At 41.2% G+C, this 57,671-nt stretch carries 56 protein-coding genes and 2 pseudogenes; 25 read left to right on the plus strand and 33 right to left on the minus strand.

Annotated features, from left to right (window positions below):
- Nucleotides 1-684: 684 nt before the first annotated feature.
- From ACKI4H_RS00005 to def, 3 genes are all read right to left on the minus strand, one after another.
- Complete coding sequence (locus ACKI4H_RS00005) at nt 685-2,718, minus strand: TonB-dependent copper receptor (protein WP_407303039.1); 2,034 nt, start codon at nt 2,716-2,718, stop codon at nt 685-687.
- Between the two features lie 87 nt (nt 2,719-2,805).
- The gene (locus ACKI4H_RS00010) at nt 2,806-3,234 is read right to left on the minus strand and encodes a DUF2946 family protein (RefSeq protein WP_407303041.1); all 429 of its coding nucleotides are present in this window, start codon (nt 3,232-3,234) and stop codon (nt 2,806-2,808) included.
- 91 nt (nt 3,235-3,325) lie between these two features.
- Complete coding sequence (gene def / locus ACKI4H_RS00015; protein ID WP_407303042.1) at nt 3,326-3,856, minus strand: peptide deformylase; 531 nt, start codon at nt 3,854-3,856, stop codon at nt 3,326-3,328.
- A gap of 119 nt (nt 3,857-3,975) precedes the next feature.
- On the opposite strand from def, the gene ACKI4H_RS00020 reads away from it, so the two are divergent.
- From ACKI4H_RS00020 to ACKI4H_RS00030, 3 genes are all read left to right on the plus strand, one after another.
- Nucleotides 3,976-5,136 carry a LysM peptidoglycan-binding domain-containing protein gene (locus ACKI4H_RS00020; protein ID WP_407303043.1) on the plus strand — a complete coding sequence of 387 codons (1,161 nt, stop codon included), beginning with the start codon at nt 3,976-3,978 and terminating at the stop codon, nt 5,134-5,136.
- Nucleotides 5,137-5,242: 106 nt separating this feature from the next.
- Nucleotides 5,243-6,397 (plus strand): DNA-processing protein DprA, encoded by a 1,155-nt coding sequence (dprA, locus tag ACKI4H_RS00025; protein ID WP_407303044.1) that lies wholly within the window; start codon nt 5,243-5,245, stop codon nt 6,395-6,397.
- A 45-nt stretch (nt 6,398-6,442) separates the two neighbouring features.
- Nucleotides 6,443-7,012, plus strand: coding sequence for an L-threonylcarbamoyladenylate synthase (locus ACKI4H_RS00030; RefSeq protein ID WP_407303045.1), 570 nt, complete (start codon nt 6,443-6,445; stop codon nt 7,010-7,012).
- A 417-nt stretch (nt 7,013-7,429) separates the two neighbouring features.
- On the opposite strand, the gene ACKI4H_RS00035 is transcribed toward ACKI4H_RS00030, so the two are convergent.
- Nucleotides 7,430-8,344 (minus strand): DMT family transporter, encoded by a 915-nt coding sequence (locus tag ACKI4H_RS00035; RefSeq protein WP_407303047.1) that lies wholly within the window; start codon nt 8,342-8,344, stop codon nt 7,430-7,432.
- A gap of 187 nt (nt 8,345-8,531) precedes the next feature.
- Here ACKI4H_RS00035 and ACKI4H_RS00040 point away from each other — a divergent pair, with 187 nt between their 5' ends.
- The 6 genes and pseudogenes from ACKI4H_RS00040 (at nt 8,532) to ACKI4H_RS00065 (ending at nt 12,565) form a co-directional block, all read left to right on the plus strand.
- The gene (locus ACKI4H_RS00040) at nt 8,532-9,284 is read left to right on the plus strand and encodes an AraC family transcriptional regulator (protein WP_407303048.1); all 753 of its coding nucleotides are present in this window, start codon (nt 8,532-8,534) and stop codon (nt 9,282-9,284) included.
- A gap of 188 nt (nt 9,285-9,472) precedes the next feature.
- Entirely contained in the window at nt 9,473-10,021 is a 549-nt protein-coding gene (locus tag ACKI4H_RS00045) for a hypothetical protein (protein ID WP_407303049.1), read from the plus strand.
- A gap of 154 nt (nt 10,022-10,175) precedes the next feature.
- Entirely contained in the window at nt 10,176-10,721 is a 546-nt protein-coding gene (locus ACKI4H_RS00050; RefSeq protein WP_407303050.1) for a glutathione peroxidase, read from the plus strand.
- 209 nt (nt 10,722-10,930) lie between these two features.
- Nucleotides 10,931-11,308, plus strand: coding sequence for an RcnB family protein (locus ACKI4H_RS00055; RefSeq protein ID WP_407303052.1), 378 nt, complete (start codon nt 10,931-10,933; stop codon nt 11,306-11,308).
- Nucleotides 11,309-11,454: 146 nt separating this feature from the next.
- Entirely contained in the window at nt 11,455-12,069 is a 615-nt protein-coding gene (locus ACKI4H_RS00060; RefSeq protein WP_407303053.1) for a hypothetical protein, read from the plus strand.
- Between the two features lie 174 nt (nt 12,070-12,243).
- Nucleotides 12,244-12,565, plus strand: a pseudogene (locus ACKI4H_RS00065) (ATP-binding protein).
- A 7-nt stretch (nt 12,566-12,572) separates the two neighbouring features.
- On the opposite strand, the gene ACKI4H_RS00070 reads toward ACKI4H_RS00065, so the two are convergent.
- Complete coding sequence (locus ACKI4H_RS00070) at nt 12,573-12,878, minus strand: hypothetical protein (RefSeq protein ID WP_407303054.1); 306 nt, start codon at nt 12,876-12,878, stop codon at nt 12,573-12,575.
- Nucleotides 12,879-13,154: 276 nt separating this feature from the next.
- Between ACKI4H_RS00070 and ACKI4H_RS00075 the strand changes: the two genes are divergently transcribed.
- The 3 genes from ACKI4H_RS00075 (at nt 13,155) to ACKI4H_RS00085 (ending at nt 17,124) form a co-directional block, all read left to right on the plus strand.
- Nucleotides 13,155-14,099, plus strand: coding sequence for a hypothetical protein (locus ACKI4H_RS00075; protein WP_407303056.1), 945 nt, complete (start codon nt 13,155-13,157; stop codon nt 14,097-14,099).
- A 158-nt stretch (nt 14,100-14,257) separates the two neighbouring features.
- On the plus strand, nt 14,258-15,433 hold the full coding sequence (locus ACKI4H_RS00080; RefSeq protein ID WP_407303057.1) for an SIR2 family protein: 1,176 nt from the start codon (nt 14,258-14,260) through the stop codon (nt 15,431-15,433).
- On the plus strand, nt 15,430-17,124 hold the full coding sequence (locus ACKI4H_RS00085) for an ATP-binding protein (protein WP_407303058.1): 1,695 nt from the start codon (nt 15,430-15,432) through the stop codon (nt 17,122-17,124). Before ACKI4H_RS00080 ends, ACKI4H_RS00085 begins: the two co-directional genes overlap by 4 nt.
- Nucleotides 17,125-17,168: 44 nt before the next feature.
- Here ACKI4H_RS00085 and ACKI4H_RS00090 read toward each other — a convergent pair whose 3' ends face one another.
- From ACKI4H_RS00090 to ACKI4H_RS00135, 10 genes are all read right to left on the minus strand, one after another.
- Complete coding sequence (locus ACKI4H_RS00090) at nt 17,169-17,588, minus strand: F0F1 ATP synthase subunit epsilon (RefSeq protein ID WP_407303059.1); 420 nt, start codon at nt 17,586-17,588, stop codon at nt 17,169-17,171.
- A gap of 27 nt (nt 17,589-17,615) precedes the next feature.
- A complete protein-coding gene (atpD, locus tag ACKI4H_RS00095; protein WP_131217717.1) occupies nt 17,616-19,010 on the minus strand; it encodes a F0F1 ATP synthase subunit beta in 1,395 nt (464 codons plus the stop codon).
- 26 nt (nt 19,011-19,036) lie between these two features.
- A complete protein-coding gene (gene atpG, locus ACKI4H_RS00100; RefSeq protein ID WP_407303061.1) occupies nt 19,037-19,906 on the minus strand; it encodes a F0F1 ATP synthase subunit gamma in 870 nt (289 codons plus the stop codon).
- Nucleotides 19,907-19,994: 88 nt separating this feature from the next.
- Nucleotides 19,995-21,539, minus strand: coding sequence for a F0F1 ATP synthase subunit alpha (gene atpA / locus ACKI4H_RS00105; protein WP_284067689.1), 1,545 nt, complete (start codon nt 21,537-21,539; stop codon nt 19,995-19,997).
- Between the two features lie 61 nt (nt 21,540-21,600).
- A complete protein-coding gene (locus ACKI4H_RS00110) occupies nt 21,601-22,137 on the minus strand; it encodes a F0F1 ATP synthase subunit delta (RefSeq protein ID WP_407303062.1) in 537 nt (178 codons plus the stop codon).
- Nucleotides 22,138-22,148: 11 nt separating this feature from the next.
- Nucleotides 22,149-22,619 (minus strand): F0F1 ATP synthase subunit B, encoded by a 471-nt coding sequence (locus ACKI4H_RS00115; RefSeq protein WP_131290525.1) that lies wholly within the window; start codon nt 22,617-22,619, stop codon nt 22,149-22,151.
- Nucleotides 22,620-22,657: 38 nt separating this feature from the next.
- Nucleotides 22,658-22,903 (minus strand): F0F1 ATP synthase subunit C, encoded by a 246-nt coding sequence (gene atpE / locus ACKI4H_RS00120; protein ID WP_000424060.1) that lies wholly within the window; start codon nt 22,901-22,903, stop codon nt 22,658-22,660.
- Nucleotides 22,904-22,986: 83 nt separating this feature from the next.
- Entirely contained in the window at nt 22,987-23,862 is an 876-nt protein-coding gene (gene atpB / locus ACKI4H_RS00125; protein ID WP_407303064.1) for a F0F1 ATP synthase subunit A, read from the minus strand.
- A gap of 105 nt (nt 23,863-23,967) precedes the next feature.
- The gene (locus ACKI4H_RS00130) at nt 23,968-24,366 is read right to left on the minus strand and encodes an ATP synthase subunit I (RefSeq protein WP_407303065.1); all 399 of its coding nucleotides are present in this window, start codon (nt 24,364-24,366) and stop codon (nt 23,968-23,970) included.
- A 172-nt stretch (nt 24,367-24,538) separates the two neighbouring features.
- The gene (locus tag ACKI4H_RS00135) at nt 24,539-25,378 is read right to left on the minus strand and encodes a metal ABC transporter solute-binding protein, Zn/Mn family (protein WP_407303067.1); all 840 of its coding nucleotides are present in this window, start codon (nt 25,376-25,378) and stop codon (nt 24,539-24,541) included.
- Nucleotides 25,379-25,519: 141 nt separating this feature from the next.
- Between ACKI4H_RS00135 and ACKI4H_RS00140 the strand changes: the two genes are divergently transcribed.
- Genes ACKI4H_RS00140 through znuB form a run of 3 tightly spaced genes read left to right on the plus strand, consistent with a single transcriptional unit; the run spans nt 25,520 to nt 27,585 of the window.
- A complete protein-coding gene (locus ACKI4H_RS00140) occupies nt 25,520-26,017 on the plus strand; it encodes a transcriptional repressor (protein WP_407303068.1) in 498 nt (165 codons plus the stop codon).
- Complete coding sequence (gene znuC, locus ACKI4H_RS00145) at nt 25,990-26,781, plus strand: zinc ABC transporter ATP-binding protein ZnuC (protein WP_407303069.1); 792 nt, start codon at nt 25,990-25,992, stop codon at nt 26,779-26,781. Before ACKI4H_RS00140 ends, znuC begins: the two co-directional genes overlap by 28 nt.
- A 3-nt stretch (nt 26,782-26,784) precedes the next feature.
- On the plus strand, nt 26,785-27,585 hold the full coding sequence (gene znuB, locus ACKI4H_RS00150) for a zinc ABC transporter permease subunit ZnuB (RefSeq protein WP_407303071.1): 801 nt from the start codon (nt 26,785-26,787) through the stop codon (nt 27,583-27,585).
- A gap of 55 nt (nt 27,586-27,640) precedes the next feature.
- Here the strand turns inward: znuB and ACKI4H_RS00155 are convergent, their stop codons facing one another.
- Complete coding sequence (locus ACKI4H_RS00155; RefSeq protein WP_407303073.1) at nt 27,641-27,895, minus strand: hypothetical protein; 255 nt, start codon at nt 27,893-27,895, stop codon at nt 27,641-27,643.
- A gap of 96 nt (nt 27,896-27,991) precedes the next feature.
- Nucleotides 27,992-28,612: a LysE family transporter gene (locus ACKI4H_RS00160; RefSeq protein WP_407303074.1), complete on the minus strand. Its 621-nt coding sequence runs from the start codon at nt 28,610-28,612 to the stop codon at nt 27,992-27,994.
- A gap of 160 nt (nt 28,613-28,772) precedes the next feature.
- Between ACKI4H_RS00160 and ACKI4H_RS00165 the strand changes: the two genes are divergently transcribed.
- The 5 genes from ACKI4H_RS00165 (at nt 28,773) to ACKI4H_RS00185 (ending at nt 35,930) form a co-directional block, all read left to right on the plus strand.
- A complete protein-coding gene (locus ACKI4H_RS00165; RefSeq protein ID WP_407303075.1) occupies nt 28,773-29,693 on the plus strand; it encodes a Dyp-type peroxidase in 921 nt (306 codons plus the stop codon).
- 390 nt (nt 29,694-30,083) lie between these two features.
- On the plus strand, nt 30,084-31,238 hold the full coding sequence (locus tag ACKI4H_RS00170; protein WP_407303076.1) for a methionine aminotransferase: 1,155 nt from the start codon (nt 30,084-30,086) through the stop codon (nt 31,236-31,238).
- Between the two features lie 121 nt (nt 31,239-31,359).
- Nucleotides 31,360-32,727, plus strand: coding sequence for an MATE family efflux transporter (locus tag ACKI4H_RS00175; RefSeq protein ID WP_407303077.1), 1,368 nt, complete (start codon nt 31,360-31,362; stop codon nt 32,725-32,727).
- Nucleotides 32,728-32,901: 174 nt separating this feature from the next.
- Nucleotides 32,902-34,272 carry an LLM class flavin-dependent oxidoreductase gene (locus ACKI4H_RS00180; RefSeq protein ID WP_407303078.1) on the plus strand — a complete coding sequence of 457 codons (1,371 nt, stop codon included), beginning with the start codon at nt 32,902-32,904 and terminating at the stop codon, nt 34,270-34,272.
- Nucleotides 34,273-34,568: 296 nt separating this feature from the next.
- A complete protein-coding gene (locus ACKI4H_RS00185) occupies nt 34,569-35,930 on the plus strand; it encodes an LLM class flavin-dependent oxidoreductase (protein ID WP_407303080.1) in 1,362 nt (453 codons plus the stop codon).
- 116 nt (nt 35,931-36,046) lie between these two features.
- Here the strand turns inward: ACKI4H_RS00185 and ACKI4H_RS00190 are convergent, their stop codons facing one another.
- On the minus strand, nt 36,047-36,868 hold the full coding sequence (locus tag ACKI4H_RS00190; protein WP_407303081.1) for an ABC transporter ATP-binding protein: 822 nt from the start codon (nt 36,866-36,868) through the stop codon (nt 36,047-36,049).
- A 37-nt stretch (nt 36,869-36,905) separates the two neighbouring features.
- Nucleotides 36,906-37,121, minus strand: coding sequence for a molybdopterin-binding protein (locus ACKI4H_RS00195; protein WP_407303082.1), 216 nt, complete (start codon nt 37,119-37,121; stop codon nt 36,906-36,908).
- 222 nt (nt 37,122-37,343) lie between these two features.
- Between ACKI4H_RS00195 and ACKI4H_RS00200 the strand changes: the two genes are divergently transcribed.
- Nucleotides 37,344-38,441 carry a sigma-54 interaction domain-containing protein gene (locus ACKI4H_RS00200; protein ID WP_407303083.1) on the plus strand — a complete coding sequence of 366 codons (1,098 nt, stop codon included), beginning with the start codon at nt 37,344-37,346 and terminating at the stop codon, nt 38,439-38,441.
- Nucleotides 38,442-38,641: 200 nt separating this feature from the next.
- Here ACKI4H_RS00200 and ACKI4H_RS00205 read toward each other — a convergent pair whose 3' ends face one another.
- From ACKI4H_RS00205 to ACKI4H_RS00250, 10 genes are all read right to left on the minus strand, one after another.
- Nucleotides 38,642-39,472 (minus strand): ABC transporter permease, encoded by an 831-nt coding sequence (locus ACKI4H_RS00205; protein ID WP_407303084.1) that lies wholly within the window; start codon nt 39,470-39,472, stop codon nt 38,642-38,644.
- 22 nt (nt 39,473-39,494) lie between these two features.
- Nucleotides 39,495-40,328, minus strand: a complete 834-nt coding sequence (locus ACKI4H_RS00210) for an ABC transporter ATP-binding protein (protein ID WP_407303085.1) — start codon at nt 40,326-40,328, stop codon at nt 39,495-39,497.
- A gap of 20 nt (nt 40,329-40,348) precedes the next feature.
- Nucleotides 40,349-41,377 carry an ABC transporter substrate-binding protein gene (locus ACKI4H_RS00215; RefSeq protein ID WP_407303086.1) on the minus strand — a complete coding sequence of 343 codons (1,029 nt, stop codon included), beginning with the start codon at nt 41,375-41,377 and terminating at the stop codon, nt 40,349-40,351.
- An 11-nt stretch (nt 41,378-41,388) separates the two neighbouring features.
- Complete coding sequence (locus tag ACKI4H_RS00220) at nt 41,389-42,201, minus strand: ABC transporter permease (RefSeq protein WP_407303088.1); 813 nt, start codon at nt 42,199-42,201, stop codon at nt 41,389-41,391.
- Nucleotides 42,202-42,203: 2 nt separating this feature from the next.
- Entirely contained in the window at nt 42,204-43,046 is an 843-nt protein-coding gene (locus ACKI4H_RS00225; RefSeq protein ID WP_407303089.1) for an ABC transporter permease, read from the minus strand.
- The gene (locus ACKI4H_RS00230) at nt 43,043-44,293 is read right to left on the minus strand and encodes an MFS transporter (RefSeq protein ID WP_407303090.1); all 1,251 of its coding nucleotides are present in this window, start codon (nt 44,291-44,293) and stop codon (nt 43,043-43,045) included. The genes ACKI4H_RS00225 and ACKI4H_RS00230 overlap by 4 nt, the downstream gene beginning before the upstream one ends.
- Before the next feature lie 15 nt (nt 44,294-44,308).
- On the minus strand, nt 44,309-45,364 hold the full coding sequence (locus ACKI4H_RS00235) for an ABC transporter substrate-binding protein (RefSeq protein ID WP_407303091.1): 1,056 nt from the start codon (nt 45,362-45,364) through the stop codon (nt 44,309-44,311).
- A gap of 33 nt (nt 45,365-45,397) precedes the next feature.
- Nucleotides 45,398-46,879, minus strand: coding sequence for a DUF3138 domain-containing protein (locus ACKI4H_RS00240; RefSeq protein WP_407303093.1), 1,482 nt, complete (start codon nt 46,877-46,879; stop codon nt 45,398-45,400).
- Between the two features lie 96 nt (nt 46,880-46,975).
- On the minus strand, nt 46,976-48,484 hold the full coding sequence (locus ACKI4H_RS00245; RefSeq protein ID WP_407303095.1) for an amidohydrolase family protein: 1,509 nt from the start codon (nt 48,482-48,484) through the stop codon (nt 46,976-46,978).
- Between the two features lie 296 nt (nt 48,485-48,780).
- Entirely contained in the window at nt 48,781-49,629 is an 849-nt protein-coding gene (locus tag ACKI4H_RS00250; protein WP_407303096.1) for an SDR family NAD(P)-dependent oxidoreductase, read from the minus strand.
- Between the two features lie 231 nt (nt 49,630-49,860).
- On the opposite strand from ACKI4H_RS00250, the gene ACKI4H_RS00255 reads away from it, so the two are divergent.
- The 3 genes from ACKI4H_RS00255 to phoR all read left to right on the plus strand — a co-directional run bounded on the left by ACKI4H_RS00255 (nt 49,861) and on the right by phoR (nt 52,884).
- Nucleotides 49,861-50,571, plus strand: a complete 711-nt coding sequence (locus tag ACKI4H_RS00255) for a TetR/AcrR family transcriptional regulator (protein WP_407303098.1) — start codon at nt 49,861-49,863, stop codon at nt 50,569-50,571.
- Nucleotides 50,572-50,789: 218 nt separating this feature from the next.
- The gene (gene phoB, locus ACKI4H_RS00260) at nt 50,790-51,500 is read left to right on the plus strand and encodes a phosphate regulon transcriptional regulator PhoB (protein ID WP_407303099.1); all 711 of its coding nucleotides are present in this window, start codon (nt 50,790-50,792) and stop codon (nt 51,498-51,500) included.
- Between the two features lie 25 nt (nt 51,501-51,525).
- The gene (phoR, locus tag ACKI4H_RS00265) at nt 51,526-52,884 is read left to right on the plus strand and encodes a phosphate regulon sensor histidine kinase PhoR (protein WP_407303100.1); all 1,359 of its coding nucleotides are present in this window, start codon (nt 51,526-51,528) and stop codon (nt 52,882-52,884) included.
- Nucleotides 52,885-52,910: 26 nt separating this feature from the next.
- Here the strand turns inward: phoR and ACKI4H_RS00270 are convergent, their stop codons facing one another.
- From ACKI4H_RS00270 to ACKI4H_RS00280, 3 genes are all read right to left on the minus strand, one after another.
- Nucleotides 52,911-53,558, minus strand: a complete 648-nt coding sequence (locus ACKI4H_RS00270; protein WP_407303101.1) for a glutathione S-transferase — start codon at nt 53,556-53,558, stop codon at nt 52,911-52,913.
- Between the two features lie 98 nt (nt 53,559-53,656).
- Nucleotides 53,657-54,055 carry an OsmC family protein gene (locus ACKI4H_RS00275; protein ID WP_407303102.1) on the minus strand — a complete coding sequence of 133 codons (399 nt, stop codon included), beginning with the start codon at nt 54,053-54,055 and terminating at the stop codon, nt 53,657-53,659.
- Between the two features lie 45 nt (nt 54,056-54,100).
- Nucleotides 54,101-55,048 (minus strand): pirin family protein, encoded by a 948-nt coding sequence (locus ACKI4H_RS00280; protein ID WP_407303103.1) that lies wholly within the window; start codon nt 55,046-55,048, stop codon nt 54,101-54,103.
- A gap of 329 nt (nt 55,049-55,377) precedes the next feature.
- Here ACKI4H_RS00280 and ACKI4H_RS00285 point away from each other — a divergent pair, with 329 nt between their 5' ends.
- A complete protein-coding gene (locus tag ACKI4H_RS00285) occupies nt 55,378-56,649 on the plus strand; it encodes a GGDEF domain-containing protein (RefSeq protein WP_407303104.1) in 1,272 nt (423 codons plus the stop codon).
- Here ACKI4H_RS00285 and ACKI4H_RS00290 read toward each other — a convergent pair.
- Nucleotides 56,650-57,595, minus strand: a pseudogene (locus ACKI4H_RS00290) (restriction endonuclease). It abuts the gene before it with no gap.
- Between the last annotated feature and the right edge of the window lie 76 nt (nt 57,596-57,671).

Consider the following 57,671-nt stretch of genomic DNA (forward strand, 5'->3'; position numbering starts at 1 on the left):
AATAAACTTCGAGTCATTTCTACCATCAATCAATGAAAATAATTTCGATCGATCAACCGGTAAAAATCCACACAAGTTGTTCTTCATAATCTCTTAATGATCTTCTTGCTGATTCGTCACCAGCAAGCTAGGTCGGCTATACTACTCTCTTTACAAGAATAGTCAACAGGTTTTGTTCATTAATTTTTAACTTCTTCAAGACTTCCAGATCTCACCCTTTAGGTTAAATCCTTGTTTCTCAACAAGTTTTAATCAACATCACCGCCGATGGATGTGCATTCTACAGTATTTCAGGGCAGCTGCAACACTTCTTGAAAAGATTTTTTATCGGATGTTTATTTTTAAAACTACAAAAAATATAAGTACCTATTTTATATAAATAATTTTTTATTATATTTTTTCATTATGTTACCTAAAAACACTCGATACAATAAAAACACATAATAACTAATTGTTTTATATATTAAAAATAATAATTAACCACAACAATTGATCACCACATACTCATTTATTGACTATTCAACCAACAATGCGTTGTTTAAACATACAATTTCATATTCGGGCTAGCCGACTCCACAGCCTAATCTTTTTACCAATAAACTCAGATAGAGGTAAACAGCCATAAAAAAGCCACTCCTTATTCAGTAGTGGCTTTTAATCTATCTTTAGATGTTTAATCGCATTTTAAAATTTCATACTCAAGCGTGCCCAATAATTACGTCCAATGTTATTAAACTGCTCATCTTGTGCAAAGCCAAAGCCTGAACTGCCCATTTTATTTAGATGTTCCGTATAGCTGCGATCTAGAACATTATCGATACCAACGGATAGATCAACATTCTGCTGCAGGTGGTATGTCCCGTTTAAAGACAGCGTGCCAAAGCCTGCACTTTTCTTAAGATCATAACCGACGATGTTTCCTTCACCCTCACTAATCCGGTTTTGGCCATCAACCAAACGCCAGTAAGCACCTAAAGTATAGTTATCCTGGATATAACGTAAATTCACCCGAGCCTCTAAAGGTGAAATCTGTGGCAACGGCGTATTATCAGTGGTGTTTTCACCCCAGGCATACATCGCACTCACGTCAGCTTGAATCGCATCAGTAAACTGATATCCGATTCCGACTTCTGCACCGGCTATTGTCGCATCTACATTTCGGCTATGTGCCTCTAACATTCCCATATTGCCTGTTGGCAAGTAAGTCGTGAGGATGTAATCATTGATCACGCCAGCATATACAGATGCCCATGAACTAAAATTACCATGTTCATGCTGGTACCCAATATCAAGCTGTAAAGTTTTTTCAGTATCCATACTCTGAAAGGCATTTGGGTCACCATTACCTGATTTTGGGCTAAACAGCTCCCAGTAATCCGGCATACGTTCGACATAACCAAGTCCAATATAGGTCTTGCCATCATCATGATCTGGATGATGATTTTCAAAACGCAAGAAAGTGCTTGGTAAAGTCTCTTTACGCTCCTGGTTTGACTCGACTGCTTCTACTTTGACCTGATCCAGACGCAGACCAGAAACCAGCTTATTATTATCACTGACCTGATAACTCAGCTCACCGAAACCACCAATCGACTGGAATTCCATATCTTTAGTACGGGGCTTACTTTGATACGGTGTCATCAAATTTCCGTTACGTTTGGTATGTTGATTATTCTGGCTATCGACACCGGTAATCAGCTGTAGCCTATCCCATTCATTGGTCATCGCCATACGAGCATTCAATGTTTTACGCGCCACATTGGTGGCCATGGGCATACTCATCATACCGCCAGGATTGAATTCGCGCAGACTATAGTTATCCATGACATGATCATTAAAATTGTAGTTCACCTGCGCTTCAATTTTCTTGATCACATCGGTAACATTTCTCTTTTCAACACGCAAACCCAGACTTTCACGGGCAAACTTGGAACCATCCATTGCACGGCCGGCATACACAGCTTCACCATCCGCCTTGCCCCCGGTCAGCTCTACCCAGGTATCTGCATCCGGTGTCCATCCCAAAGCCAGATCCGCATTCCAGCGCTCCCAATCTGAAGGCACAGTCGTACCATCACCATCTTGATAGCTATTCGATACCGAACGGTTGGTATTCAGCCGGATATATTTCTGCGCATCGCCGGCTGCGACTTCGACATTATGATCAAGACGTCCAAAGGAACCCATCAAGACACTGGCCTGACCACGATAGTGATTATCTGCATCAAACTGTTCCGGAGTACGTTCGAAAATAACCGTTGCAGCAGAGCCGGTATTGGCATACTGAACCGTTTGCGGGCCTTTAATTACCGAGATCTGATCATAACTTTCCGGTGAAATATAGGAGGTTGGTGAATCCATCCGGCTTGGACAGGCACCCAAATTTTCCGTGCCATCGGCTAAAATTTTAATCCGTGAACCAAACATACCGCGGAAGGTTACATCCCCATTGGTTCCAGCCCCACTATTAACCGAACTAAAACCTACAATACTTTGTAGATAATCAGCACCATCACTGGCTGGAATCGGTTGATTTGGCTGCTTAGGATCTGCACGCACAATCAGACCATTGGCATCATTGCCCTGATGTGCAGTTGCAACAATGGGCGCTAACGTCTGGATGATTGGCGTTTGCTCTTGAGCAAATACGGAAGCTGAATAACAAGCAACACAAATCGCAGCTGCAAGCGGCTGTAAAAAGAATTTTGGCTGAGCCATTTTCAATCTCACTGATACATAAATATGAGCTGCGGTTGAAGCAGCACAAAGGCTTAAGTCAATTAAGACCCGAAAAATACTTTCGATTTATGTAAATAGTGGTGGGGCGCGCCCTTGGGGTAGAAGAAAGAGTCGCTGTAAAATAAACCAGACATGACTAAATGTCTTCTGGAATGTCAATAAACGAATTTGGATCCGATCTAAAACTTCTTTAACTTCCAATTCAGGTGGCAAAACCAAATGACCGTAGACGGTACAGTACTGACATTGATGATTGGAATCATGATCATGCCCTGCATGCGAATCATGCAGTTGAGTATCTTGATTGACCTGATGATGGGAATGTTCAGAAAAAGTAGTTTGATGAAGGGAGCGAGAGCTGACTAATAATGCACGCGTAATGGTTTCACAGACCGGCGCAATCTGATATTGTTGCGGCAGCAAAGGCTGTAAAAAAACAGCAATTTGTAAAAATACTGCTACACAAGAGAGTAGCAGACCACTACGTAAAAGCACCGGCAAACCTTAAAATCTGTCTAACTCAAGTATAACAAAGCCCAATCAAAATTAGACTTTGTCAATTTTCATTTTATTTACCAATTTGGGCTTAACGTTTTACCGCAACTTTCTCTTTCTGGCGTTGACGAACAGTTTTTTCGACTTTTTCACGTGCACGTTGACGCTTTAATGGCGATAAATAATCGACAAATAACTTGCCATTTAAGTGATCCATTTCATGTTGAATACAAACAGCGAGAAGCTCGTCTGCTTCCATCTCAAATGATTGACCTTCAAGGTTAATTGCCTCGATTTTTACACGTGACGGACGCTCAACTTTATCGTATATTTGAGGCACTGATAGACAGCCTTCTTCATAGGGCTGAGTTTCTTCAGTTAACGGGGTAACTTTGGGGTTAATAAATACCATGGGTTGATCTTTATTTTCAGATAAATCCATGACAATCAGCTGAATATGGTAGTCCACCTGTGTTGCAGCCAAGCCAATACCAGGCGCTTCATACATAGTTTCAAGCATATCTGCTGCAAGCTGACGAATTTCATCAGTGACTTCTTCGACTGGTTTAGCAATGGTACGAAGACGGGGATCCGGGAAACTTAAAATAGGTAATAAGGCCATACGGTGTCCTCACTTATGCCATTGATCAAAAAACAAAATGAAGGAATGCTTCATCAAAAAAATGTGTGTAATATCGTTATTATAACGCAACTACATACATAATTTTAGGAATTATGATAATGAAAAAGGTTTTGAAGGGCATGCCAACTTTTAGTGCCTTGGGGTTTAAAAAACAATTATTGGCACTTGCCGTTTGTGTAAGTGTTGGGGTCGGCGTTGTCAGTGTTACTGAAGCGGCACCCGCTCGAAATATAAACCCACCTGCATTAAAAGCCGGTGCCCCACAAGTTTATGTGGTGAAAAAAGGTGATACTTTATGGGATATTTCCAAAAGATTTTTGAAAAATCCTGTGCGCTGGCCTGAAATCTGGGCCAGCAATAAACACGTGAAAAATCCACACTGGATTTTCCCGGGCGACCGCTTGCTGATGTGTACCTATAATGGTAAACCGATTATTGGTAAAGATGAGGGTGATGGCTGTGAAGGGATTATCCGTCGCTATACCGGTGGCACCGGCACAAAACTGCAACCTCAAGTTCGGGTTGAATCTTTAAACAATGCTATTCCAGTGATTCCTCTGGAATACATTAAACACTGGCTGGAACGTAGCACCATTGTGGCACCAGAATCTATTACAGGTACACCATACATTTTGGGAACAGCAGATCAACGCGTTCTTGCTGCCAAAGGCCAAACCGTTTATGCACGCGGAAATGGCCTGGAAGTCGGTCAACGCTATGCTGTTTACCGTGAAGGCGAACCGTACATGTTTAGCGATTCCCATGGCAAAAAGTACAATGCCGGTCTTGAGTTAATTCAAGTCGCATCAGGCATTGCTGTTCGCGGTGAAAATGATATTACCACCCTTGAACTGACAGACACTTATAACGCTGAAGTTCGTCGTGGTGATCGCGTTCTTCCTGAATATGATCCGATGTTACCTACCTTGTTCTATCCAACCAATGCCGAAGATGTGGTGGCGGGAGGCCAAGTTGTTCGCGTGATGGGTTCCATCGGCACAGCGGCAAAACATAGTGTAGTAACCATTGACCGGGGTAGCCTGCAAGGTATTCAGGTTGGACATGTGCTCACAGTGAACCAGAAAGGTGAAGTCGTCACCGACCCGAAAACCAAAGAACGTGTTCAATTACCTGGACAACAGATTGGCCACATCATGGTATTCAAAAACTTTGAAAACTTAAGCTATGCTTATGTTCTGGATAGCGAATTACCGATTAAAGTCGGTGCTGGCATTCAACCACCATTGATGGATGAATAATTCCTAAATCTCAATCTGGACATGAGGCTGAGATTCAGCCTCACTTTATTTTTTAAACAATAAATTTTTTAAACAATAAAAAGAAGACATATTTAAAGGTCTCATTATGCTCAACTCATTAAGCTCTTTGCAGCTGGATTACATTCGTTTATGGTTTCTGGTGCAACACTCTCTGACCAGTTTTTATAAAATCAGTAAACACTATACCCATCTGGCCGAGGCAATGCAGCCCAATCAAATTGAAACATGGCAAAAGCTCGGCATTCACAAAAACCATATTCAGCGTCTGCGAGATTTTCATCTTGCTGAATCTCAGCTGCAATTTCAGCACTGCATTGCTCTAATTCAAAAACATAGCGACTTTATTCTCACTCACGACTATCCGGACTACCCCACCCAACTGCTGCCCTATGCAGATAAACCGCCTATTCTATTTGGTCAAGGTGATGCTAAAGCACTCTTGCAGCCTCAGATTGCGATTGTCGGCAGTCGTAAACCGAGTAGCCATGGACGTCAGGTAGCTTATGATTTTGCCTATTATCTGAGTGATCAGGGCTTTTACGTTATTAGTGGTTTAGCGGAAGGGATTGATGAAGCCGCACATCAAGGAGCTTTACGTTACAGTCGAACCATTGCCGTGATGGGCACCGGATTGGATCAAACCTACCCGACCCATCACCAGCAGCTGCGACAGCAGATCATTACCCAGTCAGGTACAGTGGTGACTGAATTTTTGCCAGGAACCCCGCCTTTACAGCAGCATTTTCCACGGCGCAATCGCCTTGTCAGCGGTTTAAGCCTAGGTGTCATTGTTGCAGAAGCCGCACTGAAAAGTGGTTCTTTGATTACGGCAAAATGGGCAGCTGAACAAGGCAAATTAATTTTTGCTATTCCTGGTCATATTTATAGCGAGCATCATCAAGGTTGCCATCAACTGATTCGTGAAGGTGCTATTTTGGTTGATCATCCTGAACAGGTGATTGAAGACTTGGCACTTCCGACCCAATGGCAAAATCAACAGCAGATTGAACAGTCAAAATCGGATAGCTTTCAAGTACCAACCGAAGCACCTACTGCATTACCGCCTCACTTAACGCCACTGTATAACCAACTGGATTGGGTGGGGCAAAATATAGATGAGATTATTGCTAGGCAACAATCTGATATCGGCACAGTGACCAGCCAATTGATGGAATTAGAGCTAATTGGCTTATGTATGCAGCAAGCTGGTTTGTATCTACGTTGTCGTCCAAGCAAATAAGGTTCACAATATCTCTCTTAAATATATTTGAAGGGATAATATCCAATGATTACCACCTCTGTTGCCGAAGCTGCTCAATGTTTAAAACAAGGACAGGTTTTAGCATACCCTACAGAGGCAGTTTGGGGCTTAGGCTGTGATCCTTTTAATGAACAGGCTTTCCTGGAAATTTTACGCTTAAAGCAACGCCCGATTGAAAAAGGGGTAATTTTATTGGCAGCCCAGATCGCACAAGTTGAGCCTCTGTTAGAACCTCTCACTGCAGAAATGCGTCAGAAAGTGATAGATTCCTGGAGTCATCGCTCACCCACTGAACGGGCAACCACCTGGCTACTGCCTGCAGGTGATCATATTCCGAAATGGATTAAGGGCAACCATCCTAAAGTGGCGGTGCGTGTCACCACTCATCCTTTATGTGTGGCACTATGCAATGCATTTAATGGTTTTATTGTATCGACCAGTGCCAATCCTGCCGGTGGCACACCTGCTCACTCACTGCAAGAGGCCAATCAGTATTTCTCAACTCAAATCAATTATCTAAATGGTGATTTGGGGCTTAGCCAAGAACCGAGCCGTATTATTGATGCCGAAACAGGTGAAGTAATCCGCGCTTAAAGCGGATCATTTTGATGACTGGATTGACCAGTACTAATTTTCAGGCAAAAAAAAGCTCAACCATATAGGGACGGCTGAGCATAAAAAGGATGTGCATAAATCACATCCAGAGGGTTTGTGAATTTGGCTGCAAAAGTTTAAATATTCTTAAGAAGAACTTAAACATTTACGATATAAATATTATCTAATAAATTATGTTTTTAGACAAATATATTATTTATCTTAGAATCCAGTTAAAACCTATAAAAAAATTCAGCAGATTTTCTTATCAATTTAAATTATATTACTATTTTTTAATCATCTTTTTTCTAAAAAATCGTTTAAAACGATAATTAAAGCAGTTGCTCATATCCATTCTCAATTAAAAACAAGTAAAACAACAAATGCATTTGTTGTTTTTTTCATCTATTTTTCAGCTTAAGTATTCGACTTTGCCGTTTCTACTGCTGCCACTTTCTTTTGGGCCAATAAAATTCCCAGTAAAATCACCACACCACCAGTACTGTGATAAATCGTCCAGGCTTCAGCCAACCACAGATTGGCAATAACTGCGGTACAGACCGGCATGAGGTTCATGAAAATACTGGTTCGATTCGGTCCAATCATCTGTACTGCAAGCATCCACACCAAGGGTGCAATCAAGGATGGGAAAATACCGGCGTAGACAACACTACCAACATTGTATTGATCAATAGGATCCAGTCCTAAATATAAAACAAATGGTAAATGGTAAAGCAGGGCAAAAACAATCTGCACATACAAACTAATCATCAAGGGAATTTGCAGTTGCCATTTTTTTAGGAACACACCATAAAAAGCATAAAAAAAGACTGCCAGTACCATCATGACGTCGCCCAGATGCCCGCCTGACTCCACCAGATTAGGCAGCTTCCCTTGTGCCATCACATAGAGCAAACCGGCAAAAGATAAAATGCTGCCCACCACGGCAAAACGGTTGGGAATATCTTTAAGCATGAGCATGGAAACAAAGATGGTAAATACGGGAATAAAAGCATTAATAATGCCCATATTGGTCGCCGTCGTATAATGTGCCGCCGTATAACCCAGACCTTGATACAGCACCATGCCAAAGGCACCCAGCACAGCAAGCTGTTTCCAGTGCTGCATAACCACCTGACGTTCATGCCAGACTTTGCCCAACATAAAAGGCGTTAATACAAGAAAAGCGACGAGCCAACGATAAAAACTGATACTGACAGGAGAAATATAGTCTGCTACATAACGTGTCACCGTAATATTCATGGACCAGATTAAAACCGCCAATAATGGCAAAGCAAGTGCCCACCAGACGGTTTTGTTTTGCTGTGTCATGTCCTTTCCTGTACCTGAATATCCAGTATGCATTTTTACCGAAGTCTGAAATAATTAGAATACCGGATTCCAGACATCAATATTGAGCTACAGACACAGATAGATCGCTTTACTGCTGTGTAAGTAAAATTCATGCTATCTAAAAATGGATGCAGAGATATCAAAGAACCAGGAAAAAGGTTTTCACATGCTGGATCATATTGAATGCTATATAGAAGTGGATGATTTCTTTTATCAAAAGGATGAAATTGTCGCGCCACACAGTTCCTTATGGGGCGATTTCAATTTTAGTTTGAACGGTATTCTGGAATATGAAATTGATGGACAAATTTATCTGTCGCCACCCAATTATGGTCTCTGGCTGCCCCCACAAACCGCACATACCTCTATCGCACTAGATGAACAAATCACTCATTATGTCTGTATTCGAGTGCATCCTTCACTATGTGAATATTTTGCCTCTTGTAGTAAAACTTTAAGTATTCGCCCCTTTCTTCGGCATCTGGTGTATGAAATCCTGGAACAAAAACAGCAAGACATAACTACGCTACATTATCAGCATTTATTACAGGTGTTATTCGATCAACTGAAAACTGCACCGGCTTATGAGCATTATTTACCACAAACCAGTCATGTTTTACTCAAGCCCTTATTAGAGCAACTCGCCAATCCACAGCTATTCTACAAAAGCTTGCAGCAACTGCTGAGTAACTCATCCATTAGCGAACGGCATTTACTGCGTTTAAGCCAGCAGGAATTACAATTGAGCTTATCCGAATGGCGTAATCGAGCAAAAATTTTATATGCGATCACGCAAATTCGCCAAGGTAAAACCGTGAAAAAATTGGCCTATGAACTGGGTTATCAGCACAGTTCCAGCTTTATTGAGTTCTTTAAACGCTATACCGAACAAACCCCTGCTCAACTGCGTGATATCTAATATTTATACGACTTTAAATTACCTTTTTTGCAATTTATGGTAGAGAACCCAACAAAAAAACCATAGTCAGTATGCAGAAAAATATGCCACTTTAATAACCGTACTCAACTTAATCTGTGCCGTATTTTAAAATTGGAATCAATATACAATCAGGTTTAATGATTGCATCAAACCTGTGAGGATACGTTATGAAAAAACGATTATTGGCTTCACTGTGTTTTGCTGCCATGGCAATAACGGCGTGTGAGAAAAAACCAAATGAAACACCTGCATCGTCATCGTCTAGCCCAGCGGTAACTTCCCCTGCTCGAACTCAACCTGCAAGCACAACCTTAAGCTCAAACAATGCCGCAGATATTAAAAATGATTTAAACCAAATTCAAATACTCTCCAACAGTCGAGCCAAAGAAGCAGCAGCCTTGCAAGAAAAGGCCAATCAAGCTGCACAAAAAAATGATAAAGCCTCTTTAAATTCAATTGTTGCGGAAATGAAAACCTACATTGCACGCTTTAATCAGGACCTCGACGCGTTAAGCCTGAAAAGTTCAGAAATTGATAAGCTCCGTGAAAAAATCAAAGAATCCAATAATATTGGTATACAACTCTCTGAAGCGAGTATTGCCAATACACCTGATACCCAAAAAATCACTGAATTACAAAACCGGGCCATTGAGTTGCAAAAAGAATTGGTCACTGAAATGCAGGCTTTACAAGCCAAAGCCAAGAGCGCTACATAACTTAAGGTTAATCTGTAAAAACAGGTCTTTAGGCCTGTTTTTAATTTTCTATCCAGAATAAGATTTACTCACAAATAGCAATAAATGCTTGTCCTGAGATGCAATAACCGTTAAAACAAAACAGTAATCATCTCAAGCATTTAAGGACAACAGAATGAGCCGATCCGTTTATGACATTCCGGTCAAAACCATTCAAGGCAATGACATCACACTGAACCAATATCAAGGCAAAGTTTTGCTCATTGTAAATACTGCATCAAAGTGTGGTCTTACCCCACAATATGAAGGTTTGGAAAAACTGTATAAGGAAAAGAAAGACCAAGGACTTGAGATTTTAGGTTTTCCGGCTAACAATTTCTTGGCTCAGGAACCGGGTTCTGACGAAGAAATTCAGGAATTCTGTTCACTCAATTACCAAGTGGATTTTCCGCTATTTTCTAAAATTTCGGTTGCCGGTGAAGATAAGCACCCGCTTTATCAAACCTTGACTCAAGCCATTCCAGAACGTATTGGTGAAGGTCCGTGGTGGAAAGATCTGGTTGATTATGGTTTAACCCCAAATCCTAAACCTGAAGTGCTGTGGAACTTTGAAAAATTCCTAGTGAATAAAGAGGGTGAAGTGGTGGCGCGTTTCGCACCGGATATTACTGCAGATGATGCACGCATTGTTGATGCCGTGAATGCAGAACTTGCCAAGTAATCCGTAAAAGTCATATAAGCATCTACACATAATGTAGATGCTTACTTTTTCAAATTAAAAACAATAATTTAAATTAATGAAAATCTACCTTCCCTACTTCATATTTCATCCTTTATTTTAATTATTCAATAACACTACGTTCACTATCTATCAATAACTTAGGCATAGGATGGACTCATCAACCAACCGCCATATAGACAAGGTGAAGTATGAATACTCTAGTCAAAGCAATTGTTTTATCATTCTCTACTGCTTTGGTTGCTGCACCTGTAATGGCTGCACCACAAGATCATCATCCGCAGCAACATAACCAGAAATACAATCAACAGCATACTCAAAGTCACCATAAAACACCTGTTCAGCAACACCATAATGCTGTACATAAAAAAGCGGTGAATCCGTCACATGACTGGAGAGTAGGGCAAAAAGTACCAAGTCAATACCAAAGCCAAAGCTATAAAGTAGACCACAAAAAATTTAAAAAATTGAGTAACCCGGCTAGAAACCAGCAATGGATTAAAGTGAATGGCGATTACGTTTTAACCAATGTCATGAATCATAACATTATCAAAATCATTGCTGGCTAATCCCAACAATCTCGGTGAAAAAAGAGTACTTCGGTACTCTTTTTTAATACCTGAAAATAAATTTGTTATCGCTTTGCAACAATCATTTTTTTCTACACATTCCCCCCTTATATTAGGCAGGATTAAAGTAAAGATATGAATTGGTTATGAAAAAATTCATCCAAAATGTGGTTTCTCCTTTTGTGATGTTTAGTGCGGGCATTTTGTTGATTGGTTGCGAGCAAGCCAACTCTCCTGATTCAACGGAAGACCAAACTTCTCAATCAAGCGAAGTATCTGCACAGGTTTCAGAATCAGCAAAAGATTCAACAGAAATATCTAAGGCTGAACTGAAAAGCGGCAACATGTTTTATATCGTGCGTGATGTTGCAGACATGCAGCTGAAAACCGGTGATTATGTTGAGCAGCTAAAGCAAACTCAAACTGATTTAGAAACTGCAATCAATGATAAAGATCAACAACAGTTACAAGCCACTGCCAAAACCCTGCAACAACAATTGACTGGATTTAATCAGGCACTGACTGCCCTGAACCTGAAAAGTCAAGAAATTGATTCAATTCGTCAAAATATCATGCAAGCCAATCAGCAAGTCCTTGCTACACCCTTTTTAAAGGGTGACGTCGATTTGACTCAGGTCGATTTCAAGAAAATTGAAAAACAGATGGGTAGCATCCAAATGGAAATGATCAAATTGGCAGGGATGATGATTCCACAAGGTCAGGATGAAGCAGATCAGAATGAAGCAGATCAGGAAAGCTAATGCTTAAACCGATTTAGACCAATTCAGCATCCTTGAATTGTTCAGGTCAAATTGTCAGGAATTAAAAACAACTAAAACTAGATCATTTAAAATCTGGTTATTCACGGTAAATGTCGCCATATCTCTCATTACATGATTTACTCAAGATTCTCTTTACAAGCCGCAGATTTTTTCATGCAACTGATTATTTTTACCGGGATTCAGGCTTCAGGTAAATCTTCTTTTTATTTACTAAATGTGCATCATAGTCATTTGCGAATTAATCTGGATATGCTAAAAACGCGGCATCGTGAAAAGCTTATTTTTGAAGCTAATTTAAACAGTACTTGAGAACAAAATAATCAACATACCCCTAAAACCCCATATTCCTAAAGTCGTTGTTCGAGCAGTCTACAGAAAGCTTGAAGTACCAAGTTTAGATGAAGGTTTTGATGAAATTTTTAAGGTGAAGATTATGGCCAATGAAGAATTTTCGGTTCATTTAATCGAAACTTAAAACCAAACTATTTTTGACTGTCACGCCAGCTTTTAAACGTGACTTGCATGGCCTGTTTTTCTGCTGCTGATGCAGGACGATTTTCAAGATTAGAAAAATTGCCATGAAAGACCTCATTCACCAATTTTTTCGCCAGTTGATCAATACTTTTGCGACCGAAATTTCGATAAGCCTCTATTTCTATTTGAGTCAATACCAGATACCAACACGACACCACAGAACTGACATCAATCGCAATTCCTAAATATAACTGTTCACTCTCTTGATAGAGCTCCCAAAAATGGGGTTCTAATTCGATTATTTTCATACTCATCAATTTATCTTCAAAAATTTTTTATAAGCATAAGTCACAGCATCATTTGATGGAATAACACTTTAGATTACGATGAAACTAGTAGGCTTATTTCTATAAAATAAAGACCTATGCTGGAATGAAAGCTTACTGAAATATTTAAGCTAAAAATTACAGGAAATGGAAAGTTTTCTATTTTAGCTATAAATAATTGATGCTTTTATAAAAAAACAGTAACCACTTCTCGTTTTTACTATAAAATGTGCAGATTAAAACGCAGAAAAAACATTTTATATAATGAAAAAAATTGTTCTTGGGGTGGTCTGTTTAGCAATCATGGCATATGGCGTGTTGCATTTCAGCATGCCTGAAAAAGCCACACCACGCTTAAACCAGTTTTTTTCTAAACAAGTAAAAGATGTTCAACTGATTCAGGACTGGCTCAAACACACTCAACAACAGCAATTGTTATTGGTTGATGTCATTCAACCGGTCAATCCAAAGCAAACAGCTGCTTATGTTGAATACATAAAGCAACGTATTGAATTCAACCAGCAAAATATTCAGCGGCTTAAGCTCAGTCACTATCGAAGCAAGGTATTTAAAGAAATTCAACAGCTTGAAATTCATGCTTTACAACAATGGAATAATATCTATCAAAGCAATATTGTTGAGGCTTTTGAACAGCAACAACATTTTCTAGATCTGCCCATTGAAGAGTTTGAGCAACTGGATACTGCAGCACGTTACGCGCTGCAACAACAAGAAATTAGCGTATTACAACAATTACAACAATTAGTCCAGCAAGACAGCGATTTTGTTGCAAATATTGACCACAGCCTACTTGGTGACTGGCTTTACTATTATTTAACGCAACATGAGATTCACCCGATTGTTGCCGAATGGCAAGACCCATCCTCAACTGCAACACGTAATCGTTCAGAAGCATCGCAAGATTTACAACTATATAAACATTTTCACCCAAATACAGATGAATACAAATACATTAAGGCTCTTTCAACTCAGCTTTGGCATGTTGAACACCCCGCTTCATCCAATTTGGTCACAGCAAATCCTCAACCTGTTTCATATGCTGACCAGTCTAAAGAAGACATTTTTATCCCTGCAGATGCACCAAAAGCTGAAAAATTAAAGCAAATGATTAAGATGCAAAACGACAGAGTGAACCGTCTGCTGTTAGGTCAGCTCAGAGAGGCTTTCTTCAAAGACAACAAAAATTAGAATTTTAGTTTAGGAAAATAGGTCAAACAGTTTTGATGAAATTTTTAAGGTGACGATTATAAGGAATGGGGGGAGTTTTCGATTAAATCTAGTATATGACTATTTTTTTAATTTAAAGAAATTATAATAAAAACAAATACTTTTAAATAATATCATTTATGACTATTAAATTTTACAGACCTATCCCTATTTCGAAATGGTTGCCTAACGAAAAAGATGATGATGAGCAACAAGCCAATGACTTAATTGATCTCAAAACAAAGCTTAAAACAGCACTTCAAATGCCAAATATTATGGTATTAGCTGGCAGTGGGACTTCACTAGGTAAAGTAAAAGGTCCTAGCATGTCTGACTTATGGAGATTTTGTATCGAAGATCCATCTAGGAAACTTGATGCAGACAAAATCATTGCTCAGATCGAATATGACCTCACCAATCCTAACAATAAAAATATTGAAGAATTTCTGTCATACTGCGAAGCATATCAACAAATTAAACAATCCACTGAATTAGAAAACTTTTTAATCAAATCAAAAGAAATTATTTTAGATAAGTGTAAATTTGATAAACCCTCAGCTGATCTATTTGCACATATTGAGTTTATAAAAAAACTTGCTAGACGAAAAAGTAAAGATAATAGAATTAAACTTTTTACCACAAACTATGATACATGCTTTGAAGAAGCTGCTGGAAAGCTCGGAATTACAATAATAGACGGATTCACCTTTTCTGCACCTAGAATTTATAGTCCTCAATTTTTTGATTATGACATCATTAAGCGTGATTCTATGAATACATCAAATACACCTAAATATTTAGATGGTGTATTCCACATGTATAAATTACACGGTTCAGTTAATTGGTTTAAAAGAAAAGAAACCGATGGTAATTTTTTTATTGAGCAAAAAGAATCTGACGATGCTAAGAATGTGTGTATGATTTTTCCAGCAAAAGGTAAATATCAACAGTCATACATTCAACCCCATCTAGAACTTATCGCAAAATTTTTGCAAGGTATTCGAGAACCAAACACATGTTTGATTACTACGGGCTTTGGCTTTAATGATGACCACTTATCCGAACCCATTTATGCGGCCTTACAATCTAATCCTCATTTAAAACTAATTATTGTAGATAGATCAGTCGAGAGAAAATTTAAAGATCTTGAGAGCTTTTCACCGTATTGGAAAAAATTTAAAGCACTAGCAGATAAAGGATTAGATATTTTATTTATTGAAGCGGATTTCGAGAATTTTGCTATCAATATTCCAGATTTAAAAGCTCTAAGTCCTGCAGAAAACCTTTATCAAGTTATTCATGGAGGTACTAAATGAATAATTTAGAAAATGTAGGAATTGTTCGTTCTGAGCTTTTATTTGGAAAAGTTAATGCAATTTCAGCAAACTCCGTTCAATTTGAATTTATAAATATAAATCATCAAGCTACGTATTTTGAAGGAAGACGATACGGAAAAGGAGAAGTTGGTGAATTTGTTATTATTGAAAGCCAAGTTAATTTGATTCTTGGACGTATTGTTGAAATTAAAAAAGATGATCTTGAGTTATCAAATCTAGAAATCGTTGGTCGTATCCAGCTACTTGGATCAATCCAAATGGATAATCTAAAAGTGACGGCTGGTATAGATTATTATCCCAATATTAATGATTTAGTCTATTCCGCACCTCATAATTTTATAGCTGATATCCCTCGCAGGATGAACACCAATGCACCTAAAATTGAACTTGAAATTGGTTCTATTGATCTCGATCAAGATTGCTCAATAAAAGTTACTCCTGAAAAACTTTTTGGTCGTCATTTAGGAATTTTAGGTTCAACAGGTGGAGGTAAGAGTTATACAACGGCTAAAATTTTGGAAGAATGCCTTAAACATCATCCTAGAATTATTCTTTTGGATGCAACTGGTGAATACAAAGACTTTAATCAAAAAGGCGTATTTCACTTACATCTTGGCAATCCGATCAATCCTGCTAATAAAACTACAGAATGCTACCTTCCCCCGGAATGTTTCTTAGAAACTGACTTTCTTGCACTATTTGAACCATCAGGAAAAGTCCAAGGCCCTAAATTTCGAGAAGCGATAAAAAGTTTAAAGTTAGCAAGAATAAGAAATGATCTATATACATCTGAATATATTTTAAAGACTGATCAAGCTAAAGGTGACTTCAATAATTTATATAGAAATCATAATCTTGATGATCCGACCTTAAGTTTCAATTTAAACTATCTATCTATTCAGATTGAACAAGAGTGTATTTTTCCAGATGCGACCAATTGGGTTGAAAAAAAACCAATTAAAGATATTACAAGATGGGGCAATCATGATGGTCAATCTTTTGCTAATTGCCTTTCTTTAATAAGTCGAATTACAACAATTATTAATTCACCGCCATTTAATACACTTTTCCATCCAACGGCTAAAAATATTTCATTAATAGAAAAGATCAAAGGATTCTCATCATCTACAAATGTAAATCACAAACTTTTGCGCATCGATCTAAGTGGTATTCCCTTCGAATATAAGGCTCGTGAAATTATTGCAAATTGTATTGGACGTGCCTTATTAAATGAGTCTCGCAAAAGAGTTTTTCAAAAAAAACCAGTAGTTATTTTTCTCGACGAAGCACATAACTTCATTGGAAAAACGATTGGTAGTGAAGATACCCTAGCCAAACTCGATGCTTTTGAACTTATCGCAAAAGAAGGACGTAAATTTGGTTTAAATATTTGTTTAGCGACTCAACGACCTCGAGATATTACCGAAGGTGTTTTAAGTCAGCTCGGAACTTTAATTGTCCATCGACTGACTAACGATCGAGATCGTGAAATTGTAGAGCGAGCATGTGGTGAAATTGATAAAGCTGCATCAGACTTTTTACCAAGTTTACAACCTGGTGAAGCTGTGATTATCGGAAATGACTTTCCTATCCCACTAACCATCAATATTAAGAAGCCTACGATTAAACCAAATTCGGAAGGAGCTAACTTCCAAAAAAATTGGGCATAAAAAAACCACCCTTTCGGGTGGTTTTTTCAATCTCGAACCAGCAATTACATTGCGCGGTTTTTGATTTTGCGGATCGTTTCCAGCTGTGCAGCAGTTTCTGCAAGAGCAGCCAAAGCAGCAGCAGCGTCCAAATCGCTCTTTTGATTTGCAAGCAAAGTTTCAGCGTGTTTACGCGCTTCAAGAATTGCAGCTTCATCTAAGTTTTCAGCACGAACTGCAGTATCTGCAAGAACCGTGATGACATGCGGTTGAACTTCTAGAACACCACCCGATACATAGATTAATTCTTCTGTACCGTTTTCCAACAGAACGCGGATTGCGCCCGGTTGAAGCAAAGTTACCAACGGAGCATGGCCAGGCATAATACCTAACTCACCGCCAGCACCTTTCGCAATTAGCATCGTTACAGTGCCCGAGTACAAAGACTCGTTTACACTTACAACATCACATTGCATAGTCGCCATGAGAATCTCCTAAATTAGAGTCGCTAATTAAAGTTTCTCGGCTTTAGCAATAACTTCGTCAATACCACCAACCATATAGAACGCTTGTTCTGGAATGTGATCGTATTCACCAGCTAGAAGACCTTTAAAGCCACGAATCGTTTCTTTAAGAGATACTAATTTACCAGGCGCGCCAGTAAATACTTCAGCTACGTGGAACGGTTGAGAGAAGAAACGTTGGATTTTACGCGCACGGTAAACAACCAATTTATCTTCTTCAGCAAGCTCATCCATACCAAGAATTGCGATAATGTCTTTCAATTCTTTATAACGTTGAAGAACGTTTTGAACTGAACGAGCAATTTCGTAATGCTCAGCACCCACTACTAGTGGATCTAACTGACGTGAAGTTGAGTCTAGTGGATCGATCGCTGGATAAATACCAGAAGATGCGATGTCACGGCTCAATACAACAGTCGCATCTAAGTGAGCAAACGTTGTAGCAGGCGATGGATCTGTCAAGTCATCGGCAGGTACGTATACCGCTTGGATTGACGTAATAGAACCAGACTTAGTCGATGTAATACGTTCTTGAAGAACACCCATCTCTTCTGCAAGAGTTGGTTGGTAACCTACTGCAGATGGCATACGACCTAGAAGTGCAGACACTTCGGTACCAGCCAATGTGTAACGGTAAATGTTGTCAACGAACAACAATACGTCACGGCCTTTACCGTTTTCATCTTTCTCGTCACGGAAGTATTCAGCCATGGTCAAACCAGTCAACGCTACGCGTAAACGGTTACCCGGTGGCTCATTCATCTGACCGTAGACCATTGCTACTTTGTCTAGAACGTTAGAATCTTTCATTTCGTGATAGAAGTCATTACCTTCACGAGTACGTTCACCAACACCAGCAAACACAGATAAACCTGAGTGAGCTTTCGCGATGTTGTTGATCAATTCCATCATGTTTACAGTTTTACCAACACCGGCACCACCGAACAGACCAACTTTACCACCTTTAGCAAACGGGCAAAGTAAGTCGATGACTTTAATACCAGTTTCTAAAAGGTCAGTAGAAGCCGCTTGTTCAGCATAAGAAGGTGCTGCGCGGTGAATCGGCAAACGTGCTTCAGTCGCAACAGGACCAGCTTCGTCGATTGGGCGACCAAGAACGTCCATGATACGACCCAAACATGCTGTACCTACAGGTACAGAGATTGGCGCACCAGTGTTAACTACGTTCAAACCACGCTTAAGGCCTTCAGTAGAACCCATTGCAATAGTACGAACTACGCCATCACCAAGTTGTTGCTGAACTTCTAAAGTAGTTTCAGTACCATCAACATGGAGAGCGTCATAGATCTTAGGAACGCTGTTGCGTTCAAACTCGACGTCGATTACCGCGCCGATGATCTGAATGATACGACCGCTATTCATTGCTGTCTCCTCAATTCAAAATAATGTTAAACGGCAGCGGCACCACCAACGATCTCAGAAATTTCCTGAGTAATCGCGGCTTGACGCAGCTTGTTATAAATAAGTTGTAGGCTCTTGATGATATCACCCGCATTGTCGGTAGCAGCTTTCATTGCCACCATACGTGCAGATTGCTCACATGCGATGTTTTCAATCACACCCTGATACACCACAGACTCGATATAGCGAACCAATAAACCATTTAATAGCTCTTCAGCTTCTGGTTCATAGAGATAATCCCAACCGTATGAACGGTTCAGATTCTCGCCGTCTTCAGCAGCTGCCAAAGGAACGAGTTGCTCAATCTTTTGATTTTGAGTCATGGCATTCACGAAGCCGTTAGACACTAGATAAATACGATCTAACTCGCCTTTATCATACGCATCCAACATCACCTGTACAGAACCAGATAACTGTTCAAGACTAGGAGCATCACCCACTTGAGTGGTTGCACCAAGCACTTTACCGCCGTAGTTTTTAAAAAACGAAACCGCTTTTTGACCAATTAAAGCAAATTGAACTTCAATTGACTGCTCTTGTTGCTGTTGGACGTGTTTGACCACTTTCTTGAACAGGTTAATGTTCAAACCACCAGCAAGGCCACGATCTGAAGACACAATGATATAGCCAACGCGTTTTACCGGACGTTCAACCATATAACGGTGTTTATATTCAGGGTTCGCTTGGACCAAATGAGCAATTACACGGTGCATATTTTCGGCATACGGACGGCCTTGAGCCATGCGCTCTTGCGCACGACGCATTTTAGAAGCAGCTACCATCTGCATCGCACGCGTAATTTTCTGCGTCGACTTGATACTAGCTACTTTGGCGCGAATTTCTTTTAAATTTGCCATACGCTTAACCTAGTATTCGAAGGCTTTTTCAAGCCTCCGAAGGTTGATTCCGTGAACCAAGCCCACTAGCTTTTAGCAATTGCTAAAATTAGTAAGTTTGAGTCGCTTTAAAGCTTTCAATACCAGCTTTGAATGCTGCTTCGATTTCTTTATCCCAAGCACCAGTCTCGTCAATTTTTTGCATTAACGCAGCGTGTTCTGAACGGAAGTAAGAAACAAGCGCCGCATCAAATGCAACGATTTTCTTAACGTCAACGTCAGTCATATAACCTTCGTTAGATGCATAAATTGAAACAGCTTGGTCAGCAATTGAATATGGAGCATATTGTTTTTGCTTCATTAATTCAGTTACACGTTGACCATGTTCAAGCTGTTTACGAGTTGCTTCATCAAGGTCAGAAGCGAACTGAGCAAACGCTGCCAATTCACGGTATTGAGCCAAAGCGGTACGGATACCACCAGACAATTTTTTGATGATCTTCGTTTGCGCAGAACCACCAACACGAGATACAGAGATACCCGCGTTCACAGCAGGACGAATACCTGCGTTGAATAATGATGTTTCAAGGAAGATCTGACCATCTGTAATCGAAATTACGTTGGTCGGTACGAATGCAGATACGTCACCTGCTTGAGTTTCAATAATAGGTAATGCAGTTAATGAACCAGTTTGGCCTTTAACTTCACCGTTAGTGAATTTCTCAACGTAGTCAGCAGATACACGAGAAGCACGTTCAAGTAGACGTGAATGTAGATAGAACACGTCACCTGGATACGCTTCACGACCTGGTGGACGGCGTAAAAGCAATGAAATTTGACGATACGCAACAGCTTGTTTAGACAAGTCATCATAAATGATTAACGCGTCTTCACCACGGTCACGGAAGTATTCGCCCATTGTACAGCCAGAGTACGGAGCCAAATACAGCATTGCTGCTGGATCTGATGCACCTGCTGCGACAACAGTTGTATACGCCATAGCGCCAGTTTCTTCTAGCTTGCGTACCACGTTAGCGATAGTCGATTGTTTTTGACCAATTGCTACGTATACACATTTAATGCCAGAGTTTTTCTGAGCGATGATCGCGTCGATCGCCATTGCTGTTTTACCAGTTTGACGGTCACCAATGATCAACTCACGTTGACCACGGCCTACAGGGATCATTGTATCTACTGATTTATAACCAGTTTGTACAGGCTCATCCACTGATTGACGCCAAATTACGCCTGGTGCTACTTTTTCAACAGCATCAGTTAATTTTGCATCAATTGGGCCTTTAGCATCAATTGGGTTACCCAAAGCATCTACCACACGGCCTAAAAGTTCTGGACCAACCGGAACTTCTAATACACGACCTGTGCAACGAGCTTTTTGACCTTCTTGAAGGCTTAAGTAGTTACCTAAAACAACGACGCCCACTGAATCCTGTTCTAGGTTCAGTGCCATACCAAATAAGCCGCCGTCGAATTCGATCATTTCACCGTACATAGCATCAGCTAGGCCGTGAATACGCACAATACCGTCGGAAACCATAACAATGGTCCCTTCGTTCTTAGCGGTCGCGCTGGTGTCCAGATCGCCGATACGCTGTTTAATGAGCGCACTGATCTCGGATGGATTCAGTTGTTGCATTGCGCTATACCTCAATCTTTTTAAAGTTCAGTCTTCTTATACGTCGCTATTTTCAAGCGAATTACGCAAGAAGACGAGTCCGCATTTTTTCAAGCTTGTTAAGTGCAGAGTCATCTATCACTTGGTCGCCTGCACGAATAACTACACCAGCAATAAGCTCTGGTTTAACTTCTACAGTTACATTTACAGCAGCGTTAAATTTTTTCTCTAACGCTTGAGCCAGTAATTGTTCCTGTGCAGAAGTTACAGGGAATGCCGATTCAATCACAACATCCACAGTATTGTTATTCTGTGATTTAAGCAGTTCGTATTCTGTTTCAATTTCAGGTAACAACGCTAAACGATCGTTGTCTGCAAGAAGAGTCAAAAAGTTTGACACTTCTTGAGTTTGATTCTCACCTAAAACTTTTGCAAAAACACTGACCTGCTCCGCAGGAGTAAGCTCAGGGCGATTCAAATAAGCGGAAAATGCTTCGTCTTGCACCGCAGCACTGAGCACTTGTAACACATTCGACCAATTGTCAGTTGCACCTTGCTCAGAAGCGAAAGCAAATGCTGCTTTTGCGTACGGGCGTGCCAACGTCAAGAGTTCAGCCATAATCGCCTCGCTTAAAGTTTAGCAGCCAGCTGAGTAAGCATGGCATTGTGAGCTTCCGCATCAACTTGCTGGTTCAGAATTTTTTCTGCACCAGTAACTGCCAAGGCAGCAACTTGTTGACGTAATTCTTCGCGTGCAGCATTGATTTCAGTATCAACAGTTTCTTTCGCCTGTTGACGGATACGCTCACCTTCAGCAGCTGCTTGGGTACGCGCTTCTTCGATCAATTGTGCACCACGACGGTTCGCTTGTTCGATCAATTGAGCCGCTTGTGCTTTTGCTGCATCTAATTCAGCTTTTACTTGAGCTTGCGCATCGGCAAGGTCAGCTTTTGCTTTTTCGGCAGCATTTAGCCCATCAGCGATACGACGCTGACGTTCACTAATCGCATTGATTAGTGGTGGCCATACAAACTTCATGCAGAATGCGACAAACATCGCAAATGCAATTGCTTGGCCAATCAATGTGAGGTTGATATTCATAGCTATTCCTCAATAGTTTAATTTAGGAATTAAGCTGATTAACCTACAAATGGATTAGCGAAGATGAAGAACAAGCCAATACCAACACCGATCATAGGCACAGCATCAAGAAGACCTGCGATTAAGAACATACGAGTTTGAAGTTGTGGAGCCAATTCTGGTTGACGAGCAACAGCTTCAAGGAAACGGCCGCCTAAAAGACCAAAACCAATCGCAGTACCTAAAGCACCAAAAGCGATCAAGATAGCAGATGCAATTGCAACTAGACCTAAAGTGAGTTCCATGATAATTCCTCAGAGGTTAGGTTTTATACCAAATTAAGTTAGAAAACTGTACCCAACCATCTCGTGACAGTCAGGCAATACCATTAATGTTTTTCGCTAGCCATACTCAAGTATACGATAGTCAACATCATGAAAATGAATGCTTGTAGCGTAATAACAAGAATGTGGAAGATCGCCCAAGGCACAGACAACGCCCACTGGATCCAGAACGGTAATAACGCGATAAGAATGAAGATTAATTCACCCGCATACATGTTACCGAACAGTCGTAGAGCCAATGAAACTGGACGTGCAAGGAAAGTTACCAATTCCAGAATTAAGTTCACTGGAATAAGCAACGCTTTTGCAATTGGGTTACTTGGATTGAACGGGTTAAGTGCCAATTCGCCAACGAAACCGCCAATACCCTTTTCACGGATACTGTAGAACAAGATAAGGACAAATACAGACAATGACATACCAAGGGTAATGTTAGGGTCAGTAGATGGAACAATCTTGAAGTAAACGTGGTGAGGATCCATACCAAATACGTTTGAGCCAATAATTCCTGCCAGATGCGGAATGAAATCTACTGGAAGTAAATCCATCGCATTCATCAGGAAAATCCACACAAAAATTGTGAGGGCTAAAGGCGCAATCAAACGTGACTTGCCATGGAAAGTATCGCGGACACTTGAGTCAACAAACTCGATAATCATTTCAATTGCAGACTGGAACTTGGTAGGAACACCAGAGTTTGCAGCTTTCGCTACAATCCAGAACAACAAACAGAAAATCACACCAAGCGTGATAGACCAACCCATTGAATCCAAGTGAATAGCAGTGAACCCCATCTGTTGAGCTTCATCAGCAGTCTCAGCCAATTTCCAAGAACCATCCGGCATTTTGCCATAGGTTAAATTGGTCAAGTGATGCTTGATATACTCGGTCGAAGTAAGCGCATGTTCTTCAGCAGCCATAAATCACACCTGGTCAATGTCAAATACTAAATAGAGTGAACGAACATCGCGTGCTGCCTGATATCTCGTCCATCTCCTAAAAAACTTTTCAATTTTTTGTTGTGTTTAACCCCGTTTTTGTAGACGTGACGCCAAAAAAGGAGCGACCCACGACATGGTTTGAACGAGGATAAAACCACAAAATAACGCCACCGCTGACAACGGTTTAACGTTACTTAAAATTAAAATGAAACCAACGATCACAATTGCAAACTTGCCCATCAAGCCTCTATACATGTTCGAAAGAACCTGTTTTGAAGCTCGGGCACCTGCGGCTCGAAACGATTGCCAAGAAAAATAACAACTTGCAAGCCAACACACCAACGCACCAAGTGCGGCACTGTAAGCTGCAGTTGAGTCTTTCAGGACCCACGCTATCAAGGCTGAAACAGGGATCATGCATGTCTGTAAGATGACCAAAGCTTTCGCTAATCGTCGATCAATCATGCGACTAGTTCGGCTCATTTATTTATTCACTCACAGCATTCATGCTTGACAAGTTTAGCTGATGATCGTTTTTAATCGCAGGCATTATAGAGTTACACCCCTGAACATGCAATCTTTTCCCGACTTAAGTCTGGTTTTTTTCAACCAGCAAGTTGCTTCGTTACTAATCAATAGTTGTTTATTTTTTATATTATTTTCGTGCATTTAGCACACAGTTATGGGTTTGCTCGGCAAGTTTTTTCCAGGCCCCGACAAAATCCCCTGCCCCGCCCATACTTTCATCTACTGCCTGAAAGGTAATCGGCTTCAATTTCTGGTATTGGTTTTTACTGGCATGGCCTTCTGCCAAGAGGCACATAGTACGGCTTGGGCGGCTGTCATTTAAGTATTTAATTTGTGCTATGGTCGGGGCAACATGCGGATCATCGGTCAATGCACCAGCAAACTTCAGATTTAAGGCCCGTTCCAAATATTGATAAGCATCGTGATATGCCCAATAAGGCTGAATTTTACCATTTACATTAAAATGCTGTGCTGTTAAGAACATTTTTTGAGCAAAAGCACGTGCATTCTTAAAGTAAGCTTCCCGATGCTCGGGCATTTGTTGTGAACGCAGTGCAGCTATAAAGAAGCCAATCCGCACCGCATTGTTTGGATCAAGCCAGACATGGGTATCGACGGTATTTTTTAAAGCCACCCCCCGGGTATTGCGCTGTGGCAAGGTTTGCACGATACCTGAATCTAAAATAGAAATGGCTTTGGAATTATCAGACAACAGTTTATCAAGCGGAGCTTCATGTGCCTTGCCCAGCCAGATTACCAATGAGGCATCTAGAATTGCTTTGCGGTGTGCGGGCGTAAGCGTGACATCGTGTCCGGTTTGATCAGCTAATAACAGTACAGGCTTTTCAATACCTTGCGTGATTTCTTTAGCAATAAGATAAATTGGATGCGTAGAGACCACTAAATTTTGTGCCCAGCTTAAGCTACTAAATAAAGCAAGCACACAAAATGCAAAGATACGGGACATGAAAGAAGATCACCAAAGATTTAACAGGTGTTATAATATAACAAATCGATAAAAATGCCTATGCCCAATCGAAACAGGTATCGCTTCATGGTAAGATTTACGGTCCATTTGTTTTTATAAATTTCGCACTTGAGGTTGGCTATGAGCTCATGTTCTCACGAACATCACAATGCATTACATGGCGTACACGACCATCATAATGTCGAAACGCGTCTTGCTGAAGCGGAAAACCTCTGTGCAACGACGGGCGCACGTTTAACACCGTTACGCAAAGAAGTCTTAGGACTGATTTTAAACGCCACAGGCCCTATGGGTGCATATGACTTACTGGCTAAAATCAAGAGCGATTCAGACCGCCCTGCTGCTCCACCGACAGTTTATCGGACGTTAGACTTTTTATTAGAAAAAGGTTTAATCCACCGCTTAACCTCGATTAATGCCTATATTCCATGCTGTCATCCACGTGAAGGACATCAGGCGGCATTTTTAATTTGTACCGATTGCAAAAATGTGACGGAAGCTTCTGCACAGGGTTTATTAACACAATTAGATGCGCTTTCAGCATCTGATCAATTTACTGCACATCACAGTATTATTGAAATTTCCGGGATATGTCAGCAGTGTCGCAACAAACCGTAAACGCTCATATACTGATTGCCTTAGACAAGATCAGTGTACGCATCGATGAACGTGACATTTTAAAGAATGTCGATTTCGCCTTACATGAGCGAGAAATTGTCACGCTGATTGGTCCGAATGGCGCGGGGAAATCCACGCTTATTAAAGTCCTGTTAGGAATTATTAAAGCCAATTCAGGCAAAATTCATAGTCATAAAAAATTAAAATTTTCTTATGTGCCGCAAAAGTTCAATCCGTCGCATAGCCTGCCTTTACGCGTGCAGGACTTATTGGCTTTAGAAAAATGTGAGGCGGCCAGAAAAGCAGAAATTATTCGCGATACCGGTATTACCAAACTACAGGATTGCAAAGTCCAGCAACTCTCGGGTGGCGAACGACAACGGGTTTTGTTGGCGCGCGCTTTACTGCGTCAACCCGATGTTCTGGTTCTGGATGAACCGATGCAAGGCTTAGATATTCAATCTGAAGCTGAGCTGTATGAATATGTCAGAAGCTTGCCAATCAAATATGGTTGTGCCGTATTAATGGTATCGCATGATCTGCAATGGGTGATGCAAGGTACACACCGCGTGGTATGTTTGAACAAGCATATCTGTTGCAGCGGCTTACCTGAAAATGTACAGAAGCATCCAGAGTATCAGGCCATTTTTGGCACCAATCGCGCTTTCTATCAACATCATCATGATCATTGTGCACATGGTGATAGTGTAATGCCATGCCAGCATGATCCTCGTCCCCATATTCATCCCGAACCGGAAGCTTAAGCCATGATGGAATGGTTACAAATATTGTTACCTGCATGGACCATGGGAACATTACTGGTGTTTCTAACTGCGCCCCTAGGTTGTTTAATGTTATGGCGACGAATGTCTTTTTTTGCCGATACCATGGCACATGGCACTTTACTGGGTGTTGCCATTGCCGGTGCCTTAAGTCTGCCACTCTGGTTAGGCGTGACTGCGTTGGCCTTCTTGTTGGTCGGTATTTTATGGGTGCTGCATGATCCTCGCCTGCCCAATGATGCTTTGCTGGCGCTGTGTTCAGCGACCCTACTCTGCTCAGGTTTACTGTTTATTCAGCATATTCCAAGCTTAAGACCTGAACTGCTCAGCTATCTATTTGGTGATCTGCTACAAATTTCCTGGTCAGATCTACCGATGTTTGCTTTTGTCATTATTGCCGCTTTAGCTGTACTGTATAAAAACTGGCAGGCTCAAATCCAAATTGCGATTGATCCTGATATGGCCGTCAGTGAAGGAGTAAATGCCAAATGGCAACGTCTGGTGTTTATGCTGTTATTGGCACTCTTTACCGTATTGGCTTTACGTGCCGTAGGTTCATTATTGATGGGTGCTTTACTGGTGATTCCGGCATTAACTGCACGCTTACTCGCACACTCGCCAAAACAGATGGTGGTTTGGGCGTTTGTGGTTGCACAAATTGGGATTAGTGTCGGTTTATGGTCAAGTGCAGGTTTAGATACTTCGACCGGCTTAACTATTGTGCTCACCATGGCGATTTTATTTGCGGTGATTTTTGCAGTGCAGAAGTTTAAAAAGCTGAGTTAAGCCCCAACAAGTAACCAATACCATAATAAGTTTTGGTTACTTGATCATGGCATTTTTAAAGACTATTTTTTAATTTATAAAATCGAAATTCAGGATGAAAGAGTCCAATCAAAAATAAAATGGTAAATGCAATCCAAAAGAACCACGCCATCATGATGACCTGATCTTTAGTCCACTCCTCAGATTGAGAAGTATTAAAGATAAACCAAGTTTTCCAGCCCTGAATATAAGCTGCACCGTTCCACGATATAATCCACTTGGTTACAATGCAGTGTAAAACATAGATAAAAATCCATAACAGCATTGACATGTTGCTTTGCCTATTGTTGTTTTCATGCGGTCAAATTAGATGAATTATTATTTAAAATCAACAATAAAACCATTAACATATTTATGGCTTTAATAATTACTGATGTACCAGACTGAGTAAACTTGCCGCACAGGCAAACAACACTGCAAAAGTACGGTTCATATATTTTTGCTGTTTTGGCGATTTCATTAACCGTAAAACTTTAGCTGCGAGTCCGGTATAACCCGCCATCACAATCAAATCAATGGTGACCATGGTGAGTGCCATAATCAGATATTGGATCCACTGTGGTTTGGACAAATCTAGAAACTGCGGCAACACCGCAAGTAAAAATACAATCGCTTTGGGATTGCTCATGTTGACCAAGAAGCCATGCAAGACCAATTTGGCAATTGATTTATCCGGGTGTTCCTGTTGAATCTCAATCGACTGAGTCCGGGCTTTCCATTGCAAATAAGCCAGATACAATAAATACAGTACGCCAAACCATTTCACCACTAAAAAGGCCCAGGGAGTAGTCGCAAACAGTACCCCTACCCCGGCAGCCACAATCCCAATTTGTACCAATAATGCAAGCTGCAGACCTAAAGCATTCCAGTAGCCACGGCGAAAGCCATAGTTTAAACCACTCGACATAGAAGCAATTGCACCTGCGCCAGGAGAAATGCTAATCACCCAACACGCCAGCATATACGCCAGCCAAACTTGGTAAGACATAAAATATAAGGAGATAGAAATGTGGAGGTATTATATGACTTTTCATCTTTCAAATGCCTTAAAAATCCGAGGCTGGATAAGCTTTGGACTATTCACATTGGCAGTGATGAGGCACAATAAAGCCCGCCACGTATTTTATAAAAATTGTTAGGAGCCATGTATGACTGCCCAATCTGTAATTTTACCGTTACCTTCAGATCATGCCCGGTTTATTGTTTTACGTTTAAAAGACCTAACAATTGATGAGTTAAAAGAAAAACTTGCAGATTTATTTACCACACGTGATCGCTTAATCACGCAACATCCTAACGCGCAAATTAAGACAGGTGTCGCTTTTGGTCCTGAACTTTGGACAAAGCTATACAACCAAATACCGGCAGGTTTTAAACAATTGAAACCGATTCAGGGTTCATTTCAGATGCCTGTTGCCCCTGCCGATGTTCTAATTCATGTTGCATCTCAACGTACTGATATTTGTTTTGCATTAAGCCAATCCTTCTTTGAAGGTATTCAAGATAAAGTTGAGGTGCTGGATGAACGTGTATGTTTCCGTTATTTTGACGGCCGTGACATTACCGGTTTTATTGATGGTACTGAAAATCCGCAATTTCCAGATGACCGTACAGAAGTTGCATTATTGGGTGAAGATACGGGAATTTTTGCCGATGGTTCTTTTGTATTTGCGCAGCGCTATGCACATGACTTGGCAAAATGGAAACAACTAAAAGTCGATGCGCAAGAAAATGCGATCGGTCGAACCAAGTTAGAGTCTATTGAACTGAATGATGAGGTTAAACCGAAGAATGCCCACATTGCCCGTGTTGTGATTGAAGATAACGAAGGCGAAGAAATGGAAATTCTTCGTCACTCTCTTCCTTATGGCGATGGCAAAGCTGACCAGGGCTTGTTCTTTATTGCTTATACCAAGAACTTAGAAATTATTGACCATATGTTGCAACATATGTTTGGTACAGCTGGCGATGGTCTTCATGACCGTCTGCTGCATTTTGTCACTCCGCTCGATGGTGCTTATTACTTTGCACCGAGCAAGGAATTACTGGAAGAGGTTTTGGAAGAATAAATTAAAAATAGGTTGCTTTAAATTTTTGAAAAAAGTCATCAATGATGCAGAACAAATATGTATGAGCCAGATATGGCACAAGAAACATGGTGGCTGAAAGCATAGGTTGTGTGGTAACTCCCTAATAGTTTTCAGGCACTTTTTTTCACGTTAATTTCTTATCCGTGATTCACGGTTATTCCAATAATTTTATTTTTATTCGTGGCTATATTCTAGAAAATGTTGTTTTTTTTAGTCAGGTGAGTTTTTTGTTATTTTGACAAAAAGCTGCATTCACTTAAATGGATAAGATAAGGTTAAAAAATGTAGCGATTAAATCTGGACTTTTATTTTTCGGTTCCACGCTTACTGCTACACTGAAAAGAATAACAATATTCAAGAGTTCAGGTCATGATTGACTTCCATTCCAAACTACCCGCACAAGGGCTGACTATTTTTAGCGTGATGACTGCAATGGCACATCGCCTGAATGCCTTAAATCTCTCTCAAGGTTTCCCAGACTTTGCAGCTCCGCCTGCCCTATTAAAAGCTTTAAGCCAAGCGACTTTAAATGGTTTTAATCAATATGCACCCAGTGATGGACTGATTTCGCTACGTGAACAATTGGCACATCAATTTTTAAAACGCGATCAACTGGTGATTGATCCCGTCGCTGAAATCACCATTACCCCAGGCGCAACCATCGGGATTTTTTGCACCATTCAGGCACTCATTCATGCTGGTGATGAAGTCATTATTTTCGATCCCTGCTATGACAGTTATGGACCCAGCGTTAAACTGGTGGGTGGCAAAGCCATTCATATTCCTCTGCTTGCGCCCGAGTTTTCCGTGAACTGGAATCAGGTCAAGGATGCTATTAACGACAAGACCCGAATGATCATTGTGAATACCCCTCACAACCCTACAGGTGCAATTTGGTCACATCAGGACTGGCTAAATTTAATTGAACTGATTCGTGATAAAAATATTGTGGTGCTATCCGATGAGGTCTATGAACATCTGGTTTATGATGGCCAAAAACACTATTCGGCACTGTCTTTTCCTGAATTGCGTGACCGTAGTATTGTGGTGGGTTCCTTTGGTAAAACCTTCCATGTCACTGGCTGGAAAACCGGTTACTGTATTGCCTCACCCGAACTGATGAAACTATTTAGACAGGTGTATCAATTTGTCAGTTTCTGCGGTGTAACCCCCATACAAATGGCACTGGCAACTTTTATGCAGCAGCATCCTGAACATATTGATCAGCTTGCCGACTTCTATCAGGACAAACGTGATCTTTTTAATTCAGGCATCCGCAACTCACGCTTTCACTTTAGTCCGTCGCAAGGAACTTATTTCCAGAACTTAAATTACAGTGCAATTCGTCCCGATTTAAACGATGTCGAGATGTGTAAATTTCTCGCTGAACATCATGGTATTGTCGCCATTCCTGTTTCGGTTTTTTATCAGCAAGCGCCCGAAAATTTACGTCTAATTCGGTTTTGTTTTGCCAAAAAAGATGAAACCTTAGAACAGGCATCTGCCATTTTATCTGCTGTTTAAGTCCATGATTTGTTCATACATTTAAGTCTTAGTTACTTAACAACTAAGGCTTTTTTAAGCGAACTCAGGTAGGGTGAGTTTAAATCTGCAAAACGATAAAAACACTTTTACAGGACGCTCAATGTCTCACCATCAATCACTGCTCACTCAACAAAAATTATGGAAAACCTTTTTAGTTTTCCTGCTGCCGTTGATTGCAACTAATATTTTGCAGAACCTTTCAGGCACGATTAATACCGTTTTTGTAGGGCAAATGATGGGAGTAAATGCCATTGCCGCCGTATCTGTGTTCTTCCCGATTTTGTTCTGTCTAATGGCTTTTGTGATTGGACTTTCCGCGGGTTCAACCGTGTTGGTTGGGCAAGCGTGGGGGGCGAAAAATGTTGAAAAAGTCCGCTATGTCGTCGGTTCAACCCTGTTTATGACTTTAATTGGTGGCAGTATTATTGCCCTGCTTGGAGTGCTCTTTGCTGAACATATTCTGCTTGCCTTAGGCACAGATCCCGATGTCATGCATCTGTCACTGCCTTATGTACAGTGGATGCTTGCCGGCAGTCCGTTACTGTTTATTTATATTATTTATACTTCAATTTTACGCGGTGTCGGTGACAGCACCACCCCGCTGATTGCATCGGGCATGACCATTCTGATTGGCGTACTAATCACCCCTGTATTGATTGCGGGATATTTTGGCTTTCCGAAAATGGGCATTGTGGCACCTGCCATTGCCACCATTGTCGGTTATCTTGCGGTACTGATCTTTTTGGCCGTGTACTTAAATAAAAAAGATCATCCACTTAAGCCTGACCGTCATCTGCTCAGTCATATTCGCCATCAACGTGAACTCAGTATCATCATTCTGCGTTTGGGCATTCCAACTGGCATTCAGATGGTGACAACTTCCGTTGCCGGTTTGGTGATTGTCGGCTTGGTGAATCGTTATGGTTCCCATGCCACTGCAGCCTATGGTGCAGTCAATCAGGTGTTGAACTACATTCAATTCCCGGCCCTGTCTATTTCGATTGCTGCTTCCATTTTTGCCGCTCAGGCCATTGGTGCAGGAAAATCGGAACTCCTGAATAAAGTGATGCGTACTGCACTCGGTATGAATATCGTCATTACTGGTGGATTGGTCGCTTTAGCCTATCTGTTCTCAAAATATTTAATGGCGTTGTTTATCACTGACCCGACGGTGGTTGTACTGGGACAGCAACTTTTATTTATTGTGTTGTGGTCGATTATCTTCTTTGGTGGGAGTGCCATTTTTGCTTCAATCATGCGTGCCAGCGGTACTGTGACTGTTCCCATGATTATTAATATTGTCGCGATTATTGGCATTGAAGTACCGTGCGCCTATTTGTTCAGCCAATGGTGGGGCTTGCAAGGCATCTGGTATGCTTATGCCTTGGCCTTCGTCTGCTTATGTATTTTACAAGGTCTGTATTATCAGTTTGTGTGGAAGAAAAAAACCGTTAAGGCCTTGGTTTAAAATCAAATTAAGAGAATCGTCGAACTTCTTGAAATCCGCTTCAAAAGACTGATGAATACGATCTATTTCCTTATCCCATATAGATGATAAGGATTTAATTTTATCGTATTTTTCAAGCGCCTGATTCCTTGCTATAACCCTGTTGAAAATAAATGATTACAATAGGCTATGACCATGTCTAAACGACAAATTAAACTGGGTGCTTTTATTCCAACTACCTCGCAGCACGCAGCAGGCTGGCGTCACCCGCAGTCTCGTCCACAAGATCATTTAAGCATTGATTACGTTATAGAATTAGCGAAAACTGCAGAAAAAGGTTTGTTCGATGCCTATTTCCTTGCTGACGGTTTATCGGTGAACTGGAGTCACGGCGCGTCCAAAAGCAAGCAAAGTATTGGTTATAGCGACAAGGTTGTTGGTTTTGAACCGGTGACCTTATTTGCTGCCATTTCCGCAGTCACCCAACATATTGGTTTTATTGCTACGGCCTCTACCACGTATGAAGAACCTTACCTTTTGGCACGTAAATTTGCCTCCCTCGATCATATTTCTAAAGGCCGTGCTGCATGGAATGTGGTGACCACCATTTCGGCTGATACGGCACGCAACTTTGGTTTTACTGCCCATCCAGATGCCAAAGTTCGTTATGAACGGGCAGATGAATTTATTGAAGTAACGCAAAAGCTTTGGGATTCTTGGGAAGACGATTCATTTTTATATAACAAAGAAAGCGGTCAATTTTTTGATGCCAGCAAGCAGCATGAACCCTTGCATGCAGGCAAATATTTCAATGTACAAGGCTCACTCAATGTCTCTCGTTCACCGCAAGGCTACCCGGTCATTGTACAAGCCGGCCAGTCGGAAGATGGTCGTGAACTTGCAGCCAAATATGCCGAAGTCATTTTCACTGCACAGCAGAGTTTGGAGGATGCCCAAGCCTTCTACCGTGATGTCAAAGTACGTTTAGGCAAATACGGTCGCCATAGCGACGACTTAAAAATCATGCCGGGCGTATCCATTTTTGTGGCAAAAACCGAACAGGAAGCTCAAGAAAAATATGAATTGCTGAATAGCCTGATTCACCCGGATGTCGGTTTAGGCTTAATTTCCGGTTTAGCTGGCGATATTGATTTATCTCAATTTGACCTGGATGCACCATTCCCGAAATTGGAAGATATTGAGATCAAGTCCAGCCGTCAGCAAATGATGATCGAGATTGCAGCTAAGCATAACTTCAGCATTCGCCAGTTGTATGAATATATTGCCTCTGCCCGTGGTCACTGGACCTTGATTGGCACAGCTGAACAAGTGGTCGATCAACTGCAGCAATGGTTCGAAAATGAAGCTGCAGATGGCTTCAATGTCTTGCCCCCTTCTACCCCCGCAGGCCTGAATGATTTTGTAGAATTTATTGTGCCTGAACTGCAACGTCGCGGCCTGTTCCGTACCGAATATGAAGGGATCACCTTACGTGAAAACCTGGGTTTAAAACGTCCTGAAAACCGGTATGTAGTGGCAAAACCCAATACGGCTGAAGCCTCTTAATAAGTTCTCTCTAAAAAGTGCCTTATGGGGCATTTTTTAAAGATCATACCCTTCTGGTCTATCTCAAAAACCCCATAAGAACAAAAATTTTCCTTTTTCGGTCAAGCGAAAATTTTCATATAAGTACTACATTTTTTCTACTGTCTGATTTGAAACAAAGCTACATTTTTGCTGTTAAATTTTAAACACATAAAAATAATATGTATTTTATATTATTGTTTTTATTATAATTTAAAGATGGCACAAAGTTTGAATTATATGTTTTTGAATATTATTCAAATCTACAGGATATAACAATGTTAAAACGTCAAATTAAACTGGGTGCCTTTATTCCTGCGACCGCTCAACATGCGGCAGGCTGGCGTCATCCTGAATCACGTCCTCAGGACCACTTAAATCTTGATTACATTATCGAACTGGCAAAAACCGCAGAAAAAGGCTTATTCGATGCTTACTTTTTAGCAGATGGCCTATCTGTCCGTTGGGGTTCGGCAATTGAAGGTGAATTGGGTTTAGGAGATAAAGGTGTCGGTTTTGAACCTGTGACCTTGTTTGCTGCGCTATCTGCAGTAACCAAAAATCTGGGCTTTATTGCCACGGCATCGACCACCTATGAAGATCCGTATCTATTGGCACGTAAATTCGCTTCGCTGGATCATATTTCTAAAGGTCGTGCCGCATGGAACGTGGTGACAACCGCATCCCCCGACACTGCAAACAATTTTGGTTTAACCCAACATCCTGACCCGAAAACACGTTATGAACGTGCCGATGAATTTATTGAAGTAACCCAAAAACTTTGGGATTCTTGGGAAGATGATGCCTTTATTTATAACAAGGAAAGTGGTCAATTTTTCCATGCTGATAAAATTCACGAGCCTAAACATAAGGGCAAATATTTCAGTGTCCAAGGCCCACTCAACGTCTCTCGCCCACCGCAAGGTTATCCGGTGATTGTGCAAGCAGGCCAGTCCGAAGATGGCCGAGAACTTGCAGGAAAATATGCTGAAGTCATCTTTACCGCACAACAAAACTTGGCTGATGCACAAGAATTTTACCGTGATGTCAAAAGCCGCTTAGTTAAATATGGCCGCCAGCCAGATGACCTGAAAATCATGCCGGGCGTGTCTATTTTTGTGGCGAAAACCGAACAGGAAGCGCAAGAAAAATACCAATTGCTGAATAGCCTGATTCATCCAAAAGTTGGCTTAAGTTTACTGTCTGGTCTATCGGGTGGGATTAATCTAGAAAAATATGATTTAGATGCGCCATTCCCGAAACTTGAAGATGCGGATATTAATTTCTCAAGCCGTCAGCAAATGATGATTGATATTGCGCGTAAACATAATTTCACCATTCGCCAGCTGTATGAATATATCGCCAGCGCACGTGGTCACTGGACCTTGATTGGTACACCTGAACAAGTGGTCGATGAGTTACAAAACTGGTTTGAAAATGAAGGCGCGGATGGCTTTAACATTCTGCCGCCAACTACCCCTGCCAGTCTGAATGACTTTGTCGATTTTATTGTGCCAGAGCTACAATGCCGCGGCCTGTTCCGTACCGAATACGAAGGCTCAAGCTTACGTGAAAACTTAGGACTGGAACGTCCTGAAAACCAGTATGTTTTGGCACGTCAAGAAGTAAAAGCCTCTTAAGTTAAAACCGGTTGAATATCCCTCATTCGTGGGGGATTTTTTATGTCGGATTATTTTTAAATAGCTATAAAAAAAACCCGCTTTACGCAGGCTTTTGGATCGAATATAGAACGTGACTACCAGGCAAATTGGTAATCGGAAAACTTTGCTGGCTTACTGCGGAATTGATCTTTGAATGGGTCACTAAAATCGAGCAAAATATCATTTTTAATATTGTGCAAACGCACATCTTCACGTTTACGCGGATGCGCAACCGGCACATCCACAATGCGTTTAATTCGACCCGGATATGGCTGCATCACCACCACGCGATCACCTAAAAATACCGCTTCTTCAACGTCATGGGTCACTATCACCATGGTGATTTTTTCTGCCTGCCAAATCCGCTGCAATTCATCTTGCAGGTTTTGACGGGTTAAGGCATCCAGCGCACCAAACGGCTCATCCAGAAATAAAATTTCCGGACGGTTAACCAAACTGCGCGCAATTGCCACGCGCTGATTCATGCCGCCTGAAAGTTGTGACGGATAAGCATCTTTAAACTGGGTCAATTTGACCAATTCTAAATGTTCATCAATGATGACATCTTCTTCGGCACGGCTTAAATTGTTTTGGTGCAATGCAATGCGGATATTTTCTGTCACACTTAACCACGGAAAAAGACGGTGGTCCTGAAACACAATACCGCGGTTTAAACTGGTGCCAAAAATCTTTTTGCCATCCACCTGGATCTGGCCTTGATAGCTATTTTCCAGTCCCACCAATAAGCGTAACAATGTGGATTTACCACAACCACTGCTCCCCACAATACTAATAAATTCACCGGGCTGAATGTCTAAATTAATATCGTCCAGCACAGTTAATGCTTCATTATTTTGCGTCGGATAGGTTTTACTGAGTTGCTGAATAGATACATGGCCTGTCTGTTGTTGTGTCATCTCTCAATTCTCCTGTAAAGCTTGAGGCAATGGCGAATTAAAGCTTCGCCAATGACACTTCCGTCGATTTGATTAATACAACCACTTCAGAACCCACTTTAAGGTCCAAGTCTTTAACTGAACGGGTACTAATAATTGAAGTAAAAAGACCGGCTTTGGTTTCTACATTTATTTCTGAAACAACGTCACCCTGTAATACTTCTTGAATAATGCCTTTAAATTGGTTACGTACATTAACGGCTATGATTGTCATTATAATTACTCTGTGTTTATGATGTTGTTAATATAAAATACTTTTGGCTGATTATTTATCTCGATTTAATATTTAGTTATGCGCTTTATTTATCTATTTAACAGATATATTTATCAAAAAGCGTTTATGCAGCAAAACAGATAATTAAATATCGTTTTATTATTTATTTTTCGATATTAAATATTTCATGATGAGTTCAATTTTTATAATGAAGCAAATCATATGTCTATATTAACGCATCCTAGCGTCAGTCAGACGGTTCGCTACGAACGCGCACGAGCGACCGTCTTTGAAGATCCACTGTCAAAGGCGCTACTTGAGCGCATTAAACAAATTGCGCCAAGCGATGCCAATGCCTTGATTATTGGCGAAACCGGTACCGGCAAAGAACTGGTTGCCAGACAAATTCATGCCCTGAGCCACCGTACCAAAGGTCCTTTTATTGCGGTGAATTGCGGCGCTTTAACCGAATCTTTGGCGGAAAGCGAGTTATTTGGCCACGAGAAAGGTGCGTTTACCGGGGCAATTCATCAGCGTATTGGCTGGTTTGAAGCGGCGCATAATGGCACCTTATTCTTAGATGAAATTGGTGATTTATCCCTCTCTATGCAGGTCAAATTACTGCGAATTTTACAAGAACGCGAGATTGTTCGGGTCGGCTCACTCAAGCCTATTAAAATTAATGTTCGTATTATTGCCGCAACCAATGTTGACCTTGAAAAAGCAGTACTGGAAGGCAAATTTCGTGAGGATTTATTTTACCGACTATATGTCGCTTTACTGCGTATTCCAAAGCTTTCAGACCGTCGCGATGATATTTTACCCTTGGCAAAATTCTTTGTGGAACACTACCAAACTGATCCGCATGCAACGCCGTTACGCATCAGCCCACTGTCGGTAAAAAAACTGTTACAACATCGTTGGCCGGGTAATATCCGTGAACTGGAAAATACCATTCACCATGCAGTTTTGGTCAGTCAAAATGGGGTGATTGAACCGGATGATATCCGCTTCTCAAACCTGTTACATAGCCGAAGCAAAGGGCAAAATCAGGGCACACAGCAAAACGATTTAGATATAACTGCATTGCCGGAAATTTTGGCCAATGCCGATGCTGAAAAATTATTGCAATCGACCTTTCAGCATTTGTTCCAAGCCTCACAACAATTACCGCAACTGAATATCAATGAGTTGATTGAAGAGCAATTTATTCGCAGCGCCTATACTTACTGCGAATACAATCAGGTGCATACTGCAAGGTTATTGGGTGTGACACGAAATGTGATTCGCACACGTTTAATGAAATATGCATTATTATAATAGGGCTAATTTTAAATAATATATTAAAAATCACATTCATTATTTTATGACTTTGATTTAAACAATATTTAAAAATCAAGAATAAAAGTTTTTCTTTAAAAACTATCTTCATTTCATATTTTATGAAAGACATATAAAAGCAGATAAAAAAGCAGTGAATTAACACTGCTTTTTTGCATTTTAATTCTTAGATATTAATATTATTCAGATGGATTACGTTTCCAGGCAGTAAAGTATTTTTCCAGCCCAATCAAAATATAGTTAAAAGATAAGCCCACTAAAGTAATTACCAGAATACCCACAAACATTTGTGGAATTTCAAAACTAAATTGTGAATACATAATCAGGTAACCCAGACCGGCTTTGGCACCGAACATCTCAACCGCAACTAGGGCAAGAATAGAGATCGCCCCTGCCAAACGGATACCCACGAAAATAGTCGGTACCGATGCCGGCAAGATGACTTTACGAAATAATTGATACGGTTTTAAACCCATGGTGCGTGCTGATTTAATTAATAGTGGATCCACAGTTTGTACACCAGTAATGGTATTTAACAGAATCGGCCATGTGCACGCATAAACCAACAAGCTGATTTTTGATGCCTCACCAATGCCTAAAAATAAAATGAACAGCGGCATTAAAGCCAAGGCCGTCGTATTACGGAACAATTCAAGTAGTGGGTTTAAGGTTTCTGCCACCAGTTTATACCAGCCAATGATGAGACCCAGTGGAATGGCAATCGCTAAGGCCAAAACAAAACCAATAATCGAGCGTTGAATACTGGCGCTAAAATGCGTGCCCAATTGCCCGCTTTGATACAGCTGCCATGCGGTATCCAGCACCACAGACAACGGCGGTAAAAATGCAGGACTGACCATGCCTAAACGCGGCAAACTTTCCCATAATGATAAGAATAAGATGATGGCAATACTGCGTTTAAAAATCGTATTGAGCCAGGTCAGTTGTAAGCGTGGTTTTGCCGCAGTATAGGTTTGGTGATGCGGAATCACCTGTTGAGTCGATGACATGATGAATATTCCTCTCATTTATTTATGCGTGAGCAAGCTGTTTATCTTTTTCGAGTGCTTGCGCCTTAATCACTTCTTCGCTTAAGAGCGACCAAATTTGATGACGAATTTTCCCGTATTCTGCTGTTGAACGGATATCATCCCCTTTAGCTTTCAGGCTAGCTGGAATATCGATAATTTCCTTAATCCGTCCCGGATGAGAAGTCATAATCGCCACGCGTTGACTGAGGAAAATCGCTTCATCAATACTATGGGTGATGAAAACAATGGTCTTTTTCGAGCTTTGCCAGATTTTGATCAGCTCTTCTTGCAAAGTTTCACGGGTCTGTGCATCCAGTGCGGCAAACGGTTCATCCATGAGTAAAATTTCAGGTTCATAGGCTAGGCTTCGCGCAATCGCCACACGCTGTTTCATACCACCAGAAAGTTCATTCGGATAATGCTTTTCAAAACCTGAAAGTCCAACCAACTGTAAGTAATACTGGGCTTTTTCACGACGGATTTTCTTGTTTACACCTTTGGCTTCTAGACCAAATTCAATATTTTCTAAAGCGGTCAGCCATGGATAGAGCGCGTATTGCTGAAACACAATGCCTCGATCCAAACCGGGTTGGGTAATTTGCTTGCCGCTGAGTAAAATCTGCCCAGAAGATGGTTTGGTCAGTCCGGCAATCAGATCCAGTAAAGTCGATTTACCGCAACCACTGGGCCCGACAATCGAAACAAACTCACCTTGCTTGATATCTAAAGTGACATTTTCAACCGCCACGAATTCTGGTTTGTAATTTTTGCTATTGGGATGATTTTGCGCAGGAAAAACCTTACGCACGTGATCTAAATTTAAGGCACTGGTCATTGTTGTATTCCTTTCTAATCTTAATTCTTGAGCGTTGCATAAGGGTTGAATTCGTTGCTATATAGCGTGCTGACATTCAGCTGATTTGGTTTAAGTTTTTGCTCTTGCACCAATGCATTGACCCATGGCTGGAAGTCTTGAGTTTTTTGTACGCCGCCCACCGCATGCACACCGGTTCCCGTGTAATACGGAATCAACACTTTGGTTTCGTTCCTCTGGCGTTTATCAATAATGCTTTCCATACGTGCCACAATTTGTTCTTTTGGCGTGTGATGCAACCACTCCTGTGCACGTGCTACACCGCTGACAAAGGTTTTTGCTGCATCAGGGTGTTGGGCAATAAAGTCTTTGCGCATTGAATAACTACCCGCAGTAAATGGCCCGTATAACTCAATATCTTTAAACACTGGACGTACGCCACCAGTTTTTAATGCGCGTTTTTCCAGAATGCCCGAGAACACGGCAATATCAATTTGGCCATTACGCAAGGCTTGCTCGGCACTCACCGGTGGCAGCACAATCAGCTCAACATCACGAATTTCTTTTTCAGTTAAACCATGACGCAACAAATAATCTTTCACGATAAATTCGTAATGTGCGCCAAAAGCATTCACCGCGACTTTTTTACCAATAAAATCACGTGCACCACGAATCTTGCTGTTTTCCAGCACATAGAAACCGGCATTCATCTCTTCATCACTGCCATAAGAGGCAACTACAGGCACAACATCCAGCCCTGCGGCAATGACTTTCACCACGGCGCCATTAAAGGCTGAGGCAAAATCCACATCACCTGAAACCAAAGTCAGTAAATCTTGTGGGCCGCCTTGTACCGTACCGACATAATCCAGTTTGATTTTTCCTAGGTAACCTAAGTCTTGCGCCAGTTCAGGTAGCGACACCAAACCTGGGTAACTTTGATAACGTAAATGCGTAACTTCTGCCGTGGGATTTTTTTCCACCTGCTGTGTGCTACAGCCTGCAACCACACTTGCACCGATCACTGCGCCCAGAATCGCTTTTTGCCAAAATTTAGGAAGTATTTTCATTGTTATTTCTCCTAGCTACGCTGCTGCCAGCGCAGTACTTTTCGTTCTATATAGGCAAGGATGCTGTTTAAAATCACCCCGACAATACCAATGCTCAGCATGCCTAAAATAATCAAGGACACGTTAAATTGCTCACGACCACGAATCACCAAATTACCGAGACCAAGCCCGTAATTGGCCAATAAAAATTCTGAGCCTACAGTGGCTAACCAAGCGAAGATCAAACCCAGTTGCAGACCCACAAAAATTTGTGGGCTTGCTGCCGGTAGAATGAGTTTTCGATAGGTATATAGTTTTGGAAATTGATATACTCTTGCGACTTCGCTGTATTTGGCGCTGATGCTGCTGACGCCTTCTAAGCTATGCAGGGCTACGGGATAAAATACAGAAAGCGCAATAAATAAAATTTTGGCGCCGTTGCCATAACCTAAAAAGGTCGAGATCAACGGCAACCATGCAAATAGCGATACTTGGCGTAACACATTAAAGCTGGGCGCAAAAATCCAGCTAACCCAACGCGTAGTACCGAGTGCAACGCCAAACGCTACACCCAAGCTTGCGCCAATGGCATAACCGGTAAAATTACGGCTTAAACTTGCCACAAAACCTTGCCAAAATTCGGGTTGGCTAAAGCTCTGGATTGCACTGCTTAACACGGTTAATGGCGATGGAATCAGTTTCGGATCGAGCCACTGTAAAGCTGAAGCCACTGCCCAAAGTGCAATAAATGCAATCGGTAAAATCAAGGCTTGCAGCACTTTAAGACTTTTTTCAAAGCCTGAATTTACGCTGATTGCTGATTTTTCAAGACTGAGTTCTGACATGATTAATCCCCTACTCGCGTTGCGTAAAAACGAGCCAGGCGTTCAAAGGCGGCCAATACGCTGTCCAGAACAAAGCCCGTGATGCCAATTAAAATAATGCCCATGAAAATAATATCCATCTGCATGAGCTGGCGTCCCCAAACCATCAGAAAGCCAATCCCTTCACTACTTGCCAAGAGTTCAACAAATACCAAAGCCAACCAGGCTTGCATCACACCTTGGCGCAAACCGCTAATAATGGCGGGCAGGCTTGCTGGTAAAATGACTTTAGAAAAAGTCTGGAATTTGGAAAATTGATAGACTTGTGCCACTTCTAATAAACGGCTAGGGACTTGTTGGATACCTTTAAAGGTGGCAATCAATACTGGAGAAATTACCGCAAGCGAGATCGCAACAATCTTCAAGGCTTCATCAATGCCCAAAAAAATCATTAGCAGTGGAATCCAACCGATAATTGGAAATTGAGTGAGTAAATGAACACTCGGTAACACAAAACGCTGTGCACGTTGTGACAAAGCAAACCAGATCCCAAGGCTAAGTCCAAGACTGACGCCTAAGGACACGCTCCATAAAATACGTTTCGCACTCGTCAAAAAGTGAAATTGCAAATCACCCGATTGCCACAGTTCAACGGTTATGCTCCACACCAACTGCGGTGCTGGCAAAATCTGTTCCGGTAACCACTGGCGTAGTGTTGCCACATACCACACACCCAGCAACAACACCGGTAGCAGCAGACCACAAGCCAATTGCAAGGTTACTTTTAGGTACTTCTTAAAAAATTCAAATGCACTACGGTAACTTTGCCACTGTACCGAATGTGCGGTTACATTCGTAAGGCTCATGATTCTTGTCCTTCTGCGAGTTGTTGTGAATCATCAGGTTTTAAAAAAGAGATAAATGCCTGATCACGAGAGATCACTAAAATCAGTCCGATAAATGCCAGACCAATCGGGAAAAATAAATTCTGTAAGCCGATGCTGGCACCGAAGGCTGCGCCCAAGAAACCGCCAAATAAACCGCCTGCCGGCCCAACCAATGCCAAAATTGGAGAGATTTTTGCCATGGCGGTTTGTTCACCCACTTTGGCAAAGGACATGAAATTGGCAATGTGCAACATGCCTAAACCTAAGCCCAACATCAGCGATGCGGGCCACATCCAAAACGTCACTGGAGTAAAGGCTAAAATGAGTAAGGCGCTGCTGATCAAGCTCAGTCCAATCCAGTAAAATTTGGCATAGCCAATCAGTTCGGCCAAACCACCTAGTGTGAATAAAGAACCGACAAAGACGATACCTTGTGTAGTCAATAGCATCACCGCGACGGATTCAGACAGTGAAAAACTTTGAATGGCGATGACCACAATAAAAAAGCCGAAATAATTATTCGCGACACTGCTTAAAAACTCTAAAGCACAGACCATACGTAAGGCAGCATGGGTTTTGAGTAATGCCAGTGGTGCAACCACATCACGCCATTTAAAACTCGGTGCATTGGCTGCGGTTTGATGAATCTGTTGAAAGCAAAATGGCGCAAAAATCAGTGTTCCCAAAAATAAAAACGCCACCCAGTAAAAGCTGCCGCCATAACCAAAATGCTGAATCAACAATACGGTTAAGGCCGGTGCAATCAGGAAAAAACCCATCATGTGAGAACCGCGGAACCAGCCTGCTTTGGCAGGTCCAAGACGTTTTAAATTGCTCAGAAAAACGGTATTAATTGAGACAAAGCGCATCGGTAAAACAAAGCTCACCAATGCTGTCACAATGAGTAAATACCAAGCACTTTCCTGCAGCGGTGTCAGTGCGTATAGAGCTGCACCAATCACACTGCCCAGACTAAAAACTTTTAAGGAACCCAAGCGCTGCACCAAAACACCAATCGGCAGCGCCATAAACAAGATACCGACACTTTGTGCTGCAGCAATCAATCCAAGCTGAAGCTCTGTCGCTTCAAGTTGCACGGCGTACAATGAGATCAAGATACGGGCAACGCCTACTCCAAGACCTGCAATAATTGTCAGCAGCACAAAACTGCCCATGAATTTCGCGGTTAAAGGGGTAGAGACAACATTGGTTTCAATCGGATTCATGACCACATTCCTGAATTATTTTGGCTGGCCATTGGCATTAAATTGACGCCAATAGTTCTGCAAATTCAGTTCTTTTAAAGCATTGTTTAAATACTTTGGTTCGTACCAGGTTTTGGTATCGACATCACGGCGGATGAGTTTTGCATCTTTGGCAATTTTTAATGCGCTGTCGATTTGTGAACGATGGAATTCATCCAGTAATGGGGTGTTGCGATCTTTGAGGTTCCAGCCATCCCAGGTTTTTTGATAGTCAACCAATGGAGTACCGCTTTGTGACCAGAGTTTATATTGGGCCACACGGTTGGCTTCTTCTGAACTCCACTGTGCTTGTTTAATCAGTGTAGTGACCACACGTTGCGTCACTTCCGGATATTGTTTTTCAAAACTTTCTGTTACCCAGAAATGTGAGATAGGTGCAACTTTTGGGTCTTTAATCTCAATTAAAGTTTTTGCGACTCCACGTGAAACCAAACTAAATGGTGAAGTAATTACGGCATCAATATCCCCTGTTGCGAGTGATGTACGCGCCGAATAACCATCTTGCGAAATCACGCGTAGGTCACGTTCGGTAAAGCCATATTTAGCCAAGACACGGTTAAAAACGATTTGTTGATTTGTACCTTTAAAAATTGAAAACTTTTTACCTTTTAGGTCAGCAAAAGATTTCGCATTTGATCCAGCAGGAACCACCACATAGGTTGGACCAAAACGTCCAGTCGAAAATAGAACCTTAGTTTTAAGTCCAGTAGAACGACCCACCAATGAAGGCAAGTCACCATGTAAAGCAAAATCGACTTTACCGTTGGCTAAACCTTCATTAGTGGCAGGGCCTGCACCTGGGAAGAATAACCATTTCACAGTAATGCCATCTTTCTTAAATTCTTGCTCTAATACACCGCGCAAATGTGCGGAAGCAACAAAGCTACTGCCTGTTTTTGGCTTACCACCTTCACCTGCACCCGACATAGAAATTCGGATTTCTTTGGGATTAGCTGCATGCAGTTGCAAGCTGAGTCCCAGTGCCGATATGGCCAAGAATGTTGCTGCTAGTTTTTTCGATAAAAGTTTCATTTTTAAAGGTCCTGTATAATTTAAATGGTCGAATTAGAAGGTATATTGGAATTGCGCTTGCAGTTCATTGGTGTCTTTTTGGGCGGCAGCTTCTATGTCATAGATATAATGATTAAGCTGTAACTGGAACTTTGTGGTTTGCGCAAAAAACAGGTTTAAGCCAAGTGAGTGAATGTCATATTCACCGATACGGCCACTTGCGGTATCGAGATAATCTTTCTGATTTTTATTTGGGTTATAGCTGTCGTAACGGTAGTAACCCTGAATCGATTTCGGCCAGAAATCGTCAAATTTGGCATTGGATTTAATACTGTTGTAGAACTGGTCACCCAAGGTATAGAACGCGGTAAAGGTATGCCCTTCTGCTTTGGCTTCTTTAACTGCAGGCACAGCCGTGTTGATGTAGTCGGTCTTGCCTTGCAGATATTCATAGGTCACGCCAAACGGTGCATGGTTATAATAAATATCGAAGCCTAAACGGTCTTTCTTGGCTTTATTGTCAGTAATACCTGAACCAGATAGTTTTGCTTCGCCTTTGATATAAGACGCGCCGACTTTGAATTCGCGTAACCAACTTGCATAGTCGACTGGCAAAGTGAATGCAACACGACCAATATAGTCTTTGCCATTATTGTCATCGGTTTTGTTGCTGCCATTACCGTTGGTCACACCAATTGCATATTCAAACAATGGCGCACGGTAGTTTGCACCGTAGTCCACAAATGGCTTGGCATCGCCACGAACAATCAGGCCATTTTGGCGGGTAAATAAACCTAAGTATGTTGGTGCAGATGCAGTGCTGATGGTTGGACGCAAGTCTTCAGGCGACTGCACATCCAGACCAAATGGCAAGAGTTGTTGACCCAGAGTGAGATTTAGACGTGGAATCTCAGCCCCGCCATTGGTGGAAAATACGTGATAACGCAAATAAGCATCCAGCAAGTTAAAGTTGCTGTTATTGCTGCCATCATTGCGTTTTGAATAACCGAACGATGCCTGGTAATCGAGGTTTTTACCTTCGTTATAATCTTTAAATAAGTTGCCGCGTACGCCTAGTAATGCCGTACCGATATCAAAGGTCGATTTCGGGGTATTGGGGGCAGTATTATTGTCCTGAACATTTGCCCGTAACTGAACCGTACCGAATAAAGTTGTATCACGCGCTGACTTCACTGTTTGGCGCTCATACTGACGCGACTGATCATATTTATAGTTTTCTACATCGGCACGTAAACCTTCCACATCATCTGAGGTGGCCGGTGTTGGACCAGCAGCCAATTCAGATGCTTCAATATCTTCACTGCTATAACTTTCTACGCTGTCATTCAGGAGTGCAACAACAGCCGCTTTGGTTTGGGGCTGTGCTTCGACAGCATTTAAGCGTTGTTGCAGGCTGTCAATTTGTTGTTTTAAGCTGCTCAGCTGCTTTTGTAAGTCAGCATCACTGGCAAAACTCAATTGACTGGTTGCAGATAAAATCAATGCCACTGCAAGGTTTAACGATGTTTTTTTCATACTCTCATTTCACTTCTTTTTTGTGCCCCAAAGCGCAAAGCTGCCCCAACCCCAAGCCAAGGACTGGGGGTAAATGTAGTGCGTGGGAAATACGGGTTATGCAGCCTGATTTTTTTTCAGTTTTTCTTCCACTTGTGTGCCTTTAAAGAAATCAGGATTATTTGCCGTATAGAATTGATAAGGATTGGTAAAGACCAGTGATTTAAAGTCTTCAGCCGTAATTGCCCCTTCTAGAACCAAATCCCATGTTTCTGCCAAGGGTTCAGTCAGTTCAGGAACATCCCAATGGCCCGAGTCTGATGAATAAAGGGCATTAATTTTTTGACCGAACGGGTTACCTTTAGGATTAAGTGCGCCGACAATCGTGCGGTCATCTGCTTCATTGCCAAAATAGAAATTGGGTACCCAACGATCCCAGATATCTTGTTTGTGTTGAATTTTTGCGAGGGCAAAATCATTAATCTCTTCTGGCTTTTGTGGTTGGAAACGTGCCGTTCCTGCTACACCAAAAATACTTTGAATGATTTCATCATCATTTAACTCACGTCCTTGATATAGGGTATGACCATACTGACGATACAACTCAAGAGCGAGTTCACGATTCAGTCGCTCGGGGTTGTACTGCTGTACATGATCATTACCACGCTTTTCAAAACGGTCAACCAAATGGGTCAGTACATTCTGCCCCCATGCTGCACCAGCCTCTAAAAGTGCAATCCTGAGTTGCGGGATACGCTCAGTGACACCACCAAAGAAGAGTGCCTTTGCCAAAGCCTCCGAAGCATCAGCAAAATGGTTAATATGATTGAACATATAATTGGTCGGTGAATTACGTGCAACCCAACTTTGACTGCCTGAATGTGTCGATAAATTAATGCCCAAATCCACACTCTTTTGCCAAAATGGGTCATAGTCATATTCGCTATCAATTCCGAAGAAATCCAACCAGTAAGCATAACGACGTAAGTCAGTATCTTCAGGATAACGATCTGCAATAGATTGAATTGGACGGCGCACTGCACCCGGAATCAGTGCTGTTTTTAAACCAAGCTTTTGTGCAAACTCCAACTCTTCAATCCCTTCTTGTGGAGTATTCAGTGGAATTGCAGCTACAGGAGTCAAGCGGTCGCTATATGGCTTATAAATATCTGCATGGAAATGGTTGATCGCACGCGTCAGTGACAGACGTAAATCATCATTACTTGAGTTAATCGGGAATAAAGACAGATTGGGATAAAGCACAGCATAATCTGTACCCAGTTCTTCTAAACGCTCATAGAGCAAACCCGGGATTGCAACTGTGGCAAGGTCATAGGTATTTTCAGACGGTAGTGCCCAAAATGGTGGACGGAACAAACGACGGTCTTTACGTTCTTGTGGCGTAGCGCTATACCACTCGGCTGCCAAAGCATTTAGACCATTACTCTTTAGATGTGTTCTAAATACATCAACGACTTTAGCTCCCCCATACTGTGCGATATAGTCTTCTAACGCGGGACTAAATGCATTGGTATGAATATCGGTGTCAATCACCGGAAAATCGAGTTGTGACCGTACTGCTACAGCACGTGATTGTTTGGCTTTTAAATCTTGTAAAATTGTCATGGTGGTTCCTCTAATTTTCCTTGTTCTGTGATTCTTATGTGGCAACAAGTATGCCAATATTATAAATTATTGTTTTTAATGTATTTATTATTCTTATTCCAACTTAGCATGTTGGTTTTCACACGTTCAACATGTTGATCTTTCAACACTTGCTTATTTAAATTCAGCACGTTTCTATCTTTTTATTTCTTATTTTTAGATATAAGTTGTTTTTCAACTTAAATACTTTTTAGCCCGTTTTGGGATATTTCAGGCATAAAAAAACCCGCATGATGCGAGTTTTAATGGGTAGAATTTTAAGCCGATTTCTTGTTCTTATTGCCTAATTTTGTAGCCAATGCCATGATGCGCTGATAACCGGTCGGTAAAATACGCTGGATCAAATCAACAGCTTTAGCATCATTCCCAATCAACAAACGGCGTTTATCTTTTTGCACTGCTTCAATAATTTGACGTGCGGCTTCTTCAGGTGGACAGCGCAATAATTTATTAAAGGCTTTAGCCGATTTTTCCGGATGCATGCCCAAGGTGCGAATACTGTCATTCATTTTTGCCGCATTGGCAATATTGGTCCGAATTCCGCCCGGGTGAACACATAGCGCACTCACACCACAATTTTCCATATCCAGTTCCTGACGCAAAGACTCAGTAAAACCACGCACCGCAAATTTGGTGGCGTTATAGGCAGACTGGGTCGGCTGAGCAGTTAAACCAAACAGACTGGAAATATTGATGACATGCCCATCACCCGATTTCTTGATTAAAGGCAAAAACTCTTTGGTGCCATAGACCACACCCCAGAAGTTAATATTGACAATCCATTCCAATTCTTCATAACTTGCCCCTTCAACAGTTGATCCCAGAGCAACCCCGGCATTGTTAAAAATCATGTTGACTGAACCATGATTTTGCACGGTATCCGCAGCCCATTCTTTCATGGCATCGCGGTCAGCTACATCCAGCTTCTTGGTAGTTACACGGACATGACTTTGTTTGACCAGTTCAACTGTTTGCGTCAATCCTTTTTCATTCACATCACTTAAGGACAAATGACAACCTTGCTTTGCCAGAAGAACCGCTAATTGCTGGCCAATTCCTGAACCCGCACCGGTAATTGCAGCAACTTTATTTTTAAAATTTTTCATGACCCATCCTTATCCAATTTTTTCTGCACCTATCACCTAAACAGCTCGATTGTTTTTCCGTTGATGAGGCACAGTTCATTCATCCAATATTATATTGACAATACTCATTGTCAATATAATATTGGATGAATAGCAAGATCAAAGAGCATCTGGTCATTTACAGCATAGGTCTGTGAGTAAATTATTGTTAAGATAAGGCAAAACCCAGATTTAATTTGGCACACCACATTTATGACTGAACAATACGAAAATCTTGAAGAAAAACAGAATAAGCCGTCAAAAATCAAAGAACGCCAATTTAAAGGTCTGTCTTTAACTGAGCGTAAACAGGCACGTCGTGAAAAGTTGATTGAAGCCGGCATTGAGGCTTATGGCACGCATGGTTTTTTTGCGGTGACGGTAAAAGATATTTGTAATGAAGCCAAACTGACCGAACGCTATTTCTATGAATCTTTTAAGAAAAGTGATGAGCTTTTTCAAACTATCTTTTTAAAATTGATTGATCAATTGCAGCACAATGTCATGCAGGCCATCATGCAAGCATCGACCGATCCACGAAAAATGATTGAATCCGGCTTAACCGCTTTACTCACCACCTTAAAAGATAATCCGCGTATGGCACGGATTATTTATATTGATGCCATGCTGGTTCAAGAGCTGCATAATCAGGCCACCATTCATGAAACCATGTTGCGTTTTGACCGCATGATTCATGCCTTTGTCATGTTAATGATGCCGCATATTGACCGTTCTGAGCGTGAAATTTCTTTAGTTGCAACCGGGCTAAATGGCTATGTCACTCAAATTGCGATTCGCTGGGTAGTGAGTGGTTTTAAACAATCGATGCAAGAGGTGTTATCGTCTTGCAGCATTGTTTTCCTTTCTCTGCTCGACACTTTTTCAGAAAAAGAAAAAACAGTGAAAAAAGAAAGTTCATCTTAACCAGATGACTAAAAACCACCCAACATGTTGAATGTATTATATTTAGATGGCTGATTTATTTTAAATTGTTCATTTTGGAGCAAAAAAATTGTCACATTTCTTTGCGAATATAGGCATATAGCCCCTTTCTGCAATGATACTGTCATAATTAATCTTTGTAATAAGCCTGTCATAAATACAAAACGGTTCACCGTTAACATCAAATAGGATATTGCGTTGTGAAAGATGACTATATATTAATTGTCGATGACGAACTTCCCATTCGAGAGATGATTCATACCTCTTTAGACATGGCAGGCTTTCAATGTTTACAGGCAGAAGATGCCAAACAAGCTCACCAAATGATCGTGGATCAACGCCCTGCGCTTATTTTATTGGACTGGATGTTACCGGGTGGGATTAGTGGGGTTGACCTGTGCCGTCGCTTAAAACGCGATGAAAGCTTAAATGAAATTCCGGTGATTATGCTGACTGCCCGCGGCGAAGAAGACCATAAAGTACAAGGTCTCGATGCAGGCGCAGACGACTATATGACCAAACCTTTCTCGACCCGGGAACTGGTGTCACGAATTAAAGCTGTGTTACGCCGTGCCAATGCCTTGAGTGGCGAAAAAACCATTGATGCCAAGGGTCTGGTGCTTGATCCGGTCAGCCAGCGCGTCAGTTTCGGTGATCATATTTTAGAGATGGGCCCTACAGAATATCGATTGTTAGCATTCTTCATGACCCATCCAGAACGTGCCTATACCCGCGCTCAATTGCTTGACCAGGTTTGGGGTGGTAACGTATATATTGAAGACCGTACCATTGACGTGCATATTCGCCGTTTACGCAAAGTGCTGGAACCTTTTGGAGTGGATCGCTATATACAAACCGTTCGTGGCACAGGTTACCGTTTTTCTACTCGCGCGGATGTCGCTTTAGGTTAGTTGTTTTTTAGGTAAATCGTGTTTTATGTATGAGCCCTACCCCGTCCCAGAACTTGCACGAGAACATAAACGGTTCCGCTATAGCAGTTTATGGACTTTTGCCAAGCAAGATTTACGTTTACTGGCCTTTTTACTGCTGATTGCAGGTTTAATGGGTATCGGGATTGGGTATTTCTGGATTTTTATTTTTATCGCCTTTGCGATGTTCTTTGCCTTGCAACTGCGTTCACTGTATTTGGTGAATGAATGGATTTCCAATCGCCCTTACGATGTTCCGCCCAATTTAGACGGAATCTGGGGTGCATTGTTGTTTAATGTTTATCGCGCACAGCGCCAAGAACGTATTGTTCAGGCAGAAATGGTCGGCTTGATTGACCGCGCTCAATCGTCCTTGGTTGCCCTGGCTGAAGCTGTGGTTCTGATTGATGAATTACACCAGATTGAATGGTGGAATCCCGCAGCGGAAAAATTACTGGGTATTCAGCCTCTAGATCGGGGACGCAATATTTTAACCCTGCTGCGTCAGCCGAATTTTATTGAATATTTTAACAATATAGATCAAGCACCCGACGGCTTGAAAATGAAATCTTCTGCTTTTGAAGATCATTATGTACAAGTCAAAATGACCCGTTTTGGCGGTGAAAGCCGATTATTGGTGGCTTATGATGTTACCCGTATGCATAACCTGGAACAAATGCGCAAAGACTTTGTCGACAATATTTCGCATGAACTGCGTACCCCCTTGACCGTTCTTAGCGGCTATATTGAAACCTTTACCGATCAGGAAGATTTAAATCCGCGTTGGAAACGTGCTTTTGACCAGATGCAGGCACAAACCAGACGTATGAATGCCTTGGTCAATGACTTGCTGTTACTTTCACGTTTAGAAAGCAACAAGCAGATTGCCAAGAACCAGATCATTGAAATGCCGGGCCTGATGAACCAGCTGTTCGATGATGCTCAAGCCTACAATGTAGACTATCACCACACCCTGAATCTGGATATCGACAGTCATTGCGACCTGATTGGTTCAGATACCGAGCTTGCCAGTGCCTTCAGCAACCTGATTACCAATGCCATTAAATACACGCCTAAAGGCGGCACCATTACCATGGGCTGGCATGATGATGGCGAACACGGCATCTTTACGGTTGAAGATACCGGCATCGGGATTGACCCCAAACATTTGCCGCGTTTAACCGAACGTTTCTATCGTGTCGATAGCGCGCGTAGCCGTCAAACCGGCGGAACCGGTCTAGGACTGGCAATTGTGAAACATGTGCTGATGCAACACGGCGCACATTTAGAAATTGAATCGAAAGAAAATCAAGGCTCAATCTTTAAAGTGATTTTTCCTAAAGAACGTCTCTACCACATGAGCTAGTTGTACAGTACATCTGGTGGTTCAATCTAAGCCAGGTTCTGTTCTTTAAACTTGGCGCGCTGATAAGCCGGACGTTCCACCAAACGTTTTACATAGGCCGTGATATAAGGATATGACCCTGATGTTCTTGACTGAATGGCCTCTAAGGGAAAACCCATCTGAATATCGGCAAATGAAAATTCGCCTGCCACATATTCATGCTTCGCCAAATAATCTTCCAGATAGTTAATATGATCTTTTAAACGCGGTTGAATAAAGCCTGCCTTCACTCCGGCGGTAATTTTTTTCGCAACCGGCTTTACCAGCCATGGAACCTGTTTAGGTACATTACTCATCACCAATTGCATCACCAGTAAAGGCATCAGGGAACCTTCCGCATAATGCATCCAATAGCGATATTGCTGCTGATCTTTTTTATTTTGCAGTTTAAATTTCTGTTTTTGATCATAGGTTTCTTGCAGATATTGCAAAATCACTGCAGATTCAGCAATGGTTTGATCCGCATCGGTCAACACCGGAGCTTTGGCTAAAGGATGAACCAGTTTTAATTCAGGCGGCGCAGCAAAAGTCAGTAAGCGCTTATAAAACTTCACCTGATAATCCAAAGCCAGTTCTTCTAAAGCCCATAAAATTCGAAAGGAACGCGATTGATCTAAGTGGTGTAAGGTAATCATTATTTTACTCTTTATTTTTTCTACTCTGACTATACGCATAGCCCTAAAAAAATGACATCCTGCTTTACACAAAATGTCATTTCAATCTGTTCATCAACTTAGACAAGTACAGTATGAATCTCTAGGCTACGTGATAATGTTTTGGTTACCGGTGTTTTACTGCTGATCTCTAAAACCTTTTGCTTCAGCTCATCCGATAAGGGCTGTGCAAAGGACAAACGGCGTTCAATCCACTCTTTGCCTTCTCTATTGGCATTAAAATCGGATTCAACAGAAAATTCACCCAGCTCTATGCCTTTATGACTGGCATACATTCGCAGCGTAATCATGGTACAGGAAATCAAAGCTGAACAAATCAAATCATAGGGTGCGAGACCTTTATCCTGTCCCCCAAAAGATTCCGGTTTATCGGTCAACAATTGGTGTTTACCCGTGTTGATCTCGCCCGACCACGGTTCAGTCAGGCTACGGACTTCTGCATTTGCAATAATGGCCATAAGGATAATGAGTCCTAAATGTTATCTTTATTTAAAATTTTATCTTTATCTGGAGGCACGCATTTTATCCGGAAATGCCGGTGCTTCTAAGCGTGGTCCTGAATAATCGGCAATATTGCCAAAGCGTTCATGTTGTTCAATCCAGTGGTCACGCGCCTTGCAAAGTTCTTCCTGAGTACGCCCGACAAAGTTCCACCACAAGAGTATTGGCGACTCAAAAGGCTCACCACCCAACAGCAGAATACGACTGCCCTTATGCAGCTGGATTTCAATTTCAGTAACACCCGGCTCAAGAACCACCATATTGTCTTCAGTCAGTTCATGGCCATTTACGACAGCAGCCCCATCCAAAGCCATGAAACCATATTCAAATTTGGGATTAAGTTTAAGTCGGGTGGTGGTCGATTCTTTTGCAGTTAAATCCACACCAAGTAATTCTGTATGTACAGCTACCGGTGATTTGGTTTTTAAAAATGCACCCACCAATACAGTAAATTCAACCTGATCTTTTTCAACCACAGGAAGTTCTGGATAATGATCAAAGCAGGGTGCCATATTCATTTTATCATCAGGCAGTGCAATCCAGAGCTGTGCCGCATGCATATGGGTTTCAGTTTCCGGAGCAACTTCAGTATGTGAAATACCGTAACCGGCAGTCATTAAATTGACCTGCTTCGGGCGAATCAACTGTTTTGTACCCAGACTGTCTGTATGCATCATGGTCCCTTCAATCATCCAGGTGAAGGTCTGCAAACCGATATGTGGATGTGGTCCCACATCCAGGCCATCACCTTGCGGAAAATTCACGGGACCGGCATGATCCAAGAAACACCATGCTCCTATTAAGCGTTTATGGCGACTTGGCAAAGCGCGTTTAATTACGGTTCCTTGCCCAATTTCCGCACTACGTAAACGAAATTCCTGAATAAATTGATTCACGTATTTTTCACAATCATCTGAAGCAGAAAGTTCTGTATAGTTGCTATTGCTCATATTTTTATCCTGAATCGTACGGACTAAACCATTTTTAATGTCCTGACTTATTCATAGGATCATATAGGCTCTTACAGCTTCAGCCTATAGTTAAATTAATATGCTGAATATCATGGATAGGACAATAGGAGTTTTGAAATTTCTCTTAATAAAACAAGCCCTTCATTTTTCATTTACCCCCCTATTCATCGCCTATTCATATGAATTTTATACATAAATAAAATTTTGTCACAATTGTGTGCTCCATTGATTGTCTAAGTCATATACAAATCCCATTCCTCTCCCTATTATTCTTGCTTTACGAATCCCACACAGAAAGGGGTATCTCCATGTTGAGCGGAGATCAACAAAAAATTTATACCAACAATGATAAAAATCCTCATCAAAGCAGAGCAAATGAGGATAAAAATTTAAATCAGGAAACTGCTTATATTTTACCCAAGCAGCTGTGTACGATTGAAAACCGAAAAATAATAGAACAGGAATTACAAGATCCAGCCACACGTATTCCGGATCAATTTCAATCCTATTACCTGGACTATCTAAACAAGCACCAACGACAATTTCTAAAATGCGTCAATTTTATTGGTCAGATTACATTTTTAAGTTATTTCTTTATAGATTGGGTGCTGATTCCTGAAATTGGCATGCTTTCCGGTATTTCCCGGCTTCTTCTTGTGGTATTTGCTATATTAATCAACTGGCTCGCCTTTCATTACTGTAAAAATATTAAAATTCTCGATAGCTTACTTCCCATCTACGTCGCAGCTGCTGCTGCATTATGGTTAAGTCTTCTGACTTTGTCGCATAGTCCAATCGTGACTACGTATATATATGCCGCTGTGATTTTTATTCTATTAGGCAATTTATGTGTACAAGTCTCTTTTCGAAATTCAATTTTCACTTCTTTATTGATTAGTGCTGTCATTTTTTATGGCGTATTTCAGTTGGTCAGCTTTGAGGAAGTTGTTTTATTTTCTCTCATCTATGCCCCTATTTTATTCCTCAGCATGTATATCAGCTGGAATAATACTTTAAATTCAAAACGCAATTTTTTACGGGTTCTATTAAATGACTGGAACTATTACACACTAAGTGAGCTGGCGCATACAGATGAGTTAACCCAGCTCAATAATCGTCGACAGTTTTTGCAGGTTGCTGAACAAACCATGCAGAAGTGGCCAAAATATAATTTGGCCTGTTTATTAATGCTGGATATCGATTTTTTCAAAAATATTAATGATACCCATGGACATGATGTAGGAGATAAAGTTCTTCGGGTACTTGCTGAAATTGCCCGTAAGGAGATGCGACATACAGATGTGTTAGCCCGTTTTGGCGGAGAGGAATTTATTGCATTATTACCAAACACTACATTGGAGGATGCCATTGCCATCGCTAATCGATTATGTCGAACTATTGAAAGTCATCAAATCAGTATTAAGGATAAGTTTTTTTTGAATTTTAGCGTATCGATTGGGGTATCTCAGCTACAGCCCAATCAAAATGATTTGAGTTTACTGATTAAAAATGCCGACATTGCGCTATATCAAGCCAAGAAAAATGGCCGTAATCAAGTGGCTATTTATAGGTGTGAATAATTAAAAAGTTTCTTCATCAAAACGATCTTGGTCAATTTTATAAATATGAAAACTTCGTTCAACTTGCACACCCAATCCAAATTCAATCATGAGTGACGTGAGTTTATCGCCATCAATTAAAACAATACCTGATTTCCTTGCCGACTCAATTGCCTCTTTACTAAAACTTGAAGTGGTAATGAATACACCCTTCTTGGCGACTTGATCAGCCAAAGCACCTTTAAACTGCTGAATATCAGGACGTCCCACTGTATTTTCTCAACGCTTGGCTTGAATATAAATTTTATCTAAACCTAAACGGTCTTCACTGATCACACCATCAATTCCGCCATCGTTAGTTTTACCTATCGCTTGAGCTGCATCTTGGTGTGAACCTCCGTATCCTATCTCTACAAGAAGATCGACTACTAATCTTTCAAAAAAAGATGGACTATTTTCTTTTACTAATTTCAAAAGATCATTTTTTAATGAAGAAATTAATAGCATTGTTGTATTTTGAATAATTTCTTCAGGTGTTCGAGTCTCACTTTTTTTAGCAGCATCAATATCTCTAATTGTATCTTTTCGGTTGTTTGACTCTGAACCTGAATTAGTTCCTAGGTGAAATTCTGAAAATCCATCAAACCTCATCAAACCTCATCAAAAAATCATTTGTGATTGCGGTAATATTATTTAAATCCAGTTTTCTGCCTTCTGCACTTAATTCACAAAATGCACGCTTAGGTTGTGAAATTAAGCCTGCTTTTACAAGATATGTTTTGGCCCAACCAACTCTACTTTTAAAAAAATTATTACCACTAGCTAGCGATTTATTTAATTCTTCTTCAGTTAAGCCTGATCGCTGAGCTAAAATTTCAGTAGCTTGTGAAATTTTAATTGCCTCATCTCGCTCTGATAATAATTTCATCAATGGCAACATGAGTTGATCGTAAGTAGGCAATGCCATTTATTTTCTCATTAAGTATTTAATTTTTAATAATTATAGAATAAAAAAAGAGCGCCTAAGCGCTCTTTTTCTAGTA

Source organism: Acinetobacter sp. (genome assembly GCF_045628685.1).
GTDB lineage: Bacteria > Pseudomonadota > Gammaproteobacteria > Pseudomonadales > Moraxellaceae > Acinetobacter.

Excerpts from the sequence above, each read along its gene's own strand:
- ACKI4H_RS00050 (WP_407303050.1), top strand. The coding sequence starts at position 10,176 with ATGAGCCGATCCGTTTATGACATTCCGGTCAAAACCATTCAAGGCAAT.
- ACKI4H_RS00035 (WP_407303047.1), bottom strand. The coding sequence starts at position 8,344 with ATGACACAGCAAAACAAAACCGTCTGGTGGGCACTTGCTTTGCCATTA.
- ACKI4H_RS00135 (WP_407303067.1), bottom strand. The coding sequence starts at position 25,378 with ATGTCCCGTATCTTTGCATTTTGTGTGCTTGCTTTATTTAGTAGCTTA.
- ACKI4H_RS00090 (WP_407303059.1), bottom strand. The coding sequence starts at position 17,588 with ATGGCGACTATGCAATGTGATGTTGTAAGTGTAAACGAGTCTTTGTAC.
- ACKI4H_RS00060 (WP_407303053.1), top strand. The coding sequence starts at position 11,455 with ATGAAAAAATTCATCCAAAATGTGGTTTCTCCTTTTGTGATGTTTAGT.
- ACKI4H_RS00245 (WP_407303095.1), bottom strand. The coding sequence starts at position 48,484 with ATGACAATTTTACAAGATTTAAAAGCCAAACAATCACGTGCTGTAGCA.
- dprA (WP_407303044.1), top strand. The coding sequence starts at position 5,243 with ATGCTCAACTCATTAAGCTCTTTGCAGCTGGATTACATTCGTTTATGG.
- ACKI4H_RS00040 (WP_407303048.1), top strand. The coding sequence starts at position 8,532 with ATGCTGGATCATATTGAATGCTATATAGAAGTGGATGATTTCTTTTAT.
- ACKI4H_RS00170 (WP_407303076.1), top strand. The coding sequence starts at position 30,084 with ATGATTGACTTCCATTCCAAACTACCCGCACAAGGGCTGACTATTTTT.
- ACKI4H_RS00110 (WP_407303062.1), bottom strand. The coding sequence starts at position 22,137 with ATGGCTGAACTCTTGACGTTGGCACGCCCGTACGCAAAAGCAGCATTT.
- ACKI4H_RS00180 (WP_407303078.1), top strand. The coding sequence starts at position 32,902 with ATGTCTAAACGACAAATTAAACTGGGTGCTTTTATTCCAACTACCTCG.
- ACKI4H_RS00225 (WP_407303089.1), bottom strand. The coding sequence starts at position 43,046 with ATGAGCCTTACGAATGTAACCGCACATTCGGTACAGTGGCAAAGTTAC.
- ACKI4H_RS00190 (WP_407303081.1), bottom strand. The coding sequence starts at position 36,868 with ATGACACAACAACAGACAGGCCATGTATCTATTCAGCAACTCAGTAAA.
- phoR (WP_407303100.1), top strand. The coding sequence starts at position 51,526 with ATGTATGAGCCCTACCCCGTCCCAGAACTTGCACGAGAACATAAACGG.
- ACKI4H_RS00045 (WP_407303049.1), top strand. The coding sequence starts at position 9,473 with ATGAAAAAACGATTATTGGCTTCACTGTGTTTTGCTGCCATGGCAATA.
- ACKI4H_RS00140 (WP_407303068.1), top strand. The coding sequence starts at position 25,520 with ATGAGCTCATGTTCTCACGAACATCACAATGCATTACATGGCGTACAC.
- atpA (WP_284067689.1), bottom strand. The coding sequence starts at position 21,539 with ATGCAACAACTGAATCCATCCGAGATCAGTGCGCTCATTAAACAGCGT.
- ACKI4H_RS00115 (WP_131290525.1), bottom strand. The coding sequence starts at position 22,619 with ATGAATATCAACCTCACATTGATTGGCCAAGCAATTGCATTTGCGATG.
- ACKI4H_RS00230 (WP_407303090.1), bottom strand. The coding sequence starts at position 44,293 with ATGAATCCGATTGAAACCAATGTTGTCTCTACCCCTTTAACCGCGAAA.
- ACKI4H_RS00160 (WP_407303074.1), bottom strand. The coding sequence starts at position 28,612 with ATGTCTTACCAAGTTTGGCTGGCGTATATGCTGGCGTGTTGGGTGATT.
- ACKI4H_RS00250 (WP_407303096.1), bottom strand. The coding sequence starts at position 49,629 with ATGAAAAATTTTAAAAATAAAGTTGCTGCAATTACCGGTGCGGGTTCA.
- ACKI4H_RS00185 (WP_407303080.1), top strand. The coding sequence starts at position 34,569 with ATGTTAAAACGTCAAATTAAACTGGGTGCCTTTATTCCTGCGACCGCT.
- ACKI4H_RS00195 (WP_407303082.1), bottom strand. The coding sequence starts at position 37,121 with ATGACAATCATAGCCGTTAATGTACGTAACCAATTTAAAGGCATTATT.
- ACKI4H_RS00210 (WP_407303085.1), bottom strand. The coding sequence starts at position 40,328 with ATGACCAGTGCCTTAAATTTAGATCACGTGCGTAAGGTTTTTCCTGCG.
- ACKI4H_RS00030 (WP_407303045.1), top strand. The coding sequence starts at position 6,443 with ATGATTACCACCTCTGTTGCCGAAGCTGCTCAATGTTTAAAACAAGGA.
- ACKI4H_RS00165 (WP_407303075.1), top strand. The coding sequence starts at position 28,773 with ATGACTGCCCAATCTGTAATTTTACCGTTACCTTCAGATCATGCCCGG.
- ACKI4H_RS00155 (WP_407303073.1), bottom strand. The coding sequence starts at position 27,895 with ATGTCAATGCTGTTATGGATTTTTATCTATGTTTTACACTGCATTGTA.
- ACKI4H_RS00070 (WP_407303054.1), bottom strand. The coding sequence starts at position 12,878 with ATGAGTATGAAAATAATCGAATTAGAACCCCATTTTTGGGAGCTCTAT.
- ACKI4H_RS00235 (WP_407303091.1), bottom strand. The coding sequence starts at position 45,364 with ATGAAACTTTTATCGAAAAAACTAGCAGCAACATTCTTGGCCATATCG.
- ACKI4H_RS00055 (WP_407303052.1), top strand. The coding sequence starts at position 10,931 with ATGAATACTCTAGTCAAAGCAATTGTTTTATCATTCTCTACTGCTTTG.
- ACKI4H_RS00020 (WP_407303043.1), top strand. The coding sequence starts at position 3,976 with ATGAAAAAGGTTTTGAAGGGCATGCCAACTTTTAGTGCCTTGGGGTTT.
- ACKI4H_RS00240 (WP_407303093.1), bottom strand. The coding sequence starts at position 46,879 with ATGAAAAAAACATCGTTAAACCTTGCAGTGGCATTGATTTTATCTGCA.
- ACKI4H_RS00085 (WP_407303058.1), top strand. The coding sequence starts at position 15,430 with ATGAATAATTTAGAAAATGTAGGAATTGTTCGTTCTGAGCTTTTATTT.
- ACKI4H_RS00215 (WP_407303086.1), bottom strand. The coding sequence starts at position 41,377 with ATGAAAATACTTCCTAAATTTTGGCAAAAAGCGATTCTGGGCGCAGTG.
- ACKI4H_RS00275 (WP_407303102.1), bottom strand. The coding sequence starts at position 54,055 with ATGGCCATTATTGCAAATGCAGAAGTCCGTAGCCTGACTGAACCGTGG.
- ACKI4H_RS00005 (WP_407303039.1), bottom strand. The coding sequence starts at position 2,718 with ATGGCTCAGCCAAAATTCTTTTTACAGCCGCTTGCAGCTGCGATTTGT.
- ACKI4H_RS00175 (WP_407303077.1), top strand. The coding sequence starts at position 31,360 with ATGTCTCACCATCAATCACTGCTCACTCAACAAAAATTATGGAAAACC.
- ACKI4H_RS00220 (WP_407303088.1), bottom strand. The coding sequence starts at position 42,201 with ATGTCAGAACTCAGTCTTGAAAAATCAGCAATCAGCGTAAATTCAGGC.
- atpG (WP_407303061.1), bottom strand. The coding sequence starts at position 19,906 with ATGGCAAATTTAAAAGAAATTCGCGCCAAAGTAGCTAGTATCAAGTCG.
- atpD (WP_131217717.1), bottom strand. The coding sequence starts at position 19,010 with ATGAATAGCGGTCGTATCATTCAGATCATCGGCGCGGTAATCGACGTC.
- ACKI4H_RS00255 (WP_407303098.1), top strand. The coding sequence starts at position 49,861 with ATGACTGAACAATACGAAAATCTTGAAGAAAAACAGAATAAGCCGTCA.
- znuC (WP_407303069.1), top strand. The coding sequence starts at position 25,990 with ATGTCAGCAGTGTCGCAACAAACCGTAAACGCTCATATACTGATTGCC.
- ACKI4H_RS00285 (WP_407303104.1), top strand. The coding sequence starts at position 55,378 with ATGTTGAGCGGAGATCAACAAAAAATTTATACCAACAATGATAAAAAT.
- atpE (WP_000424060.1), bottom strand. The coding sequence starts at position 22,903 with ATGGAACTCACTTTAGGTCTAGTTGCAATTGCATCTGCTATCTTGATC.
- atpB (WP_407303064.1), bottom strand. The coding sequence starts at position 23,862 with ATGGCTGCTGAAGAACATGCGCTTACTTCGACCGAGTATATCAAGCAT.
- ACKI4H_RS00080 (WP_407303057.1), top strand. The coding sequence starts at position 14,258 with ATGACTATTAAATTTTACAGACCTATCCCTATTTCGAAATGGTTGCCT.
- znuB (WP_407303071.1), top strand. The coding sequence starts at position 26,785 with ATGATGGAATGGTTACAAATATTGTTACCTGCATGGACCATGGGAACA.
- def (WP_407303042.1), bottom strand. The coding sequence starts at position 3,856 with ATGGCCTTATTACCTATTTTAAGTTTCCCGGATCCCCGTCTTCGTACC.
- ACKI4H_RS00075 (WP_407303056.1), top strand. The coding sequence starts at position 13,155 with ATGAAAAAAATTGTTCTTGGGGTGGTCTGTTTAGCAATCATGGCATAT.
- ACKI4H_RS00200 (WP_407303083.1), top strand. The coding sequence starts at position 37,344 with ATGTCTATATTAACGCATCCTAGCGTCAGTCAGACGGTTCGCTACGAA.
- ACKI4H_RS00280 (WP_407303103.1), bottom strand. The coding sequence starts at position 55,048 with ATGAGCAATAGCAACTATACAGAACTTTCTGCTTCAGATGATTGTGAA.
- ACKI4H_RS00130 (WP_407303065.1), bottom strand. The coding sequence starts at position 24,366 with ATGAGCCGAACTAGTCGCATGATTGATCGACGATTAGCGAAAGCTTTG.
- ACKI4H_RS00205 (WP_407303084.1), bottom strand. The coding sequence starts at position 39,472 with ATGTCATCGACTCAACAGGTGATTCCGCATCACCAAACCTATACTGCG.
- ACKI4H_RS00270 (WP_407303101.1), bottom strand. The coding sequence starts at position 53,558 with ATGATTACCTTACACCACTTAGATCAATCGCGTTCCTTTCGAATTTTA.